This window comes from Nocardiopsis yanglingensis, from assembly GCF_045809185.1.
Classification (GTDB): Bacteria; Pseudomonadota; Gammaproteobacteria; order Xanthomonadales; family Xanthomonadaceae; genus Stenotrophomonas; species Stenotrophomonas yanglingensis.
The window spans coordinates 1-55,721 of record NZ_JBJNRH010000001.1 but is presented as its reverse complement, the minus strand read 5'-3'; the positions used below and the strand labels follow the sequence as shown (position 1 = coordinate 55,721).

Annotated in this window: 52 protein-coding genes (1 of these 52 running past the window's edge); 31 read left to right on the top strand and 21 right to left on the bottom strand. The window is 65.7% G+C overall.

Going from position 1 to position 55,721, the window contains the following annotated elements:
- From ACJ7C5_RS00260 to ACJ7C5_RS00225, 8 genes are all read left to right on the top strand, one after another.
- Positions 1–965: the 3' portion of an MFS transporter gene (locus tag ACJ7C5_RS00260; RefSeq protein ID WP_094000785.1), read on the top strand. Its footprint begins 232 nt before the window's first position; 965 of the gene's 1,197 nt are visible here — the last part of the coding sequence; its start codon lies beyond the left edge, outside the window; the stop codon is at positions 963–965.
- Complete coding sequence (locus tag ACJ7C5_RS00255) at positions 962–2,155, top strand: isochorismate synthase (RefSeq protein WP_088026236.1); 1,194 nt, start codon at positions 962–964, stop codon at positions 2,153–2,155. The genes ACJ7C5_RS00260 and ACJ7C5_RS00255 overlap by 4 nt, the downstream gene beginning before the upstream one ends.
- Positions 2,152–3,804 carry a (2,3-dihydroxybenzoyl)adenylate synthase gene (locus ACJ7C5_RS00250; RefSeq protein ID WP_412702738.1) on the top strand — a complete coding sequence of 551 codons (1,653 nt, stop codon included), beginning with the start codon at positions 2,152–2,154 and terminating at the stop codon, positions 3,802–3,804. The genes ACJ7C5_RS00255 and ACJ7C5_RS00250 overlap by 4 nt, the downstream gene beginning before the upstream one ends.
- A complete protein-coding gene (locus ACJ7C5_RS00245) occupies positions 3,804–4,436 on the top strand; it encodes an isochorismatase family protein (RefSeq protein WP_412702737.1) in 633 nt (210 codons plus the stop codon). Before ACJ7C5_RS00250 ends, ACJ7C5_RS00245 begins: the two co-directional genes overlap by 1 nt.
- Positions 4,436–4,693 carry a phosphopantetheine-binding protein gene (locus ACJ7C5_RS00240; RefSeq protein WP_094000782.1) on the top strand — a complete coding sequence of 86 codons (258 nt, stop codon included), beginning with the start codon at positions 4,436–4,438 and terminating at the stop codon, positions 4,691–4,693. The genes ACJ7C5_RS00245 and ACJ7C5_RS00240 overlap by 1 nt, the downstream gene beginning before the upstream one ends.
- Entirely contained in the window at positions 4,690–8,580 is a 3,891-nt protein-coding gene (locus tag ACJ7C5_RS00235) for an enterobactin synthase subunit F (protein ID WP_412702736.1), read from the top strand. Before ACJ7C5_RS00240 ends, ACJ7C5_RS00235 begins: the two co-directional genes overlap by 4 nt.
- Positions 8,571–9,329, top strand: coding sequence for a 2,3-dihydro-2,3-dihydroxybenzoate dehydrogenase (locus ACJ7C5_RS00230; protein ID WP_412702735.1), 759 nt, complete (start codon positions 8,571–8,573; stop codon positions 9,327–9,329). Before ACJ7C5_RS00235 ends, ACJ7C5_RS00230 begins: the two co-directional genes overlap by 10 nt.
- 129 nt (positions 9,330–9,458) lie before the next feature.
- On the top strand, positions 9,459–9,905 hold the full coding sequence (locus ACJ7C5_RS00225) for an REP-associated tyrosine transposase (protein ID WP_110712559.1): 447 nt from the start codon (positions 9,459–9,461) through the stop codon (positions 9,903–9,905).
- A 64-nt stretch (positions 9,906–9,969) separates the two neighbouring features.
- On the opposite strand, the gene ACJ7C5_RS00220 is transcribed toward ACJ7C5_RS00225, so the two are convergent.
- The 6 genes from ACJ7C5_RS00220 to ACJ7C5_RS00195 form a co-directional block, all read right to left on the bottom strand.
- Complete coding sequence (locus tag ACJ7C5_RS00220; protein WP_412702734.1) at positions 9,970–11,430, bottom strand: esterase-like activity of phytase family protein; 1,461 nt, start codon at positions 11,428–11,430, stop codon at positions 9,970–9,972.
- 21 nt (positions 11,431–11,451) lie between these two features.
- Positions 11,452–13,770, bottom strand: a complete 2,319-nt coding sequence (locus ACJ7C5_RS00215; protein ID WP_412702733.1) for a TonB-dependent receptor — start codon at positions 13,768–13,770, stop codon at positions 11,452–11,454.
- Between the two features lie 267 nt (positions 13,771–14,037).
- Complete coding sequence (locus ACJ7C5_RS00210; protein ID WP_412702732.1) at positions 14,038–14,478, bottom strand: DUF2894 domain-containing protein; 441 nt, start codon at positions 14,476–14,478, stop codon at positions 14,038–14,040.
- Positions 14,396–15,034 carry an OmpA family protein gene (locus tag ACJ7C5_RS00205; RefSeq protein WP_006449800.1) on the bottom strand — a complete coding sequence of 213 codons (639 nt, stop codon included), beginning with the start codon at positions 15,032–15,034 and terminating at the stop codon, positions 14,396–14,398. The genes ACJ7C5_RS00210 and ACJ7C5_RS00205 overlap by 83 nt, the downstream gene beginning before the upstream one ends.
- On the bottom strand, positions 15,031–17,295 hold the full coding sequence (locus ACJ7C5_RS00200) for a DUF802 domain-containing protein (RefSeq protein ID WP_412702731.1): 2,265 nt from the start codon (positions 17,293–17,295) through the stop codon (positions 15,031–15,033). Before ACJ7C5_RS00200 ends, ACJ7C5_RS00205 begins: the two co-directional genes overlap by 4 nt.
- A 10-nt stretch (positions 17,296–17,305) precedes the next feature.
- The gene (locus ACJ7C5_RS00195; protein WP_412702730.1) at positions 17,306–17,959 is read right to left on the bottom strand and encodes a DUF3348 family protein; all 654 of its coding nucleotides are present in this window, start codon (positions 17,957–17,959) and stop codon (positions 17,306–17,308) included.
- Positions 17,960–18,104: 145 nt separating this feature from the next.
- Between ACJ7C5_RS00195 and ACJ7C5_RS00190 the strand changes: the two genes are divergently transcribed.
- Positions 18,105–19,025, top strand: a complete 921-nt coding sequence (locus ACJ7C5_RS00190; RefSeq protein ID WP_006371858.1) for a M14 family metallopeptidase — start codon at positions 18,105–18,107, stop codon at positions 19,023–19,025.
- Positions 19,026–19,075: 50 nt separating this feature from the next.
- Here the strand turns inward: ACJ7C5_RS00190 and ACJ7C5_RS00185 are convergent, their stop codons facing one another.
- The 8 genes from ACJ7C5_RS00185 to ACJ7C5_RS00150 form a co-directional block, all read right to left on the bottom strand.
- Positions 19,076–19,468 (bottom strand): diacylglycerol kinase, encoded by a 393-nt coding sequence (locus tag ACJ7C5_RS00185; RefSeq protein ID WP_088026224.1) that lies wholly within the window; start codon positions 19,466–19,468, stop codon positions 19,076–19,078.
- 82 nt (positions 19,469–19,550) lie between these two features.
- Complete coding sequence (locus ACJ7C5_RS00180) at positions 19,551–20,231, bottom strand: hypothetical protein (RefSeq protein ID WP_412702729.1); 681 nt, start codon at positions 20,229–20,231, stop codon at positions 19,551–19,553.
- Complete coding sequence (locus ACJ7C5_RS00175) at positions 20,228–20,755, bottom strand: hypothetical protein (protein WP_412702728.1); 528 nt, start codon at positions 20,753–20,755, stop codon at positions 20,228–20,230. The genes ACJ7C5_RS00180 and ACJ7C5_RS00175 overlap by 4 nt, the downstream gene beginning before the upstream one ends.
- A gap of 84 nt (positions 20,756–20,839) precedes the next feature.
- Positions 20,840–21,421: a hypothetical protein gene (locus tag ACJ7C5_RS00170; RefSeq protein ID WP_412702727.1), complete on the bottom strand. Its 582-nt coding sequence runs from the start codon at positions 21,419–21,421 to the stop codon at positions 20,840–20,842.
- Between the two features lie 204 nt (positions 21,422–21,625).
- Positions 21,626–23,044, bottom strand: coding sequence for an efflux transporter outer membrane subunit (locus tag ACJ7C5_RS00165; RefSeq protein ID WP_412703029.1), 1,419 nt, complete (start codon positions 23,042–23,044; stop codon positions 21,626–21,628).
- 11 nt (positions 23,045–23,055) lie between these two features.
- Complete coding sequence (locus tag ACJ7C5_RS00160) at positions 23,056–23,940, bottom strand: HlyD family secretion protein (protein ID WP_285318675.1); 885 nt, start codon at positions 23,938–23,940, stop codon at positions 23,056–23,058.
- Position 23,941: 1 nt separating this feature from the next.
- Complete coding sequence (locus tag ACJ7C5_RS00155; RefSeq protein ID WP_088026219.1) at positions 23,942–24,151, bottom strand: DUF1656 domain-containing protein; 210 nt, start codon at positions 24,149–24,151, stop codon at positions 23,942–23,944.
- Between the two features lie 4 nt (positions 24,152–24,155).
- Positions 24,156–26,030: an FUSC family protein gene (locus tag ACJ7C5_RS00150; protein ID WP_412702726.1), complete on the bottom strand. Its 1,875-nt coding sequence runs from the start codon at positions 26,028–26,030 to the stop codon at positions 24,156–24,158.
- A gap of 94 nt (positions 26,031–26,124) precedes the next feature.
- On the opposite strand from ACJ7C5_RS00150, the gene ACJ7C5_RS00145 reads away from it, so the two are divergent.
- Positions 26,125–26,991: an AraC family transcriptional regulator gene (locus ACJ7C5_RS00145; protein WP_412702725.1), complete on the top strand. Its 867-nt coding sequence runs from the start codon at positions 26,125–26,127 to the stop codon at positions 26,989–26,991.
- A 35-nt stretch (positions 26,992–27,026) separates the two neighbouring features.
- On the opposite strand, the gene ACJ7C5_RS00140 is transcribed toward ACJ7C5_RS00145, so the two are convergent.
- The gene (locus ACJ7C5_RS00140) at positions 27,027–27,848 is read right to left on the bottom strand and encodes an alpha/beta fold hydrolase (RefSeq protein WP_412702724.1); all 822 of its coding nucleotides are present in this window, start codon (positions 27,846–27,848) and stop codon (positions 27,027–27,029) included.
- 356 nt (positions 27,849–28,204) lie between these two features.
- Here ACJ7C5_RS00140 and ACJ7C5_RS00135 point away from each other — a divergent pair, with 356 nt between their 5' ends.
- Both ACJ7C5_RS00135 and ACJ7C5_RS00130 read left to right on the top strand, forming a co-directional pair.
- The gene (locus ACJ7C5_RS00135; protein ID WP_412702723.1) at positions 28,205–32,962 is read left to right on the top strand and encodes an RHS repeat-associated core domain-containing protein; all 4,758 of its coding nucleotides are present in this window, start codon (positions 28,205–28,207) and stop codon (positions 32,960–32,962) included.
- 52 nt (positions 32,963–33,014) lie between these two features.
- Positions 33,015–33,392 carry a hypothetical protein gene (locus ACJ7C5_RS00130; protein WP_412702722.1) on the top strand — a complete coding sequence of 126 codons (378 nt, stop codon included), beginning with the start codon at positions 33,015–33,017 and terminating at the stop codon, positions 33,390–33,392.
- Positions 33,393–33,450: 58 nt separating this feature from the next.
- Here the strand turns inward: ACJ7C5_RS00130 and ACJ7C5_RS00125 are convergent, their stop codons facing one another.
- Positions 33,451–33,858 (bottom strand): hypothetical protein, encoded by a 408-nt coding sequence (locus ACJ7C5_RS00125; RefSeq protein WP_412702721.1) that lies wholly within the window; start codon positions 33,856–33,858, stop codon positions 33,451–33,453.
- 444 nt (positions 33,859–34,302) lie between these two features.
- Here ACJ7C5_RS00125 and ACJ7C5_RS00120 point away from each other — a divergent pair, with 444 nt between their 5' ends.
- The 4 genes from ACJ7C5_RS00120 to ACJ7C5_RS00105 all read left to right on the top strand — a co-directional run bounded on the left by ACJ7C5_RS00120 (position 34,303) and on the right by ACJ7C5_RS00105 (position 36,443).
- On the top strand, positions 34,303–34,515 hold the full coding sequence (locus ACJ7C5_RS00120) for a hypothetical protein (RefSeq protein ID WP_005409921.1): 213 nt from the start codon (positions 34,303–34,305) through the stop codon (positions 34,513–34,515).
- A 550-nt stretch (positions 34,516–35,065) separates the two neighbouring features.
- Positions 35,066–35,311 (top strand): hypothetical protein, encoded by a 246-nt coding sequence (locus tag ACJ7C5_RS00115; RefSeq protein WP_412703036.1) that lies wholly within the window; start codon positions 35,066–35,068, stop codon positions 35,309–35,311.
- A complete protein-coding gene (locus ACJ7C5_RS00110; protein WP_412702720.1) occupies positions 35,245–35,742 on the top strand; it encodes a hypothetical protein in 498 nt (165 codons plus the stop codon). Before ACJ7C5_RS00115 ends, ACJ7C5_RS00110 begins: the two co-directional genes overlap by 67 nt.
- A gap of 365 nt (positions 35,743–36,107) precedes the next feature.
- On the top strand, positions 36,108–36,443 hold the full coding sequence (locus ACJ7C5_RS00105) for a DUF6984 family protein (RefSeq protein ID WP_412702719.1): 336 nt from the start codon (positions 36,108–36,110) through the stop codon (positions 36,441–36,443).
- 45 nt (positions 36,444–36,488) lie between these two features.
- On the opposite strand, the gene ACJ7C5_RS00100 is transcribed toward ACJ7C5_RS00105, so the two are convergent.
- From ACJ7C5_RS00100 to ACJ7C5_RS00085, 4 genes are all read right to left on the bottom strand, one after another.
- The gene (locus ACJ7C5_RS00100; protein WP_412702718.1) at positions 36,489–36,653 is read right to left on the bottom strand and encodes a hypothetical protein; all 165 of its coding nucleotides are present in this window, start codon (positions 36,651–36,653) and stop codon (positions 36,489–36,491) included.
- Positions 36,654–36,753: 100 nt separating this feature from the next.
- Positions 36,754–37,566 carry a hypothetical protein gene (locus ACJ7C5_RS00095; RefSeq protein ID WP_412702717.1) on the bottom strand — a complete coding sequence of 271 codons (813 nt, stop codon included), beginning with the start codon at positions 37,564–37,566 and terminating at the stop codon, positions 36,754–36,756.
- The gene (locus ACJ7C5_RS00090; RefSeq protein ID WP_412702716.1) at positions 37,545–38,045 is read right to left on the bottom strand and encodes a hypothetical protein; all 501 of its coding nucleotides are present in this window, start codon (positions 38,043–38,045) and stop codon (positions 37,545–37,547) included. The genes ACJ7C5_RS00095 and ACJ7C5_RS00090 overlap by 22 nt, the downstream gene beginning before the upstream one ends.
- Before the next feature lie 209 nt (positions 38,046–38,254).
- A complete protein-coding gene (locus ACJ7C5_RS00085) occupies positions 38,255–38,632 on the bottom strand; it encodes a hypothetical protein (protein WP_412702715.1) in 378 nt (125 codons plus the stop codon).
- Positions 38,633–39,201: 569 nt separating this feature from the next.
- Here ACJ7C5_RS00085 and ACJ7C5_RS00080 point away from each other — a divergent pair.
- Entirely contained in the window at positions 39,202–39,531 is a 330-nt protein-coding gene (locus tag ACJ7C5_RS00080; RefSeq protein WP_197611958.1) for a hypothetical protein, read from the top strand.
- Here the strand turns inward: ACJ7C5_RS00080 and ACJ7C5_RS00075 are convergent.
- Positions 39,525–39,941, bottom strand: a complete 417-nt coding sequence (locus tag ACJ7C5_RS00075; RefSeq protein WP_412702714.1) for a hypothetical protein — start codon at positions 39,939–39,941, stop codon at positions 39,525–39,527. The two genes, ACJ7C5_RS00080 and ACJ7C5_RS00075, sit on opposite strands and share 7 nt — an antisense overlap.
- A 182-nt stretch (positions 39,942–40,123) precedes the next feature.
- Here ACJ7C5_RS00075 and moaA point away from each other — a divergent pair, with 182 nt between their 5' ends.
- The 14 genes from moaA (at position 40,124) to ACJ7C5_RS00005 (ending at position 55,691) form a co-directional block, all read left to right on the top strand.
- Positions 40,124–41,104: a GTP 3',8-cyclase MoaA gene (moaA, locus tag ACJ7C5_RS00070; protein ID WP_008265266.1), complete on the top strand. Its 981-nt coding sequence runs from the start codon at positions 40,124–40,126 to the stop codon at positions 41,102–41,104.
- Between the two features lie 8 nt (positions 41,105–41,112).
- Entirely contained in the window at positions 41,113–42,108 is a 996-nt protein-coding gene (moaCB, locus tag ACJ7C5_RS00065) for a bifunctional molybdenum cofactor biosynthesis protein MoaC/MoaB (RefSeq protein ID WP_412702713.1), read from the top strand.
- The gene (locus ACJ7C5_RS00060; protein WP_412702712.1) at positions 42,108–43,361 is read left to right on the top strand and encodes a molybdopterin molybdotransferase MoeA; all 1,254 of its coding nucleotides are present in this window, start codon (positions 42,108–42,110) and stop codon (positions 43,359–43,361) included. Before moaCB ends, ACJ7C5_RS00060 begins: the two co-directional genes overlap by 1 nt.
- The gene (locus ACJ7C5_RS00055; RefSeq protein ID WP_017354494.1) at positions 43,361–43,621 is read left to right on the top strand and encodes a MoaD/ThiS family protein; all 261 of its coding nucleotides are present in this window, start codon (positions 43,361–43,363) and stop codon (positions 43,619–43,621) included. The genes ACJ7C5_RS00060 and ACJ7C5_RS00055 overlap by 1 nt, the downstream gene beginning before the upstream one ends.
- Before the next feature lie 3 nt (positions 43,622–43,624).
- Entirely contained in the window at positions 43,625–44,113 is a 489-nt protein-coding gene (locus tag ACJ7C5_RS00050) for a molybdenum cofactor biosynthesis protein MoaE (protein WP_412702711.1), read from the top strand.
- Between the two features lie 107 nt (positions 44,114–44,220).
- Complete coding sequence (gene mobA, locus ACJ7C5_RS00045) at positions 44,221–44,763, top strand: molybdenum cofactor guanylyltransferase (protein WP_412702710.1); 543 nt, start codon at positions 44,221–44,223, stop codon at positions 44,761–44,763.
- Positions 44,760–45,125 carry a hypothetical protein gene (locus ACJ7C5_RS00040; RefSeq protein WP_412702709.1) on the top strand — a complete coding sequence of 122 codons (366 nt, stop codon included), beginning with the start codon at positions 44,760–44,762 and terminating at the stop codon, positions 45,123–45,125. Before mobA ends, ACJ7C5_RS00040 begins: the two co-directional genes overlap by 4 nt.
- Before the next feature lie 145 nt (positions 45,126–45,270).
- The gene (locus tag ACJ7C5_RS00035; protein WP_412702708.1) at positions 45,271–46,689 is read left to right on the top strand and encodes a NarK family nitrate/nitrite MFS transporter; all 1,419 of its coding nucleotides are present in this window, start codon (positions 45,271–45,273) and stop codon (positions 46,687–46,689) included.
- A gap of 72 nt (positions 46,690–46,761) precedes the next feature.
- Complete coding sequence (locus ACJ7C5_RS00030; protein WP_412702707.1) at positions 46,762–50,505, top strand: nitrate reductase subunit alpha; 3,744 nt, start codon at positions 46,762–46,764, stop codon at positions 50,503–50,505.
- Positions 50,505–52,049, top strand: coding sequence for a nitrate reductase subunit beta (narH, locus tag ACJ7C5_RS00025; RefSeq protein ID WP_110712538.1), 1,545 nt, complete (start codon positions 50,505–50,507; stop codon positions 52,047–52,049). The genes ACJ7C5_RS00030 and narH overlap by 1 nt, the downstream gene beginning before the upstream one ends.
- The gene (gene narJ / locus ACJ7C5_RS00020) at positions 52,049–52,729 is read left to right on the top strand and encodes a nitrate reductase molybdenum cofactor assembly chaperone (RefSeq protein WP_049444677.1); all 681 of its coding nucleotides are present in this window, start codon (positions 52,049–52,051) and stop codon (positions 52,727–52,729) included. The genes narH and narJ overlap by 1 nt, the downstream gene beginning before the upstream one ends.
- A complete protein-coding gene (narI, locus tag ACJ7C5_RS00015; protein ID WP_010485313.1) occupies positions 52,726–53,433 on the top strand; it encodes a respiratory nitrate reductase subunit gamma in 708 nt (235 codons plus the stop codon). Before narJ ends, narI begins: the two co-directional genes overlap by 4 nt.
- Before the next feature lie 3 nt (positions 53,434–53,436).
- A complete protein-coding gene (locus tag ACJ7C5_RS00010) occupies positions 53,437–54,336 on the top strand; it encodes a peptidylprolyl isomerase (RefSeq protein WP_412702706.1) in 900 nt (299 codons plus the stop codon).
- Between the two features lie 23 nt (positions 54,337–54,359).
- Positions 54,360–55,691 (top strand): MFS transporter, encoded by a 1,332-nt coding sequence (locus ACJ7C5_RS00005; RefSeq protein ID WP_014037437.1) that lies wholly within the window; start codon positions 54,360–54,362, stop codon positions 55,689–55,691.
- The last annotated feature ends 30 nt before the right edge of the window (positions 55,692–55,721 follow it).

Here is a 55,721-nt window from a genome sequence, read left to right as displayed (position 1 = left end):
TGGCGATGAGTGCCTATACGGTGGTCTACATCGCGCTGGCGGTGTTCATCGACGTCGCCCTGCAGGCAGTGCCGCCGGTGCTGGTGTCAGTGCTGGTGCTGGTCGGTGCGCGTGGCCTGATCGGCCTGTTCTATGCGGCGGTGCCTCCTACCGCCGCTGCGCTGATCGCCGACAAGGCACCGACTGGACAGCGTGCGAAGTTCCTCGCCCGCCTGGGCAGCGCCAACGCACTGGGCATGGTGCTTGGTCCGGCCGCCGCGGGCTGGCTGGCCTATACGAACCTGTCGCTGGCGCTGTACGTGGCCGCGTTGCTGCCGTTGCTGGCGCTGGCATTGCTGGCTTGGCGGCTGCCAGCGACGCCGCCGGCGGTGGGTGCTTCCGCGCAACGCCGCCAGCCGATGAGCCGTCTCGACCCGCGCCTGCGCCTGCCACAGCTGGCGGCGTTCATCGCCATGGTCTCGGTGACCATCGCGCAGGTGACGGTGGGCTTCTTCGCGATTGATCGCCTGGGCCTGGATGCGGCTGCCGGCGCGCGCATGGCCGGCATTGCACTCACTGCAGTTGGCGTTGGCCTGATCCTGGCGCAGGCGTTGGTGATGAAGCTGGAGGTACATCCACGTCGCTGGATCGTCCTCGGCGCCCTCATTTCCGGCATCGGCTTTGCTTCAGTGGCGGGCGTACAGCAGGCCTGGCAGTTGCCGGCGGCATACGCGCTGGCCGCGTTCGGCATGGGCTTCGTGTTCCCCTCGTTCCAGGCGCTGGCCGCCGATGCGGTGGAGGCGCACGAGCAGGGCGCCGCCGCCGGCACCGTGGCGGCCGCGCAGGGGCTGGGCATGGTGGCCGGGCCGATGCTCGGCACGCTGTTGTATCGCGGCGGGCCAAGCCTGCCTTACCTGCTGGTCGGCACGCTGTTGCTGTTGCTGTGCGCGCTGGCTGCAGCGCATCGGATGAAGGAGACCCCATGAACGATTCCCTGATGCAGGGCGCGTGGCCGGAGGCTGCGCCAGCGCCGCAGGAGAACACCGACGACGCGTCGCTGTTCCTGCTGCAGCATGCCGGCCAGCATGTGCACGCACGCGGCTGCCGCGCCGCGCTGCCGGCCGGTGCGCTGGCGACATTGGCAGAACGCGTTTCGGAGTTCTTTGCCCAGCAGCGCGGCGGTCCGGGCCTGCTGGTTGGCGCCGTGCCGTTCGAACCGCGTGCCGACGATGCGATGTACCAGCCCGAGCGCCTGCTGCCGGCGCTGGCACTGCAGCCGCAGGCCGCACCGCCGCTGGACGGCGCCCTGAAGGCCGAGCCTGTGCCTCAGGACTATGCATCAGCGGTTGCTGCGGCGGTGCAGGTCCTGCGTGCGCCCGAGCAGAACCTGCACAAGGTGGTGCTGGCGCGCAGCCTGCTGGCGCGCACCCGCCAGGCGCTGTCCCCGGACGTGCTGTTGGCACGCCTGGGCGCGGATCCTTCGGTAGCGACCTACGCGGTGCCATTGCCGGTGGAGCTGGGCCAGGCGCCGGCGTGGCTGGTGGGGGCGACCCCGGAACTGCTGCTGCGCAAGCGCGGCGCCGAACTGTTGTCGCATCCGCTGGCGGGCTCCGCGCGGCGCAGCGCCGATGCCGCCGAGGACGAGCGTGCCGCGCAGGCGCTGCTGGCCTCGACCAAGGACCACGACGAGCACCGCCACGTGGTCGAAGCCATCGTCGAGGGCCTGGCACCGTACTGCAGCCACATCGATGCGCAGCCGCGACCGGTGCTGCATGCGACCGCCAGCATGTGGCATCTGGGCACCCGCATCCACGCCACGCTGAAGGATCCGCAGACGTCTGCCGCCGAACTGCTGGCACAGTTGCACCCCACGCCGGCAGTCTGCGGTACGCCACGATTGGCGGCGCTGCAGCGCATCCGCGAACTGGAACCGGTGCCGCGTGGCTTCTACGCCGGCGCCGTGGGCTGGTTGGACGCGCAGGGTGACGGCGACTGGTACGTGGCGATCCGTTGCGCGCGGCTGCAGGGCACGCAGCTGCGCCTGTATGCCGGTGCAGGCATCGTCGCCGAGTCGCAGCCCGAGGCCGAGGTGGCCGAGACCGCAGCGAAGTTCGCTGCCCTGTTGAACGCGCTGGGTGTCCATGAATCCGCGCCTGCCATCGAGCCTGCTGCATGAACACCTCCGCTGATTCCTCCCGCCTGCCACTGCAGCAGGTGTGGCCTGATGACCTGATGGCGCGCTATCGCGAGGCGGGTCATTGGCGTGGCGAGACCTTCCCGGCGTTTCTGCGCGAACGTGCGGAACGCTATGCCGACGACATCGCGGTTGTCGCCGGTGATGTCCGCCTGAGCTACGCGCAGCTGTGGCACGAAGCAGGACGCATCGGCGCGGGCCTGCTGGCGCTCGGCCTGCAACCGGGCGAACGCGTGCTGGTTCAGCTGGGTAACACTGCAGGGTTCATCACCACGGTCTGCGGCCTGTTTCGCGCCGGGCTGGTGCCGGTGTACGCGTTGCCGGCGCATCGCATCACCGAGCTGGCGCACTTCGCCAACAAGGCCGAAGCCAGCGCCTACATCACCACCGCACTGCACGATGGCTTCGATCATCGCGGGCTGGCGCGGGCGCTGCAGGCCGAAGTGCCGGCCGTGCGCCATGTGGTGATCGACGGCGATGCGGCGGAGTTCATCGCGCTGGAGGCGCTGCAGGGCGATCGCAGCCAGCTGCCGGCCGATCCGGACCCGCAGTCGGTGGCGTTCCTGCAGATTTCCGGAGGCAGCACCGGGCTGTCCAAGCTGATTCCGCGCACCCACGACGACTACATCTATTCGTTCCGTGCCAGCAACGACCTCTGCGGCATCGACCGCGACAGCATCTACCTGGTCGCGCTGCCGGCCGCGCACAACTTCCCGATGAGCTCGCCCGGCTTCTTCGGTGCGCTGTATGCCGGCGCCCGCGTGGTGCTCAGCCCCGGCCCCGGGCCGGATGCGGCCTTTCCGCTGATCGCCCGCGAACAGGTGACCTGCTGTGGCCTGGTGCCGCCGCTGGCGCTGCTGTGGGCACAGGCCGCGGCTACCAGCAAGTACGACCTGTCCAGCCTGCAGGTATTGCAGGTAGGCGGCGCCAAACTGGTGCCGGAAGCCGCACGGCGAGTGATCGACGGCCTCGGCTGTACGCTGCAGCAGGTGTTCGGCATGGCCGAAGGCCTGGTCAACTACACGCGGCTGGATGATCCGGAGGAACTGATCGTGGCCTGCCAGGGCCGGCCGATCAGCCCGGACGACGAAGTGCGCGTGGTCGATGACCATGACCAGCCGGTAGCCGAGGGCGAGGTGGGGCATCTGCTTACTCGAGGCCCGTACACCATCCGTGGCTACCACAACGATGCGGTGGCCAACGCGCGCTCTTTCACCGACGACGGCTTCTATCGCACCGGCGACCGTGTGCAGCAGCTGCCCGGAGGCTACCTGGTGGTGCAGGGGCGTGCGGGTGACCACATCAACCGTGCCGGCGAGAAGATCTCCGCCGAAGAGATTGAAGATCACCTGCTGGCGCACCCCGGCGTGTTCGACGCCGCCGTGGTCTCCATTCCCGATGAATATCTGGGTGAGCGCAGCTGCGCCTTCGTGATTCCGCAGGGCGAGCCGTTCAAGGCACCGGCTCTGAAGTCCTGGATGCGCGGTCGCGGCCTGGCGGCGTTCAAGGTGCCCGACCAGGTCGTGTTCGTCGACAGCTTCGATACCACTGCGGTTGGCAAGATCAGCCGCCGCGAACTGCGTGCGCAGCTGCGCGCGCGTCATCTGCAACAGACAGGAGGAACGCGCTGATGGCGCTGCCCCGTATCACCGATTACCCTTTGCCGACCGCCGCCGAACTGCCGCGGGCCCGTGGCACGTGGCGCCCGCAGCGTGATCGCATTGCGCTGCTGGTGCATGACATGCAGCGCTACTTCCTGGCCGCGTTCGACGCTGGCAGTGCGCCGCTGCGGCCGGCGGTGGACAATATCGTGCGCCTGCTGGCGCATTGCCGCGCGCACGGCATTCCGGTGTTCTACACCGCCCAGCATGGTGACCAGGACCGTCGCGACCGTGGCCTGCAGGCCGACCTGTGGGGGCCGGGCATGCGCCGCAGCGCCGACCATGAACCGATCATCGAGGCACTGGCACCGCAGCCGGGTGAGCACGTGCTGGTGAAGCACCGCTACAGCGCGTTCCAGCGCAGCAACCTGGAGACGTTGATGCGGGTACGTGGCCGCGACCAGCTGCTGGTGACCGGCGTGTACGCTCATATCGGCTGCACGGCGACCGTGGTGGAGGCATTCCAGCGTGATATCGAGGCCTTCATCGCCGCCGATGCGGTGGCCGACTTCTCGCGTGCCGATCACGATCAGGCGCTGCACTGGATCGCACGCACCAGCGGGGTGCCGATGACCACCGATCAGCTGCTGGAGGTGCTGTGATGGCTGCCACGGGTGACGTGCTGGATCTGGAGCGGATGCGTGCCGATGTGGCGCGCGTTCTGGAATGTACGCCGGCCGAGATCGGTGACGACGACAACCTGATCGACCTGGACCTGGATTCGATGCGCATGCTCGGCCTGGTCCTGGCCTGGGGCAACACCGGCCTGCCGCTGGAGTTCTCGCAGTTGGCCGAACACACCACGCTGCGCCAGTGGTGGAACGTGGTGCAGACGCTGCAGGCCGCGCAGAACGCATGAACGCCGTCGCGCTGGCCACGCCGATGGCATTGACCGAGGCCCAGGCCGGACTGTGGTTCGCGCAGCGGCTGGCGCCGGACAATCCGTCGTTCAACACTGCCCACGCGGTGTGGATCGAGGGCCCGCTGGACGTGGCCGCGTTCGTCGCAGCAGCGGACCAGGCTGCGGGCGAGACCCAGGCCTTTGCACTGCGCTTTGCCGAAGGGGCCGATGGCCAGCCGTTGCAGTGGCATGACCCGGCACACGTGCCGCTGCTTTCGGTGCGTGATGTTTCCCTCGAGGCGGATGCCGCCGCTGCCGCACGCAGCCTGATGCACGCTGACCGGCTGAGCCCGGTCGATCCCACCCGCGACCGGATCAGCCAGCAGGTGCTGCTCGATCTGGGCGGGCAGCGATGGGTCTGGTACCTGCGCGTGCATCATCTGGCCGCCGATGGCTACGGCATGGCGCTGTTCACTGATCGCGTGTGCGCGTTGTATGCCGGTCGTACAGGTGAGCCACTGCCGGGGCTGACTGGCGTGCTGGCCGATGATGCCGCCTATCGTGCCGACCCGCGCCGCACGCAGGCCCGGCAGTGGTGGCGTGAGTACATGCAGGGCGCACCGGCAGGCGTAGGCTTGGCCGGCACGCTTGCGGCCAGTGACGACGCGCTGCGCTGGGTGCAGCCGCTCGATGTGGCGTTCCGTGAGCAGTTGCTGCAGGCGTCGGTACGTTGGCTGCAGCCCTGGCCGGACGTGCTGGCCGCGTTGTCGGCCGAGTACCTGCGGCGGATGAGCGCTGCCGATGAAGTGGTGCTGGGCGTGCCTTACATGGGGCGGCTGGGCAACGCGTCGGCGCGGGTTCCGGCGATGGTGATGAATGTGTTGCCGCTGCGCGTGGCGGCCGGCGAGGACAGCGTCGAGGCCTTTACCCGGGGCCTGGGCCGGCAGCTCAGCCAGGGTCGCAAGCACGGCCGCTACCGCGGCGAGCAACTGCGCCGGGACCTGGGCCTGGTGGGCGCGCAGCAGCGCCTGCACGGCCCGCTGGTGAATGTGCAGCCGTTCTACAAGCCGCTGGCGCTGACCGGCGTGCAGGCGACGCTGGAGGTGCTGTGCACCGGGCCGGTGGATGACCTGACGCTGGGTTTCCGTGGCGACGGCCAGCACCTGCTGGATCTGGAGATCGAGGCCAATCCCGCGCTGTACAGTCGCGAGGATGTCGAGGCGCACGCGGCGCGGTTGCTGCATTTCGTGTTGGCGGCACTGCAGGCTGACGATATCGCAGCCGTACCTCTGGCGACGCCCGAGGAGGCGCAGCAGGTGCTGCAGGGCTTCAATGCCACCGCGCACGCGCTGCCGGAGACGACCCTGGTCGAGCTGCTGCAGCAGGGCATGGATCGGGATCCGCACGCGCCTGCGCTGGTGTTCGGTGACGCTGCTTTGGATTACGCGACGCTGGAAGCGCGCAGTTTCGCGCTTGCCTCGCAGCTGCGTGCGATGGGCGTCGGCCCGGGCAGTGTGGTGGCGGTGGCATTGCCGCGCTCGCTGGAGCTGGTGCTGGCGTCGCTGGCGGTGCTGCGCGCGGGTGCGGCCTATCTTCCGCTGGACCTTGCCCATCCCGACGAGCGGCTGGCACGTATTCTCGCCTCGGCGCAGCCGGTGTGCGTACTGGCTGCGGCCGACGTAGCGGCGCGCATGGCCGGCGTGCCAGTGCTTGCGCCGGAGCAGTGGACCGCGCTGAGCTTCGCCGCGCCGTGGGCCGATCCGGCGCCCAGCGATGCGGCCTATGTGATCTATACCTCCGGTTCGACCGGCGAGCCGAAGGGCGTGGTCATCGAACACCGCGCCATCGTCAACCGCCTGCTGTGGATGCGCGAGCACTACGGCGTGCGCGCAGATGACCGCGTGCTGCAGAAGACCCCGGCGACCTTCGATGTCTCGGTCTGGGAATTCTTCCTGCCGCTGCTGTGCGGGGCCACTCTGGTGGTCGCCGGGCCGGAAGCGCACCGCGATCCCACTGAATTGGCGCATTTGATCCGCGGGCACGGCATCACCACGGCGCATTTCGTGCCGTCGATGCTCGATGCCTTCCTCGCCGCACCGGCCTCGGCAGGGCTGCAGCTGCGCCGGGTATTCACCAGTGGCGAGGCGCTGGACGCATCGCTGCGCGATCGTTTCCATGGGCGCGTGCAGGCCGAACTGCACAACCTGTATGGCCCGACCGAAGCGGCAGTGGACGTCAGCTACTGGCCGGCTTCGGCCCATGACCGCTCACGGCCGGTACCGATCGGGTTCCCGGTCTGGAATACCCGCTTGTATGTGCTGGACGCCCGGATGCAGCCGGTGCCGGTAGGCGTGGCCGGTGACCTGTACCTGGGCGGGGTGCAGCTGGCACGCGGCTATCTCGGTCGCGATGATCTGACTGCCGAGCGCTTCATTGCGGATCCGTTCCGGGCGGGCGAGCGTATCTACCGCACCGGCGACGTAGCCCGTTGGCGCCGCGATGGTGCGGTCGAATACCTCGGCCGCAGCGACCATCAGGTAAAACTGCGCGGCCTGCGCATCGAGCTGGGCGAGATAGAGGCGGCACTGCGCGAACTGCCTGGCATGGAGCGGGTGGAAGTGCTGCTGCGCCAGGATGCCCCAGGAGACGCCCGGCTGGTGGCCTATGTACCAACCGCGCTTGCCAACGCGGTGACGCTGCGCAGCCACCTGGCAACCCGTGTGCCGGACTACATGGTGCCCTCGGCGTTTGTCGGCGTGGACCACTGGCCGGTAACCGCCAACGGCAAGCTTGACCGCAACGCGTTGCCGAAGCCGCCACAGCATGATGTCGCTGGATTGGCTCCGCGAACGCCGCTGGAACAGGAGCTGGCGGTGCTGTTTGCCCAGGCACTCGGGCGTGAAGCGCCGGTGGCGGTCGATGCGGACTTCTTCAGTCTCGGCGGTGACTCGCTGTCGGCGGTGCACCTGCTGCTGGCGATCGAACAGCGCTGGCGCTGCGATCTGGGTTTGGGAACCTTGTTTGCGCAGCCCACCGTGGCCGCGTTGGCGACACGCATTGCCGAGCCGCCGGCGCTGGCCGACCACGCGTTGGGGCCGGTGATCTCGTTGGCTGCCACTGATGCTGACGGGCCCACTCCGTTGTTCGTGCTGCACCCGGCCGGTGGCATCGCCTGGAACTACCGGACGCTGGCGCGTGCTCTGCAGCCGGCACGCCCGGTGTATGGCCTGCAGTCGCCCGCGCTGGATCCGAAGCAGCCGTTGCCGTCCAGCATCGAAGCAATGGCCAATGACTACGTACAGCGCGTGGTCGCATTGCAGCCGAAGGGGCCGGTGCACCTGCTGGGCTGGTCGGTGGGTGGCATCCTGGCCCAGGCGATGGCGGTGCGGCTGCATGAAATCGGGCGCGAAGTCGGCGAGCTGGTGCTGCTGGACGCCTATCCCAGCGAGTGCTGGCGGGCCGAGCCGGAACCCGATGCCATCGCCGCATTGCGGGCACTGCTGGCGATTGCCGGCCACGATCCGGATGCGCATCCGGAACTGGACAGCCGTGAACGCATTCTGGCGTTCCTGCGTCGCGGTGGTAGTGCGCTCGGCAGCCTTCCGGATGTGGTGCTCGATGGCGTGGTGCGTGCAGTGACCGGCACCAACCGGCTGATCCGCGAACACATCCACCAACCGTTCGACGGCACGCTGGTGCACGTGCGCGCAGGCCGGGATCATCAGGCGCGTCCACAGCTGCAGTCGGCGCTGTGGCGGACTCATGCGCGCAAGGTGCAGGCGCTCGAACTGCCGTTCCTGCATGCCGAGCTGACCGGCCGCGATGCGGTGGCGCAGCTGGCACCGTGGTTGTCGGCGCGACTGCGCCACTGGGATGAGCAACAGGAGATCGCAACATGCAGTTGACGGGCTTTGAAGGCCGCGTGGCATTGGTGACCGGTGCCTCCGGTGGCATCGGCGAGGCACTGGTACGGCTGTTGGCCGGGGCCGGCTGCACCGTGGTGGCGACTGATCGCGAGGCGCCGCGCGTGGCCGATACCCGGGCGACGTCGCTCGCACTCGACGTGACTGACAGTGCGGCTGTGGACGCGCTGGTGGACCGGGTAGAGTCCAGCATCGGGCCAATCGCGCTGGCCGCCAACGTGGCCGGGGTGCTGCATGTGGGTGGCGTGACCGAGACCACCGACGACGATTGGCGTCAGGTGTTCGCGGTCAACGCCGATGGCGTGTTCCACGTTGGGCGTGCGCTGGCGCGGGTGATGTCACCGCGCGGGCAGGGTGCGATCGTCACGGTCAGTTCGAATGCGGCCGGCGTGCCGCGGCATGGCATGGCCGCCTACGCGGCATCCAAGGCCGCCGCCACGATGTTCACCCGCTGCCTCGGGCTGGAACTCGCGCCGCTGGGGATCCGCTGCAACATCGTCGCCCCCGGCTCAACGTTGACCCCGATGCAGACCGGCATGTGGCAGGACGAGCACGGTGCCGAGCGGGTGATCGCCGGCAGCCTCGAGACCTACAAGGCCGGCATTCCGCTGCGCAAACTCGCTACCCCCGAAGACATCGCGTACTCGGTGATGTTCCTGCTCTCCGAGCAGGCCGGGCACGTAGCGATGAGTGACCTGTACGTGGACGGCGGCGCCACCCTGCGCGGGTGAGTTGCCGGTAACCCATGGCCCGGTAGTGCCGGCCGCTGGCCGGCAACCTCATTCAACTTCAGACATCTCCGAACATTCATCGAGGCATGGCCTGACGTTCAACGCCCAATGATCGCTCCACCATGGGGCATGAGCAGCCACCGCCTCCGCCTGGGCCGGCGTTCCATTGTCGGTCAGGTCTACGTTCTGACAACGACGACACATCAGCGCCGCCGGCTCTTTGAAAGCGAAGCTGCAGTGGCATGTGTAATCGACCAGTTCCATTACATCGAACGTCGGGGGCTGGTGCAGTCACTCGCATGGGTCGTCATGCCGGATCACGTCCACTGGATGTTCGAGCTGCGCGGAGGTCCCCTTTCAGGCATTGCGCGCCGAATGAAGTCGTCGAGCGCGCTTGCCTTGAATCGCCTGGCTGGCCGTCGAAGTACGGTATGGCAGCCTGGCTACTTCGATCATGCAGTGAGGGCTGAGGAGTCGCTGGCGCGGCAAGCCCTGTATATCCTGGGGAATCCGGTGCGCGCTGATCTTGCCGGGCAGATTGGCGAGTACCCACATGCGTGGTCGGTCTGGGCGTGATGCCGGCCAGCGGCCGGCACTACCAGACTTTCGAGCGAGACGGTTGCGGCAATACACGTTGCAGTCAGGGTAGCGTCAGTCGGTAGACCAACACGCGGTTGTCGTTGTCGTACGGGCTGTCGCAGGGCTGGCCCTGCATGCGGCAGTGGCGGGCGATGAAGTCGTTGTCGTTGCCGATCAGCAGCAGCACGTCGTTCGGATGCTGTGGGTCCAGCGCCGACAGCACGTCCATGGCTTCCCACTTTTCCGAAAGAAGTCCGGCATGCGGGCCGCGCTTCGTATCCAGGTCCAGCCCGGCACGTGCGAGTTGGGGGCGGTCGAGCAGGTTCAGCAGTTCGTCGCTGCGTGCGGGCACGATGCCGCTCTTCAATACGGTGTCCGCCGGGTCGGCCAGTACCGAGGCCGTACCGGACTCATAGTTGCTTCCCGCCAGGTTGCTGGCTTCGGCCACATCCACCAGCAGCACTGACTTGTAGACGATCGGGTCGTCGCCGTCCTTGCCCAGCCCGTTGCCGTCGCGGGCCAGCAGCAGGAAGCGATGGTCGTCCAGTGCGCGCAGCTCGCTCTGCGCGGCGGTGCGGTCCAGCTTGCCCTTGCCGTCGTGGGCGTAGGCGGGCAGGGCCATCACGTAATGGCCGATCGGTTGCTGTGGCGTTGGCGAGGCCGTCACGTCGTAGACCAGTACGCGGGTGTTGATGCGCCCGGCCGCGTTGCCCCGTGCGCTGTCCTGCAGTGTGGCGCTCTGCAGGGCGACGAACAGGCGGCTGCCGTCGGGCGACAGGCCCATGCCTTCCACGCCCTGGTTGTTGCGGCGGCCGCTCTGCGGTGGCGCCAGCGAACCAAAGGCCGGCTTGCCATCGCGTTGCGGACGGATCGCAGGCGGTGCCACGATCACGCCCTGCAGCTGACCCTTCGCATCGAAGTAGTAGACGTTGGCGGTGTACTCGTCGCCGATGTAGAAATGGCCATCGGCGGTGAACTGCAGCGACTCGGCATCCAGCGAGACCTTGCCCGCGCCTGCGCCGCTGGCGGGCGAGGGTAGCACCACCTCGCGCTGGGTGACCGTGTGCTCACCCGGGTCGGCACCGGTGAACGGCTGACCGTTGAAGTCCTTCAGCACCACGCCCTTGTCCGGCACCATCAACAGCGTGCCGAGCGCACCGGGCTTGCCTGGGGCAATGTCGATGCGCAGCTGCATGCGCTCCACGCGTCCAGCGTAGTCGTAGAACAGGCCGGCCTCGGGGTCGTTGCGGCCGCGGTCGGGCAGTGTCCAGAGCACGCCTTCGTAGCCCTTGGTGGTGCGCTTCCAGGTGCCGGGCTGCACCGCCAGCGACGAGAACGAGCCCAGCGTGTCGCCGAGGAAGTCCACCGTGCCTGCCGGCAGTCGCCCGGCGGCGACCAGGCCTTTATCCACGTAGGTACGACCGCCCGACTGCAGGGTGCGTGGCGGCGCACCACTGGCCTCATGTGGAGCGGAGTATCCGCTGGCGGAGAGGGTGGCCAGCAGCAGGGCGGTCGCGAGCATGGGTGGACTCCGGGCGGTCGATCAGAAGCGAAGGTCGATCGTACCGAACACCTGGCGCGGTGCCGAGGCATGGAACACGTACAGCTTGCCGGCCGGGTCGCTGGGCGCGAACACGCTCGAATCCAGGTTGCTGGCGTAGCGCTTGTTGGTCAGGTTGGTCACGTTGAACGACAGGCGCATGCCCTTGGCGAAGCCGACCTGACCGAAGTCATAACCACCGGCCAGGTCGAATATGGTGAATCCGCCGAAGCCCTGGTCGTTGGTGTAGGTGTAGAAGCGTTCGCCGGTGTACTTGCCACGCAGGCTGGCGAACCAGCCGTTGTCACGCCAGGTGATCTCGGTGGCCAGCAGCTGCTTGGGCGTATCGGTCTGGATCTTGCCCTTGATCTGCTGCTCGACACCGGCCTGCACGTAATTGGAAGCATAGGTCGAACGGTTCAGCGATGCCGAGGTGTACCAGCTGAAGTGCTCGTTCGGGGTCCACAGCACGGTCAGCTCGGCGCCGCGGCTGTCGACGCCGCCCACGTTGTAGAAGCGGTTGCCGCAGGTCGGGCCGACCGGCTGGCGCGAGTCACAGGGGTTGTACTGCAGCAGGCGATTGTCGAAGCGCACGTTGTAGGCCGCGATCGAGGCTTGCAGGGTATCGGTGACGAAGCGGTAGCCGGCTTCGAGCGAGCGCGATTCCTCCGGCTTCAGGTTGCCCTGTGCGTTCCAGGTCGCCTGGCTGACTGCCTGCGGACCGAGCTTGAAGCCGCCCTGGAACATGGCGATGTTCTCGGCGAAGCTGGCGAAGATTTCGTGGTGCTCGGTCAGGCGGAAGTTGGCGCCGATGCTGGGCAGGAAATTCTTGCTGGCCTTCAACGAACCGGTGGCGAACTGGTTGTTCGAGGTCGGCGAGATCGGCGTCTTCGCGTCGCCCGGCAGTGCCTGTGCATCGGAGGTGGCGTGCGGGCTCTTGGCGCCGAACTCCAGGGTCAGGCGATCATCAAGCAGGCGCCAGGTGTCCTTCAGGAAGAACTGATGGGTCTTCCAGCGGGTGCGCTGGGCGAACACGCCCACATCGGAGGGCAGGGTGTTCATGCCGCTCAGGTCGCGCGGGCCGTCCACGGCGGTCTGGTAGCGCTCGGCGCTGCTGGTGTTGCGCTCGTACCAGACGCCGCCTTCGATGCGGTGCGCGCCCAGTTCCCAGTCGAAGGACAGCGTGCCGCCGTCGCGGTCGATGGTATAGATGGTGTTGCGGAAGATGATCGGAATCTCCTGCGCGGTGCCCTTGTTCGACCACGCGCCGCTGTTCCAGTTGTGGCCTTCGCCGCGGTCATCGTGGTGGTAGGCCAGGGCGCGCAGGCTGAAACCATCGGCCAGGAAGAAATCACCGGCCAGGTAGTACAGGTTGTCGTCACGCAGGATCTGGCCGGCGGTGAAGGCGCCATCGGCGTCCTTGTCCGGGCCGCTGCTGTCGCACTTCTTCGCATTGAAGCTGGCGGTGTTGCAGTAGGCCTTGGCCACCGCCTTGTTCCAGTCCGGCGCGTAGCCGCCCCAGTCCCAGCCGAGGCCACGCGACATCTCGTCCTTGGACAGATAGAAGTAGTCCGCCTGGGTGGTGCGCGAGGTATCGACAAAACCGGTGATCTGGCCGCGGCCGAAGTTCCACACGCCCTTGGCATTGAACTGCTTGGTGGTGGATTTGTTGTAGGCGGTCTGGTCGTTCCACAGGTCCGAGACCGCGTTCATGCCGGAAACATAGCCGGAGAAGCCGTTGTACTCGCCGCTGTCCACGCGCACGAAGGTGCGGCGGTTGGCATCGCTGCCGAAGGTCTGCACCACGCGGCCGCCGAGTTCCTGGGCCGGGCGGTCGGAGGTATAGGAAATGGTGCCGCCGAGGTTGCTCGTGGACGGCGTACCGAGGCTGCCGATGCCCACCGCCAGTTCGGCACCAGCCATGTTCTCGCTGATCAGCGCACGGTTGATGGTCAGGCCGTTGTAGTTGTTGTACGCGCCATCGCCCAGCGGCACGCCGTCGAGCGTGTAACCGAGACGGGTGGAGTTGAAGCCGCGCAGGCTGAGGGTCATCGACTGCTCGTTGGTGCCCAGCGCATCGGCCGACTGCGCGTTGACGCCCGGCAGCAGGTTGAGCGTCTTCTGCAGGCTGGTGCCCGGCGGCAGGATGTCGAGGTTCTCGCGGGTGATGCGCTGCACCTGGCGCGCTTCACCGCTGCCGATCACAGAGACCGCATCGAGGGTGGTGGCGGAGGGCGTGCTGGAGGTCGGGGCAGCATCCTGCGCCCAGGCCGCCGGAGCGAGCGCGATCGACAGCGCAGCGGCCAACAAAGTCTTCGTCATGTTACGGACACTCAGGCAGGCACGAGCCACCGCACGGGCGCGGAGCTCATGGAGTTCAAAAGGGGAGACAACCGATGCGACCGGTGGCGCTGCAGGTGCCGTGGGTCAACGTGAAAATGGTGCGCTAGACAGATGACTGTCTGGTGACATGTTCATTCGTTGTGAGGCGCCTACCAGGACGTGTAGTGCCGGCCGCTGGCCGGCAGCCCGATGAACCTGCGGCTATCAATCAATTGCCGGCCAGCGGCCGGCACCACCATTCGGTGTTCAGCGCGGCTTGCGCGTGCGCTTCGGCTTCGCGGTATCACCACCGCTGGAGGCGCCATCCTGCAGCGCCTGCAACCAGGACAGGGTGTCCACGTAGTCGATGAAGTGGCGCAGGTAACCGGGGCTGGTTGTCTGCATGGTGTCCAGCATGCGCTGCACCAGCACCGCCGAGTTCAGCGGGCCGCCGTCGGCCGGGGCTTCGGTGCGCAGCGAACGGCGTACCTGCAGCTCGCTGCGCAGCTCCGACCACTCGCGCTGCACCTGCTGCAGCATCGGTACCTGCGGGTAATGCGGCAGCGAGCGCGACCCCGCATCGAGGTCGCGCACCAGTGCGCGCAGGCCTTCCAGTGCGGGCGGCTTACTTGGCATCCGGGGCCTTGGGCTTGGGAATCGGCGCGATTTCCACGCGCCGGTTGCGCGCGCGGCCGTCTTCGCTGGCATTGGAGCTGACCGGCTGCTCGCTGCCGAACGCGGCGGCGAACACCGCGTCGGCCGGTACGCCATCGGCGATCAGGGTGCGGGTCACGGTCAGCGACCGCTGCGCCGACAACTCCCAGTTGTCGGCGAAACGGCGGTTGCCTTCGCGCACCGGCGCGTCATCGGTGAAGCCGCTGACCATCAGGATTTCTTCGCGGCTGCCCAGGTAGGCGGCCAGCGGTGCGGCCAGGCTGCGCAGCAGCTCCTGGCCTTCCGGCTGCAGCTGGTCGGAGTTCAGCGCGAACAGCACGCTGCCACTGATGCCGATGCGTCCATCGACCAGGGTCACGCGACCGGCGGCCAACGGGCCAGCCAGCGCCTGTTCCAGGGTCTGCAGGCGCTTGGCTTCGGCCTGGCGCTGCTTCACTTCCTGGTCCAGCCGCTGCGACAGCTCCAGCTGCACGGCGACCACACCGACCAGTATCAGCACGAACGCGCCCAGCAGCACCGACATCAGGTCGCCAAAGGCGGCCCAGATCGGGGCGTGCGAACCGCCGTCGACCTCCAGCTCGTCGCTCATGCGCTGCCGGCCTTGCCGCGGCGCGTGGCCAGCTGCTGCAGTTCTTCCATCACCTGCTTCTGCGACAGCAGGCTGAGGTCGACCACCTCGCGCGCCTGCGCCACGTAGTAGGCCAGCTGCTCGTCGCTGCGGGCCAGCGAGGCATCCAGTGCGCCGCCGATCTGTTCCAGACGGCCGGACAGCTCGGCCGAGGCCGTACCGAACTGCTCGACAGCGGAACCGAAGGTGCTGGCCAGCTGGCCAACGTCGCCCGCGCTGCCGCTGAGCGTCGCAGCAATGCCATCCAGCTTGCCGGTCTCGGCGGCGATATGGTCGGTGAAGCGGTTGCCGACGCGTTCCAGCAGCTCGGCCGAACCGCCGACCAGCGCGTCGACCGCGGTGCGCTGCTCGTGCGAAGCATGGTTGATCGCATCCAGCAGGGTCTGCACGGTGGCCAGCAGGCGGCCGCGCTCTTCCAGCATCGCGTTGTCGCGCACCAGGCTCTCGGATAGCGTGCTGCGCAGCTCGTTGATGACGTCGGCGGCGGCCTTCGGCGCAGCGGCGGCGGTCTGCAGCAGGGTGGACACTTCCGCCAGCGTGGCGCTGGCCTGGGCGCGACCGTTCTCGCCGATCTGCTGCGCGGTGGCCGCCAGCGTGTGGCAGACCTGCTGCTGCTGGGTGGCCAGGCGTTCGCCGTTGGCCTGCAGGCGCTCGGCCAGATCGGTGGAAACATGCTGCAGGGCATCGCTCCAGCGCTGCAGGCGCTGTTCGTCGCCGGCCTGCAGCTGGGCCTGCAGCGCGGCGTGGGCCTGCTGCAGTTCGGCACTGACCGCATCCCAGCGCGCCTGGCGCTGCTGCTCGCGGCTGTCCAGGCTGGCCTGCAGTTCGGCGTGCGCGGTCGCGGCGGCGGCCTGCGCGGCCTGCCAATCCTGCGAACGCTGCAGTTCGTGATCCTGCAGCAGCGCCTGGCTGGCGCTGTGGTGCTGTTCCAGTGCCTGCAGCAGCGCCTGCGCACGCGCGTCCAGATGCTCGCTGGCGGCCAGCAACGCCTGCTGCTGGCGTTCGACCAGCGCGGTATTCAATGCCTGCTGCTGTTCGGCGGCGGCGCGCCAGGCCTCGGCATTGCCGCTGGCATCGGCCTGCAGGCGCTCGCCGATGCGCGCGACCAGCGCTTCGGCCTGCGTGCCCTGGCCATCGCTGAAGGCCTGCAGGTGCTGGCGCAGGTCACTCACCAGCGCCTGTTGTGCCTGGGTCTGCTCGTTCACCACCTTGGCCCAGCTGGCTTCGGTGGCGACGCGGCTGCGCTCGAAACCGTCGCTCAGGCCAGACAACTGCTGCTGCACCGCCTGCTCGACACGGGCATGCAGCGCCTCACCATGGTGGGCCAGGCCGGCCAGCGTGGTTTCGGCCATCGGCTGCAGCGCGCCACCGATGGCGGCGGCACTGGCCTCGGCGCCTTCGCGCAGCGACTGCTGCAGCGAGACCGCCAGGCGTTCCTGCATCGCCTGGCTCTGGGTCAGGAACTCGGACTGGCCGGCCAGCAGGCGCTCATTGGCGGCCGCACTGTGCTGTTCGAAGGTGCTGGTCATCGCCTGCAGGCGGTCGACCAGCGCCGGCAGCGCGGCGGACTGTGCCTGCAGCAGTCGCAGCGATTCGGCGCGCTGCCAGGCCTGTGAGTACGGGTGCAGGTCACCGGCTATCGCACGGTCCAGCTGCTGTACGGCCTGCAGGCGGTCACGGCGCAGCAGCGCCGCCAGCAGGCCGAGCATGGCCGAACTGGCAACACCGGCGATCGAGGTGCCGAACGCCACCGCCAGGCCCTGCACGGGCGAGGCCAACGAGCCACGGATGGCGGCCATGTCGGTCGCGCTCTGCAGCGCAAGGCCGGTGCCGCGCAGGGTATCCATCATGCCCAGCAGGGTGCCGAGCATGCCCAACAGCACCAGCAGGCCGACCAGGTACGGGGTCAGCACCGGCGCGGGCAGGGCGGTGCGCTCGCCTTCCACGCGCAGGCGTACGGCGTTGCGCAGGCCCATCGGCACGCGCTCCAGCCAGGGGGCAAGGCTTTCCTTCGCGCTCGACAGGTCGCTCAGCGCAGTGCGCAGGCCGTTGCTGGCCTGGCGGTAGCGATACAGCTCCACGCCACCGGCGATGTAGCAGGCCGCGATGATCGCCGCCACCGCAGCACCCAGCGGATGCACCGAAACGTAGCCAATGCCGATCCAGCACACGGCCAGCAGGCCGACAAGGAAAACAACGACATGGAAAGCAGTTCTGGACATGGTGTTCCGGTCAGTGGGAGCGCAGGGCGTCTTGCAGCCCTTCGATCGGGTGGAAGCGCAGCTGCAGCTCGGCAAGCAGCAGGGTGCGCATGTCATGGCGGAAGGCCGCGCGCCAGCCGGGCTGGCCGTGCACGCGTTCAAAACGGGCGCCGAGCACCGCCGGCGCAGTGGCCAGCAGGCTGTGCTCGCGCGGGGTGAGGGTCTGTTCCATCACCGCATCGACCTCGGCCAGCCGTGCCAGTTCGGGTGAAACCTGTACCAACTGGTCGCGCAGGCGGCCGCGCAGTCGCCCGGTGGCGGTCTGGATGGCCTGCTGCAGCACCCGGTAGCGCTGGCGCAGCGAGGCGAAGTTGGGGGTGGCGGCGGCTTCGGCCAGGTCCAGCAGGCGCTCGGCCTCGGCATCCTCGCTGATCGAGGCCCGCAGGCTGGCATGGGCCTGGGCGCAGTCGTCCAGCACATCCCCGGCCGCTTCGGCGGCCTCACCCGGCTCGGGCAGGCGTCCGCCGAGCGCCCCGGACAGGGCCACGGCACGGCTCCAGTCCACCCACTGGCCGAGGCGATCGGTCAGGGCGGGACTGCTGGCCGGCATCGCGCCGTCGCTGAGACGGGCGAGCAGGCGGAGGAATTCCGGTCCACCCAGGACCGGCTGCGCTGCTTTCGCCATCAAGAGGTGAGGGGCCAAAAACCGTTGATTTTACAACCAGATGACCCGGCCTGGATGAAGGCGGGGCCGGGGGGAGGGCACCCGCAGGCGCGACAGGGCTTAGAATGTCCGGCTGCACCCATCCGTTCGACCCTTGGAGTACCCAATGACTGTTGCGCAGTTCTACCCGATCGGCACCCCCGGACAGCCCTGGGGCGACGCGGAACGCGCACAGTGGCGGGCCCGCCAGCAGCGCCAGCGCAGCTACCACGACGACGTGGTGGCCGCGCTTGAACGCCTGGACGACAGCTTCGACGTGATCCAATACGGCCAGCTCGACTACGCGCCGGACCATTACCCGCTGTTCGCCGTGGTCAACCACGACTGGAACCCGGCGCTGCCGACCGCACTGATCACCGGCGGCGTGCATGGCTACGAGACCAGCGGCGTGCATGGCGCCCTGCAGTTCCTGGAACAGCAGGCCGAGCGTTACCTGGGCCGGTTGAACCTGATCGTGGCGCCGTGCGTCAGCCCGTGGGGCTACGAGCGCATCCAGCGCTGGAACCCGGATGCCATCGACCCGAACCGCAGCTTCCGTGACGGCGGCCAGATCGAGGAAGCCGCCGCGCTGATGCGCTGGGTGGCCGAGCGCAAGCCGAACCTGCTGGTGCACCTGGACCTGCACGAGACCACCGACAGCGACCTGCACGAGTTCGATCCGGCACGCTGCGCCCGCGACGGCAAGCCGTTCGAGCGCGACACCATTCCGGATGGCTTCTACGTGATCGGCAACAGCGAAGACCCGCAGGCCGAGTTCCAGAAGGCGTTGATCACCGCCGTCGCCCCGGTCACCCACATCGCCCCGGCCGACGCCGAAGGCAACCTGGTCGGCCTGCCGCTGCAGTCGCCGGGCGTGGTCTGGGGCGAATCGCGCTCGATCGGCGCCTGCGCCGGCTTCACCGACGCGCGCTTTGCCACCACCACCGAGGTCTACCCGGACAGCCCGCGCACCAACCCGCAGGAATGCAACGACGCCCAGGTGGCGGCGGTGTGCGCGGGTCTGGATTTCGCCCTGGCCACGCAGTAATACCTCCGCCCAGGGGCGCGCCGGGTCATGCCCGGCGGCTCGGGCGTGAGCTAGCCCAGCAGGATCACCCCCCACACGGTGCCGACCATCAGCAGTGCGGTGGTCTGTGCGGCACTGCCCATGTCCTTGGCGTTCTTGGACAGTGGATGGTGGTCAAGCGAGATGCGATCGACCACCGCTTCGATGGCCGAGTTGAGCAGCTCCACCAGCAGGCTGATGAAGCAGACCGCCAGCACCACAGCACGTTCGACCCGGCTGATGTCCAGCAGGAACGCGGTGGCGATCAGCAGCGCATGCAGCAGCAACAACTGCCGGAATGCCGCTTCGCCACGGAAGGTGGCGATGAAGCCATCGCGCGAATGGATCAGCGTATGGAAGATGCGGGCAAGCCCGGTCTTGCCGTGCGGGTACTTGCCGCTGTCCCTGGGGTGAGGTGGCTGCATGCCGGTCCTGCCATGAATTGACCTCACGACAGGATGTGCAGGCGGGCGTCGGGAAAGCGTCGGACGTCCGTTGGATTTTCCTTCAGCCGGCCTGGCGCTGCGCCTGGATGGCCTGGTCGAGGGCATCCAGCTCATCCGTCGGCGAGGCCAGCCATGCCGGGTACGCCTCGGTCTCGACGAAGGCGGAGGATCGCAGCACGTCATCGAACGCCGGATTGTCCTTCTCCGCATGACGCAGCAGGCCGGACATCAGCCCGCAGATGCGGATGGCCGCCTGGAAGGCGCCCTGCAACGAACCGGCCGGCTCGGTGACCGTATTGAGGAAGGCCGCATAGGCCGGGCCATCGAAGACGAAGTCCTCGCGCTGCTTGAACGCTTCGCCGCTGAGGTTGGCTTCGCCGGAGACATGCCGCGAAAATCCCCAGGACCAGATGTCGAGGAAACGCAGGTCATCCAGCATCCGGCGCGCATCGTCATTCAGTGGAACGGCACCGGACAGGGCGTGTTCCAGCGTGGCCGCTGCGAACGGTTCGGTGCCTTCGTGGGCCAGGAAATCGCTCAGGCAACGCAGCGCACCGGGATGATGCGGGTCCAGTTGCAACGCCCGGTAGATCACGCGAGCGCCTTCCACATGGCGGCCCTGGGCGATGAAGATGTTGAGCGCGTGGTGGGCGAGCTGGTCGGCGTTGAGGTCGGCAATCCGGGTCATCGGGGTCTGGCTGGCGTGGACGGACGGTGGGCACCAGTCTGACAGATCACTCATTCGGCCGGGCTGCGTGAATCGCGGATCGAGTAGATCACCGAGAAGATCTTCCAGCCCTGTTCGGTGCGGATCAGTTGCCACATCTCCTTGCCCCAGTTGGTCTTCACTCCGTCGTCGTGGAAGCTGTAGTCAAACGACACCGAGGCCACATCGCCATCCGTCTCGATCTTCGTGTTGGAGAATGTCTCCTCCTTCGGCTTCGGCGAAGCCACTGCCCCGTCGATCAGTGCGATGAAGTTGTTGGCGGGAATCCGCCGCGCCTTGATCGCATCGGGCTTGGCCTTGCGGATGTCCTGCAGGCGCACATCCTCGGAAACGTACTGCCAGCCGATGTCTTCCGGTTTGTCCGAGAAGAACAGGCCCATGTAGGTCGGTTTGTCCTTGTTGATCAGCGAAGTGCGGAACGATTCGACCACCTGTTCGATGGCCTTGACGTCGGCGGGGGCGTTCTTCGCGGCGTAGGCCGGCAGCCACGCCGGGAGCAAAAGGGCGAGGGCGGCGAAGCGTGCACGTGCGTTGAGCATCATGGGCTCTTGAGGATGGGAGGCGGCGCTGGCGCATCACCGTCCGTAGGCGGGTGGATACATCGTCCTTGCGTGCAATCCGACCTATCGGGTCAGCGCGTCGAACAGGCGATTGCGGTCCGCATCGCTCATCGACCAGCTCTGTCCGAGCGGGGCCATGCGCACGGATTCGGTCCGGCCGCAGGCCCGGTACTGCCAGGTTTCCGAACCATCGGGCTGGGCTGCCACGTCGATGCCCTCCAGGCGTGCGCACTGCAGCCGGGCCAGCGCCATCGGCGCGAAGTGCAGCATGTAGTGCTGCACCCGGTCGGCCGGCATTGCCGTACCGGCAGGCAGCGGATGAGCCGGGCCATATTCGGCGAGCAGGCCAACGCAGGTCGCTGCCGCGGACAGGGGGTTGCGACCGAAGGCCCGGGAGGCATCCCGTTCCACGCCTTTTTCCAGCGCCTTGCCTTCCTTGCTGCCGGCATAGGCCTCGGCCGCCTGCCGCTGCGCAGCGTCGAGCGTCGACAGCCAGTGCTGGCGGCTCTCCCGCAACTGCAGTTCCAGGCCGGGCAGGGTCTTCTGGCAGCGCGCCTCGATGGCCCGTGTCTGCACGAAGTCCTGGCTGCGATCACCGGGCGTTGCAGCCGGTGATGCGGTCGCCGCCGCCGTCGCGAGGGCCATGCAGGCCATGACCAGGCCACATCCCATTCCATTGCGCATCCTGCACCTCATGGAGAGTTTGACGGCGCACGCTAGCACGGATGGCGGGCACCGCAACAGGCCGGTTTGACGTTGGGTTGGAGAAGGTCTGCGTGGATGATGCGCGGGCGCGCGGCGCAGGATTGGCTCGTTCCGGTTGTGGAGATCGCCGCCACGAACACTGACTCAGCGCGCCACACCCTCGGCTGGACTGCTCGCGGTCCAGCCACCCCCCAGGGACAGGAAAAGATCCATCTGGCGGTCAATGCGCTGCGCGCGCGAGGTGGCCAACGCGGACTCCGCATCTGCCAGCGCGGCCTGGGCCGAAAGCACATCGAGAAAATCGATCCTGCCGAAACGGTAGAGTTGCTGTGCCTGCCCGGCGGCCCGCGCTGCGTCCCCCCGCGCCTGCGCCAGGCTGCGCTCGCGTTCGAGCTCCTGTGTGCAGGCAGAAAGTGCTGTCTCGGTCTGGCGCAGTGCCTGCAGCACGACGCCGTCAAAGGACGCGAGGGTAGTATCTGCATTGGCACTGGCCGCAGCGATGCGGGCCTTGGCCACGCGGCGGTTGGGCCAGTGCCATGACAGCACGGGGCCGATGCTCGCACCGAAGCCGTCAGCCGACAGCAGATGCGCCGGTGTGCCGGCCACGCCCGAAGAAGCGCCCAGGGTGATCTGCGGATAGAGGCTCGCGGTCTCGGCGCCGATCATTGCAGTTGCGGCGGCCAGGCTGCGTTCGGCTGCGCGTATGTCAGGGCGCCGCTGGAGCAGCTGCCAGCCGTCACCGACCGGCAGCGCCTGCTCCAGCTCAGGGGGCTGCGGGCACGCTTCGGCCTCCCTGGGATAATCTGCCGGGAGCCTGCCCATCAATGCGGCCAGTTCGAACAGTGCGGCCTGGCGTTCGGCCAGCAGGTGCGGTATCCCCGCCGCGCTGCGGTTGACGGCGGCACCGGCACGGCTGACATCGAAGTCCGTTCCGCGCCCGCCTGCAGCCAGGCGACGGGTTGCCTCCAGCGTGGCGTGCTGTATCGCCAGCACCTGCCGGGTTGCAGTGAGCGTGTGATTGCTGGTGCACACCTGGAGATAGGCACGGGTGACGGCAGCAGCGACGACCACGCGGACCTGGTCCCGTGCCGCAGCGACGGCCTCCGCGTTCGCGTTGGCCGCTTCAATGCCGCGGCGGATGCGACCTGCAAGATCCAGCGCATAGGAGAGGTGAAGGCCCAGCGCATACGACTGCGGCGCGGATGCCTGGGTGTAACCACCGGCATGGGTGAGCGTGCCCGATGCATCCACTTCGGCCTGCACGGCGCCGCGCGCGCGATACTCCAGCACGGTTGCGCTGGCGCGCCGAAGGTTGGCATCAGCGGCGCGCAGGTCGGTATTGGCCGCCAGTGCTTCGCGTACGTAGGCGTCAAGCTGGGGGTCGCCATATAGTTGCCACCATCGATCCGGTGGCGCGTCGTGGCTGAACGATGCCTCCTGGCCCAGGACGAACGCCCGCGCCGCCCGTGGGGAGGCTGCGACAGCGCTCGCCGGCAGGTGATAGTCGGGGCCGGATACGCAGGCCGTCATGGGCAGCAGCAGGGTAAGCAGCCCGCCACGCACTGTTCGCAAGCTCACTTGCAGGCTCCCTGTGCCGAGGGCGTGATGGTCACATTTGCAGTGCGACCCACGATCAGGCGCGTATCCGGCGGAGCATCATCGATATGGATGCGCACCGGGATGCGCTGTGCCAGCCTGACCCAGGTATAGGTCGGCGCCACGGCGGGCAGCAGGTTGTGGGTGCTTGAGCGCTGATCGTCGGCAATGCCGGCGGCGATGGTGTCCACGTGTCCGCGGACGTCGCGGTCGTCGCCCATCAGTCGGGCCACGGCGGCATCACCCTCGGTGATGCAGGCCAGTTTGGTTTCCTCGAAGTAGCCCTCGATTCGCAGGCTGCGGGTGTCGATCAGCGCCAGCGCCTGCGCACCGGGTTGCAGGTAGTCGCCCGCGTGCAGGTCCAGGTTGGTGATGATGCCATCGGTGGTCGCGCGCACCTCGGTGCGTTGCACATTGAGCTGGGCGACGCGCTGTTCGGCCCGTGCCTGCGCCAGCGCGGCCAGCTCGGTATCGACCTTGGCGGCATTGCGTTCGCGTGTTTCCGAGGCGACCAGGTTGCCAAGTGCGTTGTCCCGCGTCGATTCGCGGCGGGCCAGCGCCAGCGTCGCGCGTGCACTGCTGACCGCTGCATCGGCCTTCTCAAGCGCGGCAGCGAAGCGCGGTTGATCCAGCACCAGCAGCAGCTGTCCGGCGCTGACCCGCTGGTTGTCGTGCACCAGAACCTGGGTCACCAGCCCCCCCATGTCCGATGCAACGCGCACCACATCGGCGCGCACCCGCCCATCCCGCGTCCACGGGCGCATTTCGTAACGATTCCAGATGGAGAGCGCGGCAATGGCGGCAAGCGCACACACGCCCAGCGTTGCGCTCCAGCGCCCGATGACAGCAAGCAGGTGTTTCATTTCATTTCTCGAGCAGGGGCGAGAGCCGGATCATCAGCTCCGCCAGGATCACGAACAGGGACAGGCCCACCAGTGGCCGTGCGGCGAACAACCGGTACAGACCGAGGCTGGCGAGCAGACGTGAGGTCAGCACCGACAGCGCCAGCGCGGCGGCGGCCACGGCGAGCAGGCCGGGAATGAGCACGCCATCAATGGAAAGATCAGAGAGCATGCGGTCAGTGCCGGTGGGTGAGCGGGGATGCCAGCAGGTCGCGGCGCAACCCGCAGAGCAGGTGCGACAGATGCTCCCGATCAGCCCCGCTGCTGGCCGCCGCTGCCTCGCGCATGCGGTCCAGCAGTTCCAGAAGATGGGCGTCGACACTGCGTGGCGAGTGGGTGCGAGCTCTGAAATGTGCGGCGACGCGTTCGATCAGCGTCGCATGAAGCGCCCGAACATGCGGGTTGTCCAGACGCGTGTCCAGTGCGCGGAGTTGGCTGGATGCACGTGCCGCACGAACGTCCGCAAACAAGGCTCGCAGGTCGTGTGCTGCGCTGGAACGGCCCTGCAACCTGGGAGCGAGCAGCCCGATTCGATCCAGCATGCGGCTGAGCCAGGCGCGGGTCACATCACTTTGTCCGGCGGCGTGTCGTGCGATGTCCCGACGGATCGAGCGCTCCAGCCGTGCGCGGTTGCGGCCCGCATCGGCGGTCTGGAACAGCTGCATGCTGCACAGTGCCATTGCCGTACCGACGAACAACGCAACGCTGTTGTTGAGTGCGCCGACGATGTTGACAGTACTGGTCGCGCCCAGGCCTGCGATGAGCGGGAAGGTCAGTACCACGCCCAGGGCGGCCATGATGAAGGGCGGCCGGGCCAGGAACGATCCGCACAGCAGCAGCACCGGCGCGAGCGCGGCAATCAGGCCGACGAAATCGGACAGCGCGGGGAAGATCAGCAGACCGTAGAGCAGGCCGACGGCAACGCCGATGCACGATCCCAGCAGATAGCGCATGACATGCGGTGCCGGCGCTTCGAGGGTGCCGAACAGGACGCATGCAGTGCCGATGATGGACACCGCCGTGGCGCCCTCCGACCAGCCCGTAATGATCCACAGCACGCAGCTCAGCAGGATGCCCACGAACGCCCCCAGCGCGCTGCGCGCGGCGATCCTGTGATCCCGGTGAATCACGGCGCCCTGCCCATTCCGCGCAAGACGGTCAGGTACCTGCAGGCGCCAGTCGGGGCGGGCAGTGTGCAATTGTTCCTGCAGCACGCGGCAGTCGGCGTGGGCGAGGTTGAGTTCGGCCCATTGCGCGGCGAGGCTGGCCTGCATCAGCTCGCGCCAGCCCGTTGCATCCGTTGCGCGGGCCTGCGGTGAATGCAGCCGGGCGATGGAATCTTCCACCGCGCTGGACAGCATCAGTACGCCCAGCATCCGGTCATGCAGGGCACGCAGGATCTGCACCTGGGCCACGCCGTGGGCGCTGTCGAAGGGCAGGTGGATCGACAGTACATGCAGCTCGAGCAGGTCGGCTGCTACTTTCGAGCGGTCCGACGCCAGCACCGTGTCCGATGCACCGGCGCGCATGTCGCGTGTCCATCGTTCCGCATCATCCAGTATGGCAGCAACCCGCGCGTGCACGCGCATCGAGACCCGGCGCGGCAGCACCAACCCATGTACGAGCGTGGCGGCGAGGATGCCGATGGAGATTTCCTGCACCCGCGTGATGGCAATGGTGAACACGTCTTCCGGCACCATCACCGCAGGAAATCCGATCAGGCTGGTGGTATAGCCGGCCAGCAGGAACGCGTACGCACGTGGCGTGCGGTCGAGCATCGCCAGGTACAGGCACAGCGCCATCCACGTGGCGAGCGCGGCGCTCAGCACCAGGGGCGCATTGGCGAAGCGTGGCACCAGCGCGACGGTGGCGATGGCCCCGCCTACGGTACCGAGCAGGCGGAACAGACCTCGGCTGAGCGTTGCGCCGGACAGTGGCTGCGACACCAGATAGACCGTGCCGATCACCCAGAACGGGCGGTTCAAGCCGATCCGTAGAGAGACATACAGCCCAAGCGATGCGGCGAGCAGGCATTTGAGCGAGAACAGCACCGCCTCCTGGTCGGTCCTGAGGGCGGGGCATTTCAACCGGGCAAATGCCTGGAGCACATGGGGGCGGAGTGGGCTGGGGGAGTGCATGCGGCTCATGCTAGTGATCGGCCGGCATGGCGAATTTCGCTACAATGACAACCAATCGCTAAAATCGGTCAATGTGAGAATGGCTCGCATTTCGCTCCCTGGCTTTGACCTGGACCCGGACGAGACCGATCGCCCGGCGGTCGCCAGCCGCCTCCAGGTGGCCGAGCACGACGCAGAAATTCCCGTACATGAGCACCGCAAGGGCCAGCTCATTCTCGCGTTGCATGGGGCGGTGACCTGCGAAGTGGCCAATGCGTTGTGGATCGTGCCGCCCCAGTGTGGCGTCTGGATTCCGGGCGGCATGCCGCACAGCAATCGCGCCACCGCCAACGCGCGCCTGTGCTACCTGTTCGTCGAGCCTGGCATCGTCGAACTGCCAGCGCAGTGCGTGACGCTGGCGATCTCCCCGATGCTGCGCGAGATGATCCTGCACCTTGCCGACGCGCCGCTGGACTACCCGCATGGCAGCCACATCGATCGGCTGGCGCGGGTGCTGCTGGACGAACTGGTGCAGATGCCGGCCGAGCACCTCTCGCTGCCGGTCAGCAATCACCCGAAGGTGCGGGCGTTGGCTGCGGCGCTGTCGGCTGATCCGGCAGACCGCAGCACCATCAGCCAGTGGGCCATGCGCCTGGCCCTGGGCGAGCGCACGTTGACCCGGCTTATCGAACGGGAAACGGGCTTGTCCTTCGGACGTTGGCGGCAGCAGCTGCATCTGCTCATCGCCATTCGTGAACTCGCCGGTGGTGCACCGGTACAACGCGTTTCCGAGACGCTGGGCTATGAGTCAGTGACGGCTTTCATCACGATGTTCAAGAAGGCGCTTGGTCTTTCCCCGACGCGGTACTTTGCGGTGCGCCTGCGTGGGCAGTAGCAGGGAATAACCCGGAAAGCCGTTGCCTGGAATGGCTACTTCAAGGTGTCGGAGACTGATTGAATCGCGGCCACCACCGCAGCAGGATCCTCGCGCTGGAGGGTGTGGCCGGTCGCCAGGTAGCGGTGCAAGCCGCGCGTGAATCCCGAGAAGAGCAGGGCGTGCTGTGCCTTCCAGAGTGCCTTGCCCGCTGCGGTTTCTTCGAAGAACAGCGGTTCGGCAGCCAGCTTCGTTGCAGTCAGCAACGCCACCGGCACATCCGGCATCGTGCGCGGGGTCTGCGCACCGGGTGCATCCAGTTGTTCGGTCAGCACGGCGTAGTCGGCGGCCATGGCTGGCGGCAGCATTGCCCGCAGCTGGGCATCATCTGCCTGCACGCGTGCACTGTCGGCCTGCCTGAACGCATGGCGCTGCCCCATCGTGGCCGGGTCCACCAGTACCAGGCCCTGCAGGCGCTCCGGATGGCGGCGTGCAAACTCCGTGGCCAGCAGGCCGCCATAGGAATGACCCACTAGCACAACGCGGCGACCGGGAGCGAGCGTATCGATCACGGCCGTGAGGTCGGCCAGATGCGCATCGATGCGCTTGAGGTGCCCATCGCTGCCGGACTTGCCGAGTCCTGCACGGGCGTAGGTGATGCTGTGGTAGTCGCGCCCCAGACCGGCAACCACCTCCTTCCAGGCGCCCGCGCCCTGCCCGAAACCGGATTCAAAGACCACGGTGATCGGGCCGGCTCCCGTCTCTTCGGCCTGCAGTGCATAAGCGCCCCGATCCACCTGGATTTCCCCGGCGTGGACGGTGCCTGCTGCGGCCATCACCGCGGCCAGCACGCACAACGTCACTCGGCTGCTCTTCATTGCCATTCCCCTGGGCCGTGCCGCGTGCCAGCCCTTCCGATGGGTCAGGTCTGCAGCGGAGCGCCATAGCCTGCCGACCTCGCGACAGGTCGTGCTGGTAATGTAGTGATGTACAACACTGATTCTCTGTGCAGAAAGTCATGGGAACAGGGCGCAGCCCGCTGAATGGCGCTGGATGTTTGAATCTGTGATCGGTTACTCGACTCCATACTTGAATGTGTAAGCGTCCTCAACGATAAACACGGCATGTGGCACTGCCGCATTCCGGACCAGGGACGATCCGAAGCATGACGCGGGGAACACCTTCGCGTTCTCGTTCCCGCCGGCGCTGTGTTCGTCCAGGAAGGAGAACAGGGATGTTGGAACGACTGAAGACCCTCTCGCGTACCGTGCTGGCGATTGTTGCCATTGGCTGCGTCGCGCCGGCTGTTGTACAGGCGCAGGAAAGCAAGATCACCTGGCGCATTTCGCAGCCCGGTGGCAATTCGACGCAGTACAAGACCCAGCAGCAGGCGGTGCAGGCGATCAAGAGCCTGCCCGCACCGAGTCCGTTCCCGCCGGAGTTCCAGTTCGGTTGGCAGTCTGTCGACAAGATCAAGTCGAAAGTCGTGGACTTGAACGGAAACACGTCGATCACTTACTGGATGGGGAAGGCACAACCCTCCGATCCAGACTGGACCTATCTGAGTACAGCGGAGTTTTCGAGCGAAGAGGCGATGGTCGCGAGTTATCTCGCGGACGTCCAGGCAAGTAACCCCGTGTGTCCAGGTGCTGCTGTTACACCACAGGGTGACTGGTTCTCCGGCGTGCCCGAAATGGAAGGCGTGGTCGAGTCCAGGTTCTATCAAATCACCGATATGATCGGGGAGAATACGGCCGAATCGCCCTGCGCTCCCTACGTGAGCCAGATGGCCTTCGGCCGCAAACGCCGGCTTGATTGCCCTGTTCCTCTTACGCAGTGGTCCAACACACACAACGCCTGCGTGAACGAGGAGTTCGTTGCGACCATTACCTCGAAGTCGCAGAAGTGCGACAAGGATGGCGGCAACGGCAGCTGCCCCATGTCCCGTAACGATACAGCTACGAACATGAGTCCGCTTCCCGACAAGGACCCGGCCTCCAACGGCGGTACCTGCGACGGCAATGTCGGCAATCCGTGTGACGTCAAAACGGGCGAGAAGTATGAGATTGCGCCGGACTTCGATCTTGGCTGGATCGCGCTGACGCGTTTCTACCACTCTGGCATCTCCACGTCCTCCGGTGGCTTCGGCTATGGCTGGACCCATTCGCTGGGCGCCCATCTGGCACTGGATGGCGTTGACAGTGTGGGCATCATTGAAAGCACCGGTTTCCAGCGTGCATTCAAGAAGATCGGCCAAGCCTATGAGGCGGACGACGACAGTGGTGATCGTCTCGTCCAGAACGGTAACTGGACGCTGTATTCGGCGGGTTCCATCTCGACCTTCGGCGCGGACGGGCGTCTGACCGCCAAGCGCTTCCCGGATGCCACGTCGCTGACCTATATCTACGATGACAGCGACCGCCTTGCGGCCGTCACCCACAGCAGTGGCCGCACGCTGGAGTTCGTCTACCAGTCCAACGACTATGAGGCGCTGATCAGTTCGGTACTGGTCGAAGGCATTGCGCTCGCCACCTATACCTACACGCCGCAGAACCAGGTTGCCACGGTGACCTATGCGGGTGGCGGTGTGCGCACGTATCACTACGAGAACCAAGCTTTCCCCCAGCATCTGACCGGCATCACGGCGGAGGACGGGCGTCGTTACAGCACTTTTACCTATGATTCCGACGGTCGTGTCATTTCCAGTCAGCACGCCGGCGGTGCCGATGGCGTGACGCTGGCCTATAGCCCCAATGGAGGTGCGGTCGTGACCGACGCGCTTGGGCGGCAGACCGACTACACCCTGACACCCGGCGGCGATAGCGCTCCGTCGCGCAAGGTGACCGGCCTGACGGATTCGCAGGGAACCGTCAGCCGAACCTACTACGACCAGAGTGTCGACTTCCGCCGGCGTCTGGATACCTACACTGATCGCCGCGGCGTCCAGACCAAGCACACCTATGCGCAGGGCACTGATGCGGCGAGCGGTCGTGCCATCAGCATCCATACCGTGACCGAAGCGGTCGGCCTGCCCGAGCAGCGGGTGGTGACCACCGCGCGTGACGTCGAAACCAATGCGGTACTGACCACCCGGATCGGCAATCGTGAAACCCGCACGTCCTTCAATGCCCGACGCCAGCCGACGGCCAACACGGTGACCGACACCGCATCCGGCCAGACGCGCATCACCAGCTACACGTACTGCGAAGCCGCTGATGTGGCGGCGGCGGGCAGCTGCCCGGTGGAAGGGCTGCTGAAGAGCGTGGATGGCCCGCGCACGGATGTGGTCGATACTGTTACCTATGCCTACTATCTGGCCGATGACGCAGGGTGCGCGACCAATGGTGCATGTGGCTTCCGCAAGGGCGACTTGCGCAGCGTGACCAATGCGCTGGATCAGACGGTCGAGACCTTGGCCTACGACGCGTTCGGGCGGCCGTTGTCGGTCAAGGATGCCAACGGCGTGGTGACCGATTACACCTACCATGCCCGCGGCTGGCCGACCTCGATCACCGTACGCGGTGCCAGCACGGCCGAGAATCGGGTCACCCAGCTGAGCTATTGGCCGACGGGCCAGGTGCAGAAGATCACCGAGCCGGATGGCAGCAGCGTTTCCTACGTCTACGATGCTGCCCTGCGCTTGACCGACATCGAGGACAACGCAGGCAACACCATTCACTATGCGCTGGACAACGCCGGCAATCGCCTCAAGGAAGACACGCTCGATGCAGGCGGCACGCTACGTCGCACCTTGGCACGGACGTTCAACACGCTCGGCCAGCTGACCGCACTGAAGGACGCAGGCAATCACGCTACCGGCTTTGCCTACGATGCCAACGGCAACCCGCAGACCGTGACCGACGCCCTGCAGCGTGTGACCAGCCAGCAGTACGACCCGCTGAACCGCCTGGCCCAGACTCTGCAGGACGTCGGCGGCGTGGCGGCGGAGATCCGCAGCCAGTACAACGCGCTGGACCAGGTCACCCAGGTCACCGACCCGAAAGGCCTGCATACGACCTATGCCTACAACGGGTTCGGTGACCTGAGCGGGCAGGTCAGCCCGGACAGTGGCGCCAGCAGCTTCACCGTGGACGCCGCCGGCAACCGCAAGACGGCCACCGATGCACGCGGCGTCACCGCCACCTATCACTACGATGCGCTCAACCGCCTGATCGGCATTGCCTACCCGGACCCCAATCTGGACGTGGGCTACAGCTACGACGTGGCGCCTGCCGCGTGTACCGCCGACGAGCGCTTTGCCAAGGGGCGCGTGGGCCAGGTGCTGCATGCCAATGGCCGCACCCAGTACTGCCACGACCGCTTCGGCCAGGTCACCCGTAAAGTGCAGACGATCAATGGTGTCGCCAGCACGCTGCGCTACGCCTACAGCAAGTCGGGCCGTCTGACTGCGTTGACCTACCCCGACGGCAGCGTGGCCGACTACGTGCGTGATATCCAGGGCCGCATCAGCCAGATCGGCCTGACCCGGCCCGGCCAGGCGCGCCAGATCGTGGTGAACAACGTGACCTACGCAGCCTTCGGTCCGGCGACAGGCTGGACCTACGGCAATGGCCGCCAGCTGCAGCGTCCGCTGGACTTGGACTATCGCCCGCAGGCGGTGCACGACCCGGCTGCGGGCGGTCTGTCGCTGGGCTACGGCTACGACCCGGTCGGTTCGATCACCGAGCTGAAGAACGGCGCCGGTTCGACGGTGCTGGCCAAGTACGCCTACGACACGCTGGGCCGCCTGACCCAGACCCAAGACGGCGCGACCGGCACGCCGATTGAAACCTATGCCTACGACGCCACCGGCAATCGCACCGCGCTGACCACTTCGGCGGGCACTGCCAGCTACACCTATCCCGCAACCAGCCATCGCCTGACCGCGGTGGATGGCGAAGCGCGCACCCATGACGCAGCGGGCAATACCACCAGCATCGGCAGCAAGACGTTCACCTACAACGACGCCAACCGCATGAATGCGGTGAAGCAGGGCAATGCGGTGCTGGAAAGCTACGCCTACAACCATCGTGGCGAGCGCGTGTTGCGCACCCCGGCCGGTGGCGCAGCGCAGATCACCCTGTATGACGAGGTAGGGCAGTGGCTGGGCAACTACTCGGCCACGGGCCAGGCGCAGCAGCAGGCCATCTGGCTGGATAACTACCCGGTGGCGCTGATCAATGTGCCGGCTACCGGCGTGCCGGAGCTGGCCTACGTCCAACCAGATCATCTGGGTACGCCGCGCGTGGTGATCGATCCGGTGCGGAATGTTGCAATCTGGGAGTGGAGCAACAAGAGCGAGGTATTCGGCAACCAGATTCCGAGTGCTGACCCGGATGGCGATGGTGTGGTGTTCGAGCTGGCGCTGCGCTTCCCGGGCCAGCAGGCCACGGATGCGAGTGGGTTGTTCTACAACTATCAGCGCGAGTACGACCCGGCGGTGGGGCGGTACTCGCAGAGTGATCCTATTGGATTGAAGGGTGGAATATCCGCTTTTCTTTACGCGCATGGGAATCCGTCGGGTAATGGTGATCCATATGGTTTGAAGACAACAGTTATTGTCACTTCAAAATTGGGCATAGGCACCCATGCTGCCGTGCGTGTCGATGGCAAGGATGGGGAGGGAGTTTTGTATGATCCGGCCGGAGGCTATCCAGGCGCCAACCCGAATGCGCCCACGCGCGGAACCGGCGACATATTTTCAGGTGTTGACGCCAATCTCACGAGCTTCGTGAATCATCATTTGGCCGAAGGGTCAACGGTATACACGCTCAGCTTTGATACGACTGAATATAGCGAGCTTCAGATTCAAGACTATGCCGAGCAGCTGGGGGCAGCGACCGGAGGGCTTTGCGCCATCCAAACATCCTCCGCAATCAATGGAGTTGGACCATTTAAGAGTCTTGGTGTTAAATTTACGCCTGCAACATTGGGTAAGTCTTTGTCAAAGCTTCCCGGAGTTAAGGTCAGGGTCTATTCTCCAAAGAGGTGATTCAATGGGTGGGCGGAATTTACTCTATTCTGGGATTTCACTGGTCATCTCGATGGTGATGTATGTTGGAATTCCGGAGCCTCTATGGGATATGTATCAGTTTGATAATGATAGGTTGTTTCCTTGGCTGTATCTGGCAGGCCTGGTTCTATTTGGTGTATTGCTCAGGCCCTATGGGAAGGAGAGTTTTTGGAAGTGCGCGGCCTGGGGAGGGGCGGTTGGCATGGCGGCTGGAGTTTTTGCTCAGGCGATAGTAATTTTTGTTGAACGTGAAAGATTTTCTTCGTTCAATGCAGATTTCATGTGGCGGGTGTTAGTATCGTTCGGAATTATAAGTGCTGTTTTAATGACGCCGGTTTGGGGTGCAATTTCAAGTGCTGTGTCCTTCTTGCTTTTAAACCGAAAGGCGGGTGCGAATACGAAGAAATAGCATTGCGCTCAGCTGGTTAATGAAAGGGGGTCTGGCGTCGTTTGGAAAATCGGGTATTTCATCCTGATCCGTCTCCGGCAAGCGAATCAATCTGTGGATTCAGTGCTGGCGCGCAACGCCTCCAGTCCTGCTCCAGGCCGGTTTCGGTTTGCAGCGATAAGAGGTAGTCCTTGAAGACCTGGCCACCGGCACTGGCAGCGACACGTTCACCTACAACGATGCCAACGGCATGAACTCGGTGAAGCAGCGCAGTACCGTTCTGGAAAGCTAGGGTTACAATCACCGCGGCGAGCGCGTGCTGCGCACCCCGGCCGGTGGCGCGGCTCAGATCACGCTGTACGGCGAAGCAGGGCAGTGGCTGGGCAACTACTCGGCCACGGGTCAGGTGCAGCAGCAGGCCACCTGGCTGGATAACTACCCGGTGGCGCTGATCAATGTGCCGGTATGTGGATTCGAATCCAACCATTGCTACCGATCCGAAGGGGCTGGCAAAGAAGAGAGCGTGTGTCGCGGCCTACATCGCTGGAGGTGCGGTTTGCGGCGGTGCGGCGGGCTACTACGGAGGAGGCGCTGTGGGAGGCATCAGCGGCGCGGCGGCTTGCAGTCCATCAGGCCCAGGGGCAGCAGTCTGCGCCATCGGCGGCGCGGCTGGCGGGAGTGCTCTCGGCGGTGCCGCAGGTTCGGTGGTCGGCGGGTTTCTGGGCAATATCGCCGGTCAGGCGATGTGTTCGGACGAGGAGGGAGAAAATTGTGAGGCCCTGCTACGGACTGACACGGATACCTGCAATGGAATCACCAGGGTGCGTGGCGCAAGAGCTGGTGCGGTCTGTCATGCGTCGGCGACGCAGAGATATGCTGCGTGTCTTAGTGGAAGCCCTATTCCGCCATTGAATACATGGAACAATTGACAATGAATACGTATGACCATCTCGTCTGTGTTGATGAAGATGCAAAGGAATTGGTTGTTTTTCGGGTGGGGGCAGATGGGAAGAGGACCTTGTTCACCAGGGTGGCGCTTCCGCAGGTTGAGGGATGGTCTGCCGAGTTGCAGGATCTTGCGAAAGCGCTCGGCGAGAACCTGCTGATCGACTCTCCGGTGATCCGGCGGATTCTCAATGTGTGAGACATGAAACAGGGAGCTCCTCAGCCCTCCAGGAAGGTCCGTGGCATAGCATGAGAGCGTTTGATCTGCGGTGTTTGAAAAAGGACGCCGAGAAAAGCGGAATGCGGGCCGTTGGAAATTTCTTGATTGCCTTGTATACGCGAGATGTGATCTCTGGGTATGCGATAGCTCCTGCACCGTCTGCTATCTACTTATGGACCTTCGTAATTCCCACATATGATGATTTTCCCTACCTGCACATATCTCTAGGTCAGAGGATTGCAGGTGCGGAAGTGGATAGAGTTTTTTCCGTGGAATGCGTGAGAGGCTTTTGAAGTTGCCAATGTCCAATGCTATTCAAAATAGATTAGATGCGATTCATTCTGTACTGAAGAATGGTGGTGAACCGGGAGCGCAGCATATTCTGGAGACGTGGTCTGTTCAGACGGCTCGATTGGTCGGCGGCAGCTCCTGGGGCAGCGGAAGGTAGCGAATTGTCTCGCTGGGCGCAGCCCCAACGCAGCAGGGAATACCACGCTCTGGCAGCAGATCGTTTACCTGCAGCGACCTGGTGCGTGATGTCGCGATCTGGGATTGGAGCAACAAGAGCGAAGTGTTCGGCAACCAGATTCCGAGTGCCGATCCGGATGGGGATGGTGTGGCGTTCGAGCTTGCGTTGCGCTTCCCGGGCCAGCAGGCGACGGATGCGAGTGGGTTGTTCTACAACTATCAGCGGAATACGTCCCTGCAGTGGGGCTGTATTCGCAGAGTGATCCGATTGGGCTCGCAGCGGGCCCAAGTACCTTTGGCTATGTGAGGGGAAATCCGATGAGTTGGACTGACCCTCAGGGCTTGGAAGTACTTGTATGTAGCCAGCCAGCCTTTGGAGTATCCAACAATCCAATTGATCACCAATGGATTCGTACGGATACGGTTGAGGCGGGCATGGGTGGCACTCGTGGGAACGTACCGGGCAACGACAGTGGAGACATGCCGGGCGATCCCGTGCAGGTGACCAACCATGTCGGTCGTAGCAGTGAGCCTGGAGCATCATGCAAAGTGGTTAAAAATGTCGACGAAGCAAGAGTCAATTCCCAGCTTCAGATAGGGAGAGCGCTTGGTAGGTGGGGGCCAGCCAACCATTGCCAATCATTTGTAGCCAAAACACTTTGGAATGCTAGTACGGTCGAGCTACAGGCAGAGCAGAACAAGCGATTGCTGAATTCGAAGGTTCCTGGGCTGAGGTAGGTATGAAGAGATACATGACATGCGTCCTGCTGACGTTGCTTTCTTCGGCATGTGCGGATCAGAAGCAGGGCGGGACGACGAATTCGCTCGACGATGAGCGGATAGAATGTGCTGAACCCGCTCGACTGAAGATTGAGCCGTGGGGAAAGGCGGGTGCTTCGAAGGGGTGCGAGATTGCTGATGGACCATTTGTCGCCGCAGATGATGGGTATGTTCGTATGCGTGGACAATTTAAGGAGGGGCATAAGGTCGGTGTGTGGCGATGGTACGACCGAAGTGGAAATGTCACTAAAGAAGTCGATTATTCACAGTAGTCCTTGCGGATGGAGGCTGGGCGCGGCGCTTTGAAGCTTGAAGGACATCCCGTGCCCAGATTCCTCACCCCCGACGAGGTCTCCCTCATCCACAGGCTGCTGCCTGGGGCGACCGAGCTGTCCGAACGGTTGTTGAAGGATCTGGCGCTCGCCCAGGTGGAGGACGTGGCGGTCGTGGGATTCGGGGGCGTGGTGTTCCTCTCCAGCACGACCCAGCTTTTCGGCAGTGACATTGCCACGGCCATGCTTGCCGATGCTGACGGCGTGCCGGTGAGAGTCACCCTGTGCCTGGATAATCACGATCAGCTCTTCGAACTGGAGCTGTGGAAGGTGGACTTCTCACCGATCATCGGCGTCGATCTGAGGAGCGCTTTCAGCGAGCACTGACGCCTGCTGAAAGCGTTCCTCGCTGAAGGCCGTTGCGCCTGGCGTTCACCCTTCGGGCTGCAGCCGCCCCACCGCCTGCGCGCACAACGACTGGCAGGCCAGTACCAACCCCTTCATCACCCAGTCGCCCACGTACTCTTCCGGTTCGCCGTTCTGCCGGGTCCGCTCGGCAGCCAGCAGCATTTCCAGCACCACCCCTAATCCACTCAACCCGCAATCGGCATCGGCCAGGGCCAGGCAGTATCCGGCAGCTGGTACGGGTCCGAATGTGATTGACCCTTTGCTGGCGGGGCCTGTCGAGTGGCTCATTTCAATGACTTGACTCACCTGCCATGCGGATTTCCTGAAGCCTCTCGAAGTCGGGTCTGCTGAGGTAACGCGATGACCCACTACCGCCGTCGGGGTAGTAGTAAGTTGGGCCGACGCCTATTTGCTTCTCCTTAGTTCCAAAGGAGCGAACGAGATACTTGGAATGAAGGATCGGCTCAAAGTGGACGGTGTGCACATCGAATACGCGGATAATGATGGGCTGTTCTGCGTTCGTTGTCAGGCTGATCCATTTCCTATGGGTGCCGATGAAGTGCTCTGATAGCCAAGGATAGTAGTCCTTCTTCAGCGAAACAAAGCCATCAATGCTGGTGCTGGGCCTGGCGTTGGGTCCTCCATATGCAGAGTTGGCCTCATCAAACGTTACAATGAAGTGGCCTCCGCCCCCGAGTTTCACGTCATCGCCAAACTTGGAAGCGTCTTCGTAACGAACTCCGAGAGTTACGTTGCTTAGTCGCCATCGACATGCTCCGCCGCCATTGACTGCCACTGTGGCCTCATAAACATCCGTTCCTGGGCGGCGCACAGGCTGAAGCTCAAGTCCCGCATAGTTGTCTCGTGTACGTTTTTCCCAATCCAGCGTGGACCGATACGTCGTGGTGCATTTCGTCGAGCGGTAGATCACCTGCATGTCTCTGGCCACAAGCTCCTCGGGGACCTTGACGGTCACCTTGACCGTGCCAGCCTCCGGCTTGGGTGAAAGTGCTTGATTCCGGGTAAGGTGACAGCCGCTCAGAAGCAGGAGGGCGAGGATTGTTGCTAGCATCGGAAGGCTCATCTGCTTGAGTCGGGGCATGCTGATTCCTTCTGAATGCTGACGGCGCCATCGGCATCCTCTTTCAAGCAGAATGTCGCTTCGTAGATTGCGGTAGGCATGTACCAGAGAATCGGAATTCTCCGGACCATTCGAAAGTAGTAGATTGTGTTCAAACTCAAAGGAGAGTTATCTCTGCCGCCTTCGGCAGGATCATGCTGGTAGCCGTCAGGCATTGAACCGTATGAAATGCAATTGCCAGGCCTGAGTTTCATCGGCTCTGCGTCGTCCTTCAGCTCGATGGCCCACCTTCCAGCTTGGAGTGTCTGGGACTCCATCATCATCACGTAGGACACTGGGAACGACCGCCAGGCTTTTTGCGGGAGGCAGATCGCAGGGATGCTTCCGATCAGCCTGACATCTGCCTCTTCTCGGGTCAGCTGATACGCCTGTGCGATGTAGGGGGTCGAGCAGCAACCGGCTGCGACGAGCAATGCATAAATGCTCTTGACAATCTTCATTGGTTTTTCGGCGTCTCCGTCTGCACTACTCTGGGGGGGGCGAGCGATTCAATTGCCCTGATCACCCTTGCCAGCATGGTCGTGTCGTCAGAAGGTTGGGGGCGCGCGCCAGTCTGGAGCGGCCATCGCACGGCGAGTAAGGAGAAGGGCGTCGCATTTGTACGGACGAACGCCGGGGCGAAAGAGGGCAGAGGCGACATCGATAGAAGCTATTGCTCACCCACCTGCAACCGCCCCACCGCCTGCGCGCACAACGACTGGCAAGCCATGACCAACCCTTCCATCACCCGGTCGCCCACGTACTGCTCGGGTTCGCCGTTCTGGCGGGTGCGCTCCGCCGCCAACAGCATTTCCAGCACCACCCGCAATCCGCTCAACGCGCAATCGGCGTCGGCCAGGGCCAGGCAGCGCCCGGGCAGCTGATGCCGCTCCGGCCAGGGTTGGCCATCGGCCGCCGCACCGACGCCGATGCGATGGAGGTTGGCAATGAAAGTGTTCCTGTCCACTGCGGGCACAGCCTGTGGCGAACCGTCGTCGTGGGCTGTGCTGCGATAGGCGTGCAGATGCGGGAAGTCCGATTCGTTCATGGCAAGGCTCCGTGCAGGGCAATCGGTAGCCGCCACCCATAAAAGTGGCGGACGGTACGTGGTTCGAACACCGGGTTGATGTCAGTCCGGCGGGCCCGAAAGCCCCCACGCACCGCCCGCCATAGCCGGCAGACGGATTGCCAGCCGGCGCCACACTAAGGTGACGCCGGCTGGCAAGCGCATACATCAACATCAACTCGGGTGTTCGAAGCCCGGCCACCCTTTTCCGGTGGCACGCCATCTGAGCCCCTGGCGCTGTGCAATGCCAATCAGAAGAGTTGCAAACATCGCTCGATTGGAGACGCTTTCGGCATTCTCCCACGCTGTTAAGCACCGCCAGCGCTGGCTGGCGTGGTGATCCGCCCGCACCGTGCAATCTGCGACAGATGTCGAGGTTGGGAAGTGGGAGGGAGCAGGTGGGGAGGGGCGATAGCGACAGGCTCCGCGCGAGCCTGAGTCGAGCCTGGCGGGGCTCCACCGGCGCCAAAGCGTGACGTGCGACTCGGGTTGACGTTCCCAGCCACCAAGCGCAGGCTGGTCTGGCACGTTTCCTAACCAGAAGGAGACTTATGACTGCCACCGCTTCCCTGCATCCGACGCCCGATACCCCGGGGCGTTCACGGCTCTGGAGTGTGTTCTGGCTGCAGGGCGTCATTCCCAGCAACATTCTGTGGGCCGTGGCCCTCTGGGCGTTGGCCAACCAGCGCACCCCGCTGCTGTTGGGGGTCTTTGCCGTGCTGCTGCTCTATACCGGCTGGATCATCCCGGCGGTGTGGCGGGCGGCGCCCACTGCGCACAACCCCAACCTGGGCGTGGCCGCGCGCGGGCTGACCGTGGCCTGGGGGCTGAACACCGTGCTGGTGATCTTCTTCCTGACCCTGCAGCTGGTGGCTCAATAGAACTGAACAGGCTCGCCGCCCCGGTCGAAGGCGGCGAAGCGGCCGATCTGACCGTCGTGGATGGCGTTGACCATCAGCTTCAGCGGGCGGGCGGCCTCATCGCTGTTGGGGGCGAAACCGGCGCGGCCGTCCAGCGCCGCTACGAAGACCAGGTCCCAGTCGATGCCGGTGGTAGTCGATTCGGTGGCCAGCGCCTGGAAGCTGGGCACCTCGGCCGGCAGCTTGTCCACGCACAGCACCGGCGACAGGGTGCCGCCTTCGCGGCGGTCATGCCGGTCGCGCTGGTCGTCGGTGGGCGATTCGGGCAGCTCGGCGCGCACGAATACGAACAGCAAGCGTTGCGGTTCAGCCTGCTGGCCTGCGGCGTGCAGCAGCTGCTGGAAATCGTTCATCATCATGAGGGTTGTCACACGCCCGCTGCACGGAAAGCCGCATGCTGCCACAACGCCTGCCGCGCGGGGCCGAAGACGATTGATTTAAGTCATGCCCATGGAACTGACTGCCGCGTACTCTGGCAATCGTTCCAGCAGACGAGGGTTTCCGGGCCGTTCCGGGCACAGGCAAGACGGTGGAGCAACAAGGTGGACCAGCCATGAGCCAACTCACCGACGGTTTCGGACGCAGCTTTCCGTACCTGCGCCTGTCGTTGACCGAAGCCTGCAACTTCCGTTGCAGTTACTGCCTGCCCGACGGTTACCAGGCCGATGGCCGCCCGCGCTTCCTGCAGGTGGATGAAATCGCACGCCTGGTGCGTGCGTTCGCCGCGCTGGGCATGAGCAAGATCCGCCTGACTGGTGGCGAGCCCAGCCTGCGCAAGGACCTGGACGAGATCATCGCCACCGTGGCGGCGGTACCCGGCATCCGCAAGGTGGCCATCACCACCAATGGCACGCTGCTGCCGCGTCGCCTGCCGGGCTGGCACCGGGCCGGCCTGACCGCGCTGAACGTGAGCATGGACAGCCTGCAGCGCGAACGCTTCAGGACTATCACCGGGCATGACCGCCTGCCGGAGATCGAACAGGGCCTGGCGCTGGCGCAGGCGCTGGGTCTGCCGGCGATCAAGCTCAACGCGGTACTGCTGCGTGGCCTGAACGACGACGAGCTGCCGCAGTGGATGGACTACCTGCGCGACCGCCCCTTCAGCGTGCGCTTCATCGAGCTGATGCGCACCGGCGACAACGAAGCCTATTTCCAGCGCCACCACCTGCGCGCCGACGTGGTGATCGAGCAGCTGCTGGCGGCCGGCTGGCACGAACGGCCGCGCGCCGCCGATGCCGGCCCGGCGCGCGAGTTCGGCCATCCCGACCATCGCGGCAGCATCGGCATCATTGCCCCGTATTCGCGTGACTTCTGCAAGGGCTGCAACCGCCTGCGGGTGACCGCCAAGGGCGACCTGCGGCTGTGCCTGTTCGGCGAGTTCGGCGTGCCGCTGCGCCCGCTGCTGCAGAGCGACGACGACCACGACGCGCTGCTGGCACGCATCACCACACAGCTTGGCCTGAAAGCGGCCGGGCATGGACTGCACCAGGGCCAGACCGGGCTGACCCCGCACCTGGCCTCCATCGGAGGATGAGCAACACGATGAGTGGGGAATTGAATGCGGCCTTCCATATGGCCGATGTCCGCGACAAGCGCATCACCCGCCGCCGTGCGGTGGCGGTGGGCGAGCTGCATGCCGGTCCGGTGGCCTATCCGCTGATCGTCGAGCGCCGCCTGCCCAAGGGCGATGCGCTGGTGATGGCCGAGATTGCCGGCCTGCAGGGCGCCAAGATGGCCTCGATGCTGATGCCGCTGTGCCACCCGCTGCCGCTGGAGCTGGTGCAGGTGTTCTGCGCGGCGGTGCCGGAGCGGCAGGCGATCCGCGTGTGGTGCGAGTGCGCCAGCGAGGCGCGCACCGGCGTGGAGATGGAGGCACTGGCTGGCGTCAACGCGGCGCTGCTGACCCTGTACGACCTGAGCAAGCCGGTGGAGCCGGCGCTGCGCATCGAAGGCATCCGCCTGCTGTTCAAGGAAGGTGGCAAGCGCGGCGTGTGGCTGCACCCGGACGGCATGGACGATGCCGAGCGCGCGCGCTTCAAGCCGCGTATGCCGAAGGGGCTGGAGGGCGCGGCCTGCGCGGTGATCACGCTGAGCGATCGCGCCAGCGAGGGCACCTATGAAGATATCTCTGGCCCGACCCTGGTGACCGGCCTGAAAAAGCTGGGCGGTGAGGTCGTGGCCGCCGAGGTGTTGCCCGATGGCATCGAGCCATTGGCGGGCCGCCTGCAGGCCTTGGCCGCCGAGGGCGTGCGCCTGTGCCTGTGTACCGGCGGTACCGGGCTGGGCCCGCGTGACCTGACCCCGGAGGCGCTGCGTTCCTTGAACGCGCGGCCGGTGCATGGCCTGGCGCAGATGGTGCGGGCACTGAGTGCACAGCACACGCCGATGGCCTGGCTGAGCCGCGCCGAGGTGGTGCAGCTGGGCAACATGCTGGTGTTTGCATTGCCTGGCAGCCCGAAGGCGGCGGCGCAGTGCCTGGACATCCTGGCGCCGGTACTGGGCCACGCCCTGGCGATGGTCGACGGTGGTGGCCACTGATGATTGCCTATAGCGAAGCCCTGCAGCACCTGCTGGACGCGGCCACGCCGCTGCCGGCCGAGCGCCTGCCACTGCATGAGGCCGGCGGCCGCAGTCTGGCCAGTGACATCGTCAGTGAGCAGTCGCTGCCGCCGTTCGACAATTCTGCGATGGACGGTTTCGCGCTGCGCGCCAACGGCGCGACGTTCGAGGCCGGTACCGAATTCGTGGTGCAGGGCTGGCAGGCGGCCGGCGATGCCGGTACCGAAGGCGGCGAGGGTGCCTGGGAAATCATGACCGGTGCGCGCATGCCGGTTGGGCTGGATACGGTGGTGCCGGTCGAGAACGTGGACGTTCTCGCCAGCGAGGATGGGCGCCCGACCCGCATCGCCTTGAAGGGCACGGTCAAGCCGGGCCAGAACGTGCGCCTGCGCGGCCAGGATGTGAGCGACGGCGAACGTGTGCTGCAGGCCGGGCAGGTGCTGGACATCAATGCGCGCACCCTGCTGCATGCCATCGGCGTGGGCCAGGTGGCGGTGGTGGCGCGGCCGAAGGCGGCAGTGATCGCCACCGGCAAGGAGCTGGTGACGGAGGCGGCGCAGACGCTGGAATCCGGCCAGATCCGTGACAGCAACCGGCCGTATCTGGTGGGTCGCCTGCAGGCGGCCGGCGCCGAGGTGGTGTGGCAGGGCACCGTGGGCGATGACGTGGCCGCGTTCAATGCGGTGCTGGATGAGGCGCTGGGCGCTGGCGCGCAGGTGCTGATCAGCACCGGCGCGGTGTCGGCTGGTCGCTACGATTTCGTTCCCGATGCGCTGCGCGGCCGTGGTGCGCGCATCGTCTTCCACAAGGTGGCGATCCGCCCGGGCAAGCCGCTGCTGTTCGCGGTGCTGCCCAATGGTGCGCTGTATTTCGGCCTGCCGGGCAACCCGGTCTCCGCTGCCGTGGGCCAGCGCTTCTTCGTCGAGCCGGTGCTGCGCCGCCTGCTGGGGTTGGCACCGGAAACCGTGTTGCAGCTGCCGCTGCAGGCCGACGTGCGCAAGCCGCCGGGCCTGCGCTTCCACGCGCGTGCGCGGGTGGAAATGGACGGGCAGGGGCGCCTGAGCGCGCGCGTGCTGTCCGGGCAGGAGTCGTTCCGTTTGATGTCCATGCTGCAGGCCAACGCCTGGGTGGTGCTGGAGGCCGAGGGAGACCTGGCCAGTGCTGGCACCTACGTGCGCGTGCAGGGCTGGGGTCACCACGAACCGGTGCAGCTGGTGAGCCAGGAGTCATGATGAAACAAGTGAATCTGCAGTTGTTCGGCGCGTTTTCAGATCTGGATGCCAGCCGCGAGATCGCCGTGGATGTGGCCGGTGGCACCGTGGCCGATCTGCGCCAGGCGCTGCGCGAGCTGCTGCCGGTGCGTTGGCCGGGTTTCCGCGCGGGCCTGCTGGATTATTCGGCGTTTGCCGACCAGCAACGCGTGCTGCGTGACCACGAGGCGCTGCCCGACGATGGCCGGGTGGCGATCCTGCCGCCGGTGAGCGGGGGCTGAGCGATGAGCGAGAAGATCATCGCCAAGGTGGTGGACCGCGCGCAGGCGGCGATCGATCCGGCCGAGGGCATCGCGGCGGTATCCGATCCGGGGTTCGGTGGCATCGACGTGTTCATCGGCAAGGTGCGCGACGTCAACATTGGCCGGCCGGTGACCGGGATCACCTACGACCTGTTCGAGCCGTTGGTGCTGAACGAGTTCAAGCGCTTGGCTGCCGAGGTCGAGGCCACGTTCGGGCCGAAGCTGAAGCTGTATGTGGCCCACGCCAAGGGCCGCCTGGGTATCGGCGATGTTGCAGTGGTGGTGGCGGCGGGCAGCCCGCACCGGGACGAGGCGTTCCGGGCCTGCCGGCAGTTGATCGAGGTGGTGAAGCACCAGTGCCCGATCTGGAAGCAGGAGCACTACGAGGACGGCGACAGCGAGTGGAGCGAGGGTTGCAGCCTGTGCCACGCGGACAGCGAACCCGCACACGGCCATGACCACGGGCATTGACCACGCCCTTCGTGGGGGGGCGGGTCCAGTAGATCCACGCCATGCGTGGATGTGGCCTTCCCGATGAATCCGGCCGGTGCAGCCACGCATGGCGTGGCACTACTGCGATGAGCATCAACGGCATCGTGCTGGCCGGTGGCCTGTCCAGCCGGATGGGCCGCGACAAGGCGCTGCTGCCGTGGCAGGGGCGCACCCTGCTGGAACACATGCGTGGCCTGCTGCTGCAGGCCGGCGCCGAACGGGTGTGGGTCAGCGGCGACTATCCGGCCTTCGGCGGCATCCCCGATCAGGTGGCGCGCTGCGGTCCCCTGGGTGGACTGCACAGCGTGATGCAGCAGATGCCCGATAGCCCGGCCTGGGTGGTAGCGGTGGATACCCCGTTGCTGGCGCCGCGGCTGCTGCAACGGCTGGCCGCCGAGGGGCAGGGTGCATGCACGATCTTTGACGGGCATCCCTTTCCCATGCTGTTGAATGTGGACAATGCCACTCGTAGCGTGCTGGCCGCGATGCTGGATGATGCGGACGGGCCGCGCTCGGTACAGGCCTTCCAGCGCCGCCTGCAGATGCACGCGCTGCTGCTGGAAAGCGTTGACGAAGGCTGCCTGGTCAACTGCAATACCCCCGAACAATGGGAGGATGTTGCGTCATGAAAGTGCAGTTGCAGGATCAATCAGTACGGCTTCGCCTGGACGAGGCAGAACTGGCGCGCCTGCTGGCCGGTGAATCGGTCGAGAACATGACCCGCTTTGGCGGCATCGAGGGCTGGGGCATGGCGGTGTCGCTGCATGGCGGCGATCAACCGGTGCTGCTCGATGGTGGCACCTTCTGTCGCCTGGTACTGCCGCGCGCGGCAGTCGAGGCCTTGGCGGCGCGGTTGCCGTGCCGGGAGAGCCTGCCATTCGACATTGCCCTGGAAGACGGCAGCCAGCTTCAGCTGCAGTTCGATGTGGACGTGCGCGACAGCGTGCGCCAGCGCGGGGTGACCCGCCGCACCATCGCACCATCGGTTTGACATTTGTCAGGGGCACGGTGGAAACCGGCCCCTGATTGATCCAGATCAACCCCGTCGTTGTTGCTGCGCGGCCTAATGGCTGCATGACGACGGGTCACAACTTGAAACGCAGTACCCACGTCATTCCACAGCCTTGGAGCCATGTATGACCGTCGGTAGCGATCCTGTTGTCCGCAGCACTGCCCGTCCGGGTCGCGTCATCAGCGACTGGACGCCGGAGGACCTCGGCTATTGGGAGCGCACCGGCAAGCGGGTCGCCACCCGCAACCTGGTCATCTCGATCCCCTCGCTGCTGCTCGCCTTCTCGGTCTGGGTGCTGTTCTCAGCGGTGTCGATCAGCCTGCCGAAGATCGGCTTCAACTTCAGCACCGACCAGCTGTTCTGGCTGGTGGCGCTGCCCAGCCTGTCCGGCGCCACGCTGCGCATCTTCTATTCGTTCGTGATCCCGATCTTCGGCGGCCGCCGCTGGACCGCGCTGTCGACCGCCTCGCTGCTGGCGCCGACGCTCTGGCTCGGCTTTGCGGTACAGAACCCGGCCACGCCGTACGGGGTGTTCGTGGCCATTGCGATCCTGTGTGGGTTCGGTGGCGCGAACTTCTCCTCGTCGATGTCCAACATCTCCTTCTTCTACCCCAAGCAGAAGCAGGGCCTTGCGCTGGGCCTGAACGCCGGCCTCGGCAACGTGGGCGTGTCGGTGGCGCAGGCGGTGATTCCGCTGGTCATCACCGTGGGCGTGTTCGGTGCGCTGGGTGGTGCACCGCAGCCCGCGGTGGAGGGTGGGGCACCACTGTTCCTGCAGAACGCAGGCTTCATCTGGGTGCCGGCCATCGCGCTGTGCGCCATCGCGGCCTGGTTCGGCATGAACGACCTGACCAGTGCGCGTTCGTCGTTCTCCGAGCAGGCGGTGATCTTCCGCCGCAAGCACAACTGGCTGATGTGCTGGTTGTACATCGGCACCTTCGGTTCCTACATCGGCTTCTCGGCCGGCTTCCCGATGCTGGTGAAGAGCCAGTTCCCGGACGTGAACCCGCTGGCCTATGCCTTCATCGGCCCGCTGCTGGGCGCGTTGATGCGCTCGGTGGGCGGCAGCATGGCCGACCGCTGGGGCGGCGCACGCCTGACTTTCTGGGTGTTCATGCTGATGATCGCCGCCGTGTTCGGTGTGCTGCACTTCCTGCCCAGTCACGGCCAGGGCGGCAACTTCTACGGTTTCCTGCTCAGCTTCATGGCGCTGTTCGTGCTCAGTGGCATCGGCAACGGCACCACCTTCCGCATGATTCCGGTGATCTTCCGCACGCTGCATGAGCGCTGGTCGGCCAACGACAACGCCGAAGGCAAGGCCTCTGCCGCACACCAAGCCAGCATCGAATCGGCGGCCGTGGTCGGTTTCTCCGGCGCGATCGGCGCCTACGGCGGCTTCTTCATTCCCAAGAGCTACGGCTCTTCCATCACCTTGACCGGCAGCCCCGACATGGCGCTGTACGGGTTCGTCGTTTTCTATGTCACCTGCCTGGCCGTGACCTGGTGGTGGTACTACCGGCGCGGTGCCGAGACACCCTGCTGACGACATGAAAACGCACCGCAGCCAGATGACACACACAGCCACGATGCCGATGTCCGCAAAGGGAGACCCCCGATGAGTTATTTCCTCGATCGCTTGCAGTTCTTCAAGCGTGACCCCCAGACCTTTGCCGATGGCCACGGATTCGCCAAGAGCGAAGGCCGTGACTGGGAAAACAGCTACCGCGCCCGCTGGCAGTACGACAAGATCGTACGCTCCACCCACGGCGTGAACTGCACCGGCTCCTGCAGCTGGAAGATCTACGTCAAGAACGGCCTGGTCACCTGGGAGACCCAGCAGACCGACTACCCGCGCACGCGCCCGGACCTGCCCAACCATGAACCGCGTGGCTGCCCGCGTGGCGCCAGCTATTCCTGGTACCTGTACAGCGCCAACCGGCTGAAGTACCCGCTGATCCGCGGCACTTTGCTGCGCCTGTGGCGCGAGGCGCGCAAGAGCAAGGGCCCGGTCGATGCCTGGGCCAGCATCGTGGAGGACAAGGAGAAGGCGCGTTCGTACAAGACCCGCCGTGGCATGGGTGGCTTCGTGCGCCTGCAGTGGGAAGAGGCCAACGAGATCATCGCCGCCTCCAACCTGTACACGGTGAAGCAGTACGGCCCGGACCGCGTGGTCGGCTTCTCGCCGATTCCGGCGATGTCGATGGTGTCCTACGCCGCCGGCGCGCGCTACCTGTCGCTGCTGGGCGGCGCCTGCCTGTCCTTCTATGACTGGTACTGCGACCTGCCGCCGGCCTCGCCGCAGATCTGGGGCGAGCAGACCGACGTGCCCGAATCGGCCGACTGGTACAACAGCCGTTACATCATCGCCTGGGGCTCGAACGTGCCTCAGACGCGCACGCCCGATGCGCATTTCTTCACCGAGGCGCGCTACAACGGCACCAAGACGGTGGCGATCTGCCCGGACTATTCCGAGCTGGCCAAGCTGACCGATCACTGGCTGCACCCCAAGCAGGGCACCGATGCGGCGCTGGCATTCGCCTTCGGCCATGTGATCCTGCGCGAGTTCCACGTCGATTCGCCCTCGCAGTACTTCCAGGACTACTGCCGACAGTACTCGGACATGCCGATGCTGGTGCGACTGGAGCGCCGCGACGATGGCCGTCTGGTGGCGGGCCGGTTCCTGCGTGCGAGCGAGCTGGGTGGCCTGGGTGAAGCCAATAATCCGGACTGGAAGACGCTGGCTTTGGACGAGACCAGCGGCCAGATCGTGGTGCCCAACGGTTCGATCGGTTTCCGCTGGGGCGAGAAGGGCAAGTGGAACATCGAGGAGAAGGAAAGCAATGGCGCCGATACGCGCCTGCGCCTGAGCCTGGCCGACGCCCATGAGGGCATCGAGGCGGTCAGCTTCCCGTACTTCGGTGGCATCGAGTCGGAAGGTTGGACCGCCGCGCCGGCCGACGAGGTACTGGAACGCAACATCCCGGTGCGTCGCCTGGCGCTGGCCGACGGTGGCGAGACCCTGGTGGCCACGGTCTACGACCTGCTGCTGGCCCAGTACGGCGTGGACCGTGGCTTTGGCGGCGGCAACGTGGCATCGAGCTTCGATGACATGGTGCCGGGCACACCGGCGTGGCAGGAGCGCATCACCGGCGTGTCGCGCGCCGAGGTGATCGAGATCGCCCGCGAGTTCGCGCGCACCGCCGACAAGACCCATGGCCGTTCGATGATCATCGTCGGCGCCGGGATGAACCATTGGTTCCACAACGATATGAACTACCGCGGCCTGATCAACATGCTGATCATGTGCGGTTGCGTGGGCCAGACCGGTGGCGGCTGGGCGCATTACGTGGGCCAGGAAAAGCTGCGCCCGCAGACCGGCTGGCAGCCGCTGGCCTTCGGCCTGGACTGGAGCCGCCCGCCGCGCCACATGAACGGCACCTCGTTCTTCTACTTCAACACCGGGCAATGGCGCTACGAGAAGCTGCAGGTGGACGAGCTGCTGTCGCCGCTGGCGGATGCGAGCAAGTACAGCGGCAGCCTGGCCGACCTGAACCTGCGTGCGGTGCGCATGGGCTGGCTGCCGAGCGCACCGCAGCTGGACCGCAACCCGCTGCAGTTGGTGCGCGAGGCCGAAGCGGCCGGCATCGCCCCGGCCGACTATGCGCTGGGCAAGTTCAAGGATGGTTCGCTGGACTTCGCCTTTGCCGATCCGGATGCACAGCAGAACCATCCGCGGATGATGTTCATCTGGCGCTCGAACCTGCTCGGTTCCTCGGGCAAGGGCCACGAATACATGCTGCGGCACCTGCTGGGTACACGCCACGGCCTGCAGGGCAAGGACCTGGGCGAGATGGGCGCGGTCAAGCCGGAGGAAGTGAAGTGGCGTGACGAAGCGCCGGAAGGAAAGCTCGACCTGCTGGTGACGCTGGACTTCCGCATGTGCACCACCGCGCTGTACTCGGACATCGTGCTGCCCACGGCCACCTGGTACGAGAAGGACGATCTCAACACGTCGGACATGCACCCGTTCATCCACCCGCTGTCGAAGGCGGTGGACCCGGCCTGGGAATCGCGCAGCGACTGGGAGATCTTCAAGGAAGTTGCCCGCACCGTAAGCGAAATGGCGCCCGGTGTGCTGGGCGTGGAGAAGGACCTGGTGCTGGTGCCGACCCTGCATGACACCCCCAACGAGCTGGGCATGCCGTTCGGCGTGGCTGATTGGAAGAAGGGCGAGTGCGAGGCCATTCCGGGCCAGACCATGCCGTCGATGACGGTGGTGGAGCGCGACTACCCCAACCTGTACCGCAAGTTCACCTCGCTGGGCCCGCTGCTGGACAAGCTGGGCAACGGCGGCAAGGGCATGAGCTGGGACACGAAGCACGAAGTCGAATTCCTCGGCAAACTCAACCACACCGTGCACGACGAGGGCGTGAGCCAGGGCCGTCCGGCCATCTCGACCGCGATCGACGCGGCCGAGGTGATCCTGCACCTGGCACCGGAGACCAACGGCCATGTGGCGGTGAAGGCCTGGGAATCGCTGGGCACCTTCACTGGTCGCGAGCACACTCATCTGGCGGTGGGCAAGGAGCACGAGGCGATCCGCTTCCGTGACATCCAGGCGCAGCCGCGCAAGATCATCTCCTCGCCGATCTGGTCGGGCCTGGAAGACGACAACGTCAGCTACAACGCCGGCTATACCAACGTGCACGAGCTGATTCCGTGGCGCACGGTGACCGGTCGCCAGCAGTTCTACCAGGACCATGAGTGGATGATCGACTTCGGCGAGGCCTTCATGGGCTACCGGCCGCCGGTCAATACGCGCACGGTGGAGCCGCTGCTGAACCAGCGCCCGAACGGCAACAAGGAGATCGTGCTGAACTGGATCACCCCGCACCAGAAGTGGGGCATCCACAGCACCTACAGCGACAACCTGATCATGCAGACGCTGTCGCGCGGTGGCCCGATCGTGTGGATCAGCGAGGACGATGCGCGCAGCGCCGGCATCGTCGACAACGACTGGATCGAGCTGTTCAACGTCAACGGTGCGATCGCCGCGCGTGCGGTGGTCAGCCAGCGCGTGATGCCGGGCATGGCGATGATGTACCACGCCCAGGAACGCATCATCAACGTGCCGGGCTCGGAAATTTCCGGCACCCGTGGCGGCATCCATAACTCGGTGACCCGCATCGTGCTCAAGCCCACCCACATGATCGGCGGCTACGCGCAGCTGGCCTACGGCTTCAACTACTACGGCACCTGCGGCACCAACCGCGACGAGTTCGTGATCGTGCGCAAGATGGACAAGGTTGATTGGTTGGATGGTGAAAGCGTTCCTGCAATGGCCAAGGAGGTGGTGTGATGAAGGTCCGTGCACAGATCGCGATGGTGCTGAACCTGGACAAGTGCATCGGCTGCCATACCTGCTCGATCACCTGCAAGAACGTCTGGACCTCGCGCGAGGGCGTCGAATACGCCTGGTTCAACAACGTGGAAACCAAGCCGGGCATCGGCTACCCGAAGGAATGGGAAAACCAGGACAAGTGGAACGGCGGCTGGGTGCGTACCCGCGCCGGCAAGCTGGTACCGCGTGCCGGCGGCCGTTGGCGCATGCTGGCCAAGATCTTCGCCAACCCGGACCTGCCGCAGATCGACGACTACTACGAGCCGTTCGATTTTGACTACCAGAACCTGCACACCGCCAAGGACAGCCAGCACCAGCCCACCGCGCGGCCGCGTTCGCTGATCAGTGGCGAGCGCATGCAGAAGATCGAGTGGGGCCCGAACTGGGAGGAGATCCTGGGTTCGGAGTTCAGCAAGCGCTCGCGCGACTACAACTTCGACCAGGTGCAGAAGGAGATCTACGGCGCCTTCGAGAAGACCTTCATGATGTACCTGCCGCGCCTGTGCGAGCACTGCCTGAACCCGGCGTGCGTGTCGGCGTGCCCGTCGGGCGCGATCTACAAGCGCGAGGAAGACGGCATCGTGCTGATCGACCAGGACAAGTGCCGCGGTTGGCGCATGTGCGTGTCGGCGTGCCCGTACAAGAAGATCTACTACAACTGGAAGAGCGGCAAGTCGGAGAAGTGCATCTTCTGCTACCCGCGCATCGAGATGGGCGAGCCGACCGTGTGCTCGGAGACCTGCGTGGGCCGCATCCGCTACCTGGGCGTGATGCTGTACGACGCCGACCGCATCGCCGAGGCCGCTTCGGTGGCCGCCGAGAAGGACCTGTACCAGGCCCACCTGGACATCTTCCTGGACCCGAACGACCCGGCGGTGATTGCCGCCGCGCGCAAGGAGGGCATCCCGGACAGCTGGCTGGATGCGGCCAGGCAGTCGCCGGTGTACAAGCTGGCGATCGACTGGAAGCTGGCGCTGCCACTGCACCCGGAGTACCGCACGCTGCCGATGGTCTGGTACGTGCCACCGCTGTCGCCGATCCAGTCCGCCGCCGAGCGTGGCCGGGTGGGCATGAGCGGCGAGCTGCCGGACGTGGCCTCGCTGCGCATCCCGATGCGCTACCTGGCCAACCTGCTGACGGCCGGTGACGAGGCGCCGGTGGTACGCGCGCTGGAGCGGCTGATGGCGATGCGTGCCTGGCGCCGGGCCAAGAACGTGGACGGCGTGGAAGACACCGCCGTGCTGGAACAGACCGGACTGAGCATCGCCCAGGTGGAAGAGATGTATCGCTACCTGGCCATCGCCAACTACGAGGACCGTTTCGTGATTCCGACCGGCCACCGCGAGTATGCCAACGATGCCTTCGGCGAGCGCGGCGGCTGCGGCTTCACCTTCGGCAACGGCTGCAACGGTGACAGCCCGGCCGATCTGTTCGGCCAGCGCAAGAGCACCACCTTTGTGGTGGACAAGGGTCCGAACCACCGCCGCAAGGAGGTGGTGTGATGAGCGTGCTCAAGCTGGTCGGGGTGTTGCTGGATTACCCCCGTGAAGAACTGTGGCAGCACGGCGAGGAACTGCTCGCCGCCTGCGACGACCCGGCGCTGAGCGCCGCCCGCCGCCAGCAGCTGCGCAGCTTCGTGCAGCAGCTGCTGGACACCGATGCGCTGGACGCACAGGCCGCTTGGCTGGCCAGTTTCGACCGCGGCCGTTCGATGAGCCTGCTGTTGTTCGAACACATCCATGGCGAGTCGCGAGATCGCGGCCAGGCCATGGTCGATCTGGTCGAAACCTACCGCCGCAACGGCTTCGAACTGGATGCGCGCGAGCTGCCGGACTACCTGCCGCTGCTGCTGGAGTTCCTGGCCCATCGCCCCGGCAGCGAGGCCCGCGAGTGGCTGCACCACATCGGCCATATCGCCGGGATGCTGGCGGCGCGTGCCGCCGAGCGTGAGCTGCCGCACCGGGTGCTGTTCGAGATCCTGGTCGAAGCCGGCGACGGCAAGGCCGATCTGCAGGCGCTGCGCCAGCGTGCCAGCGAAGAAGTCCGCGACGATACCGCCGAGGCCATGGACCGCTTGTGGGAGGAGGAGGCGGTGCGCTTCGGCGCCGAAGCCCCTGCCGAAGACTGCAAGCCGCCCGTGCGTTCGCCGGCCCGTCCTTCGCATCGAGAGGTCCAGCCATGAGTTACTCCCTGCATCAATTCGCCTTCCAGTACTACCCGTACATCGCCGTGGCGGTGCTGCTGATCGGCAGCTGGGCCCGCTACGACAAGGCCATGTACACCTGGCGCACCGGCTCCAGCCAGATGCTGTCGGACAAGGGCATGCGGATCGGCAGCAACTGCTTCCACATCGGCATCCTGGCCATCCTCGGCGGCCACCTGGTCGGCCTCCTGACCCCGCACGCGGTGTACGAGCACTTCATCACCTCGTCGCAGAAGCAGATGCTGGCGATGGTGGTCGGTGGTGTGTTCGGCGCGCTGTGCTTCATCGGCATCAGCATCCTGCTGGTACGCCGCCTGTTCAACGCGCGGGTACGGGCCACCGGCAGCTTCGGTGACACACTGGTGCTGGTGCTGCTGTTCGCCCAGCTGTGCCTGGGCCTGTACAGCATCCGCATCTCGTCCGGCCACCTGGACGGTGGGGTGATGGTGCAGCTGGCCGAATGGGCGCAGCACATCGTGACCTTCCGCGCCGGTGCAGCCGACTACATCGAGGGCGTCAGCTGGGTCTACAAGATGCACATCTTCCTGGGCCTGACCCTGTTCCTGATCGCGCCGTTCACCCGCCTGGTGCACGTGTGGAGCATTCCGATCAGCTATCTGTGGCGGCCCTACCAGGTGGTGCGCCGCCGCCAGGCCACGCTGCGCTACGGTCCGCGGGAGTAGACAATGCGCAGCCTGCCGAAATTCCTGCCGATCACCGTGATCGACTCCGCCGCACCGGTGCCTGCCGAGGCGCATTCGCATCACCACGACGCGGCAGAGCACGGGCCGCGCTCGCTCGGGCAGCCGGCACCGTGCCGGCTGTTCGTGGACGAGACCGCGATCAGTGAGGCCGATATCGCCCGCGAGATGCAGCACCATCGGGCGATGCGCCCGGAACAGTCGCGTGCCGAGGCGGCCCGGGCGCTGGTGGTGCGCGAGCTGCTGCGGCTTGAAGCGCAGCGGCTGGGCCTGCAGGTGCCGCAGGGCAGCCAGGTGAGTGACGAGGAAGTGCTGATCCAGCAATTGCTGGAAGACGCAATCGAAGACCGCGTGCCGACCGATGAGGACTGCCGCCGCTACTTCGAGCAGAATCCGGAGCGCTTCCGCTCGCCCGATCGCGTGCGCCTGCGCCATATCCTGCTGGCCGCGCCGGCCGACGACGTGGCCGGGCGCTTCGCCGCACGCACCGAAGGCGAGCGGCTGGTCGGGATGCTGAAGGAATCACCGCACCTGTTCGCCGATTTCGCCCTGCGCCATTCGCGCTGCCCGTCCAGCAGCGAGGGCGGCGACCTGGGCTGGTTGCAGCGCGGGCAGACCACGCCGGAGTTCGACCGCCAGGTGTTCCGCCTGCGCGAGGGCCTGGCCGGTTTCCCGGTGGAATCGCGCTGGGGCTACCACGTGGTCTGCGTCGATGCCCGCGAGGAAGGCCAGCCACAGCCGTTCGAGGTGGTGCTGCCGCAGCTGCGTGATTACCTGGAGCTGCAGGTGCGCCAGCGCGAGGTGCAGGCCTACCTGCTGCAGCTGCAGGAACGCTACCCCGTGCGCGGGCTGGACGAGATCGACGCCGAAGCGGATATCGGCTGACCCCCATTGAACGAGGAGACCCCATGAACCAGGCCCTTGCCCCCGCCAGTGCCGGGCAGCAGCAGCGTGCGCTGTGGCTGAGCACGTTCGCCTTCACCGTGTGCTTCGCGGTGTGGATGATCTTTTCAATCATCGGCATCCAGATCAGTCAACAGCTCGGTTTGAATGACACCCAGTTCGGCCTGTTGATCGCCACGCCGGTGCTGACCGGCTCGGTCAGCCGTGTCTTCCTCGGCATCTGGTCCGACCAGTTCGGTGGCCGCAAGGTGATGGTGCTGGTGATGCTGTGTGGCGCAGTGGCCACCTGGATGCTGACCTACGCGCAGACCTACACCCAGTTCCTGATCGCCGCGCTGTGCGTGGGCATTGCCGGCGGCAACTTCTCGGTGGGCGTGGCCTACGTGTCGAAGTGGTTTCCGGCCAGCAAGCAGGGCACTGCACTGGGCATCTTCGGTGCCGGCAACATCGGCTCGGCGGTGACCAAACTGCTGGCACCGCTGGTGATGGTGGCCGCCGGCTGGACCATGGTCGCCAAGGTCTGGGCGGTAGCGCTGGCGGTCACGGCGGTGTTGTTCTTCCTTTTCAGCAAGGAAGACCCGTCACTGGAACAGCGTCGCCGCGAGGGCGTGAAGCCGGTACCGTTCGCCGAGCAGATGGCACCGCTGAAGAACCTGCAGGTGTGGCGGTTCTCGCTGTACTACTTCTTTGTGTTCGGCGGCTTCGTGGCGCTGGCGTTGTGGCTGCCGCACTACCTGGTGGGCGCCTACGGCATGGACGTGGGCCACGCCGGCATGCTGGCGGCGTGCTACTCGATCCCGGCCAGTCTGTTCCGCGTGGTCGGTGGCTGGATGTCGGACCGGATGGGGGCGCGCCGGGTGATGTACTGGACCTTCGGCGTGTCGGCCATCTGCACCTTCCTGCTGGCCTACCCGGATACCGAGTACGTGGTGAAGGGCATCCATGGCCCGATCCACTTCCATCTGGCGATCGGCGTGGTGATGTTCACCGTGCTGGTGTTCGTGCTTGGCTTCTTCATGTCGCTGGGCAAGGCGGCGGTCTACAAGCACATTCCGGTGTACTACCCGCAGCACGTGGGTGCGGTGGGCGGTGTGGTCGGCATGATCGGCGGCCTGGGTGGGTTCATCCTGCCGATCGTGTTCGGGGCATTGAACGATGCGGTGGGCATCTGGAGCAGCTGCTTCATGCTGCTGTTCGTGCTGGTGGCGGCTGCACTGGCGTGGATGCATTTCGCCATCCGCCGCATGGAGCGCCGTCACTTCCCGCAGATCGACCGCGAGACCGACCTGCCGGAGGCCATCGATGCGGCCGCCGCCGAGCGGGTGCGCGGCAGGTGAACGGGGTTGCCGGCCAGCGGCCGGCACTAC

Excerpts from the sequence above, each read along its gene's own strand:
- ACJ7C5_RS00130 (WP_412702722.1), top strand. The coding sequence starts at position 33,015 with ATGGTGATGTATGTTGGAATTCCGGAGCCTCTATGGGATATGTATCAG.
- ACJ7C5_RS00235 (WP_412702736.1), top strand. The coding sequence starts at position 4,690 with ATGAACGCCGTCGCGCTGGCCACGCCGATGGCATTGACCGAGGCCCAG.
- ACJ7C5_RS00230 (WP_412702735.1), top strand. The coding sequence starts at position 8,571 with ATGCAGTTGACGGGCTTTGAAGGCCGCGTGGCATTGGTGACCGGTGCC.
- ACJ7C5_RS00245 (WP_412702737.1), top strand. The coding sequence starts at position 3,804 with ATGGCGCTGCCCCGTATCACCGATTACCCTTTGCCGACCGCCGCCGAA.
- ACJ7C5_RS00190 (WP_006371858.1), top strand. The coding sequence starts at position 18,105 with ATGACTGTTGCGCAGTTCTACCCGATCGGCACCCCCGGACAGCCCTGG.
- narI (WP_010485313.1), top strand. The coding sequence starts at position 52,726 with ATGAGTTACTCCCTGCATCAATTCGCCTTCCAGTACTACCCGTACATC.
- ACJ7C5_RS00095 (WP_412702717.1), bottom strand. The coding sequence starts at position 37,566 with ATGCCCCGACTCAAGCAGATGAGCCTTCCGATGCTAGCAACAATCCTC.
- ACJ7C5_RS00160 (WP_285318675.1), bottom strand. The coding sequence starts at position 23,940 with ATGAAACACCTGCTTGCTGTCATCGGGCGCTGGAGCGCAACGCTGGGC.
- ACJ7C5_RS00255 (WP_088026236.1), top strand. The coding sequence starts at position 962 with ATGAACGATTCCCTGATGCAGGGCGCGTGGCCGGAGGCTGCGCCAGCG.
- ACJ7C5_RS00040 (WP_412702709.1), top strand. The coding sequence starts at position 44,760 with ATGAAAGTGCAGTTGCAGGATCAATCAGTACGGCTTCGCCTGGACGAG.
- narJ (WP_049444677.1), top strand. The coding sequence starts at position 52,049 with ATGAGCGTGCTCAAGCTGGTCGGGGTGTTGCTGGATTACCCCCGTGAA.
- ACJ7C5_RS00125 (WP_412702721.1), bottom strand. The coding sequence starts at position 33,858 with ATGGTTGGATTCGAATCCACATACCGGCACATTGATCAGCGCCACCGG.
- ACJ7C5_RS00155 (WP_088026219.1), bottom strand. The coding sequence starts at position 24,151 with ATGCTCTCTGATCTTTCCATTGATGGCGTGCTCATTCCCGGCCTGCTC.
- ACJ7C5_RS00145 (WP_412702725.1), top strand. The coding sequence starts at position 26,125 with ATGCTAGTGATCGGCCGGCATGGCGAATTTCGCTACAATGACAACCAA.
- ACJ7C5_RS00010 (WP_412702706.1), top strand. The coding sequence starts at position 53,437 with ATGCGCAGCCTGCCGAAATTCCTGCCGATCACCGTGATCGACTCCGCC.
- ACJ7C5_RS00055 (WP_017354494.1), top strand. The coding sequence starts at position 43,361 with ATGAAACAAGTGAATCTGCAGTTGTTCGGCGCGTTTTCAGATCTGGAT.
- ACJ7C5_RS00195 (WP_412702730.1), bottom strand. The coding sequence starts at position 17,959 with ATGGCGAAAGCAGCGCAGCCGGTCCTGGGTGGACCGGAATTCCTCCGC.
- ACJ7C5_RS00080 (WP_197611958.1), top strand. The coding sequence starts at position 39,202 with ATGACTGCCACCGCTTCCCTGCATCCGACGCCCGATACCCCGGGGCGT.
- ACJ7C5_RS00180 (WP_412702729.1), bottom strand. The coding sequence starts at position 20,231 with ATGAGTGATCTGTCAGACTGGTGCCCACCGTCCGTCCACGCCAGCCAG.
- ACJ7C5_RS00030 (WP_412702707.1), top strand. The coding sequence starts at position 46,762 with ATGAGTTATTTCCTCGATCGCTTGCAGTTCTTCAAGCGTGACCCCCAG.
- ACJ7C5_RS00005 (WP_014037437.1), top strand. The coding sequence starts at position 54,360 with ATGAACCAGGCCCTTGCCCCCGCCAGTGCCGGGCAGCAGCAGCGTGCG.
- ACJ7C5_RS00185 (WP_088026224.1), bottom strand. The coding sequence starts at position 19,468 with ATGCAGCCACCTCACCCCAGGGACAGCGGCAAGTACCCGCACGGCAAG.
- moaCB (WP_412702713.1), top strand. The coding sequence starts at position 41,113 with ATGAGTGGGGAATTGAATGCGGCCTTCCATATGGCCGATGTCCGCGAC.
- ACJ7C5_RS00085 (WP_412702715.1), bottom strand. The coding sequence starts at position 38,632 with ATGAACGAATCGGACTTCCCGCATCTGCACGCCTATCGCAGCACAGCC.
- ACJ7C5_RS00210 (WP_412702732.1), bottom strand. The coding sequence starts at position 14,478 with ATGCCAGCGAAGACGGCCGCGCGCGCAACCGGCGCGTGGAAATCGCGC.
- moaA (WP_008265266.1), top strand. The coding sequence starts at position 40,124 with ATGAGCCAACTCACCGACGGTTTCGGACGCAGCTTTCCGTACCTGCGC.
- ACJ7C5_RS00250 (WP_412702738.1), top strand. The coding sequence starts at position 2,152 with ATGAACACCTCCGCTGATTCCTCCCGCCTGCCACTGCAGCAGGTGTGG.
- ACJ7C5_RS00035 (WP_412702708.1), top strand. The coding sequence starts at position 45,271 with ATGACCGTCGGTAGCGATCCTGTTGTCCGCAGCACTGCCCGTCCGGGT.
- ACJ7C5_RS00220 (WP_412702734.1), bottom strand. The coding sequence starts at position 11,430 with ATGCTCGCGACCGCCCTGCTGCTGGCCACCCTCTCCGCCAGCGGATAC.
- narH (WP_110712538.1), top strand. The coding sequence starts at position 50,505 with ATGAAGGTCCGTGCACAGATCGCGATGGTGCTGAACCTGGACAAGTGC.
- ACJ7C5_RS00225 (WP_110712559.1), top strand. The coding sequence starts at position 9,459 with ATGAGCAGCCACCGCCTCCGCCTGGGCCGGCGTTCCATTGTCGGTCAG.
- ACJ7C5_RS00175 (WP_412702728.1), bottom strand. The coding sequence starts at position 20,755 with ATGCTCAACGCACGTGCACGCTTCGCCGCCCTCGCCCTTTTGCTCCCG.
- ACJ7C5_RS00240 (WP_094000782.1), top strand. The coding sequence starts at position 4,436 with ATGGCTGCCACGGGTGACGTGCTGGATCTGGAGCGGATGCGTGCCGAT.
- ACJ7C5_RS00135 (WP_412702723.1), top strand. The coding sequence starts at position 28,205 with ATGTTGGAACGACTGAAGACCCTCTCGCGTACCGTGCTGGCGATTGTT.
- ACJ7C5_RS00200 (WP_412702731.1), bottom strand. The coding sequence starts at position 17,295 with ATGTCCAGAACTGCTTTCCATGTCGTTGTTTTCCTTGTCGGCCTGCTG.
- mobA (WP_412702710.1), top strand. The coding sequence starts at position 44,221 with ATGAGCATCAACGGCATCGTGCTGGCCGGTGGCCTGTCCAGCCGGATG.
- ACJ7C5_RS00090 (WP_412702716.1), bottom strand. The coding sequence starts at position 38,045 with ATGAAGATTGTCAAGAGCATTTATGCATTGCTCGTCGCAGCCGGTTGC.
- ACJ7C5_RS00140 (WP_412702724.1), bottom strand. The coding sequence starts at position 27,848 with ATGAAGAGCAGCCGAGTGACGTTGTGCGTGCTGGCCGCGGTGATGGCC.
- ACJ7C5_RS00170 (WP_412702727.1), bottom strand. The coding sequence starts at position 21,421 with ATGGCCCTCGCGACGGCGGCGGCGACCGCATCACCGGCTGCAACGCCC.
- ACJ7C5_RS00060 (WP_412702712.1), top strand. The coding sequence starts at position 42,108 with ATGATTGCCTATAGCGAAGCCCTGCAGCACCTGCTGGACGCGGCCACG.
- ACJ7C5_RS00215 (WP_412702733.1), bottom strand. The coding sequence starts at position 13,770 with ATGACGAAGACTTTGTTGGCCGCTGCGCTGTCGATCGCGCTCGCTCCG.
- ACJ7C5_RS00120 (WP_005409921.1), top strand. The coding sequence starts at position 34,303 with ATGAATACGTATGACCATCTCGTCTGTGTTGATGAAGATGCAAAGGAA.
- ACJ7C5_RS00205 (WP_006449800.1), bottom strand. The coding sequence starts at position 15,034 with ATGAGCGACGAGCTGGAGGTCGACGGCGGTTCGCACGCCCCGATCTGG.
- ACJ7C5_RS00050 (WP_412702711.1), top strand. The coding sequence starts at position 43,625 with ATGAGCGAGAAGATCATCGCCAAGGTGGTGGACCGCGCGCAGGCGGCG.